Here is a 55125-nt window from a genome sequence, read left to right as displayed (position 1 = left end):
GCCGACCCTGCGCCGCGCGTACGCCGGTCCTCAGCCGGTGGACGGGCTGAGAGGGTGCGGGTGCAGGGGCAGCGTGGTGGCGACCTCGAAGCCGCCTTCGGAGCGGTGGCCGGCCCGGAGGTCGCCGCCGACGGAGTGGGCGCGTTCGCGCATGCCGATGAGCCCGTAGCCGTGCCCCGGGGCCGGGGCGGTGGGGGCGGTGCCGGTTCCGTCGTCGGTGACGGTGATGGTCAGCCGGTCGCGGTGGTAGCCGAGCCGGATGTGCGCCGTTGCCGCCGTGGCGTGTTTGGCGACGTTGGTGAGGGCTTCCTGCACGATGCGGAAGGCCGTCAGGTCCACTCCGGGTGACAGTGGCCGCGGTTCGCCCTCGGTGGTGACGGTGACCTTGATGCCGGCGGTCTGGCAGGCGGCGGTCAGTTCGGGGAGCCGGGCGAGTCCCGGTGCCGGTTCCAGGGGCGCGTCGGAGTCGTTGGCGTGGCGCAGCAGGCCGACGGTGGCCTTGAGTTCGCGCAGCGCCTCCGAGGTGGTGCCGGCGAGACCGGTGAGGATCTGGTGGACCTGCTCGGGGTGGGTGCGCGCGAGGTGCGCGGCGGTGCCGGCCTGGGCGTTGGCCAGGGTCAGGTGGTGGGCGACGACGTCGTGCAGCTCGCGGGCGATGCGCATGCGTTCCTCGGCGACCCTGAGCCGGGCCTCCTCCTCGCGGGTGCGCTCGGCGTATTCGGCGCGGGCCTGTACGGCTTCCAGGTAGTCGCGCCGCAGCCGGGCCGCGCTGCCGGAGACGATCGGCACCAGAACCCAGAAGGTCGGGCCGATCGTCCTGAGGACCAGCGGATGGTCCACCGGGTCGAGGATCACAGCCGTGGCCACCAGCAGGACGACGACGCAGGCACCGTAGACGCGTGTGGTCCGCCGGTCGGTGAGCACGGCCAGCCAGTACAGCGCCGCCATGACCGGGGCCAGCGTCAACGGGGTGAGCAGATAGCCCAGTTCGCTCGCGGCCACAGCGCAGTTCGTGGTCAGCAGGACGGCGATACGGGGATAGGTGCGGCTCTTCAGCAGAACGCAGCCGGAGACGGCCGCCAGGAGCACGGCGGGAAGCAGTCCGTCCGGCTGGTGGGCATCGGCCGTGTTGAGCGTGCTTCCGAACACGGCGATGGCGAACATCAGCATGCTCGTCATCAGGTCGACGCCGCGAGGGTGTTCCTGCGCGTGCTGCTGCCAGTTGCTCGTCATCGCATGTCTCCCGAACGGCGGGCGAGGGCCGCCCGCGACGCGGGCGGCCCTCAGGGCGCGGATCTGCCAGGGGTGGAGGGGGTCAGACCCTCGCGGATTCCCGGTCGGCCGGATGACCGGCCGGCTCGTCCGGGGTCTCGGCCGGGTGATGGGTGAGGGCTTCGCCTTCCACGTCGATGTTGGGCAGCGCCTTGTCGAGCCAGCGCGGCAGCCACCAGGCGGCCTTGCCGAGGAGGGCGAGGACGGCGGGGACGAAGGCCATGCGGACGACGAAGGCGTCGAACAGGACGGCGATGGCGAGGCCGAAGCCGATTGTCTTGATCATGGACTCGCTGGCGCCGATGAATCCGGAGAACACGGCCATCATGATCAGCGCGGCCGCCACCACGACGCGGGCGCTGTAGCGGAAGCCGGTGGCGATCGCCTGGCCGGGCCGGTCCCCGTGGACGTACGCCTCCCGCATGCGGGCCACGAGGAAGACCTCGTAGTCCATGGCGAGGCCGAAGACGATGCCCACCAGGAAGATCGGCATCATGTTCATGATCGGTCCGGTCTCCTGGACGCCGAGGAGGCTCGCGCCCCAGCCCCACTGGAAGACCGCCACGACCGAGCCGAGGGCCGCGAGCACCGAGAGCAGGAAGCCGGCGGCCGCCTTCAGCGGGACGAAGATCGAGCGGAAGACCAGCAGCAGAAGCACGATGGCCAGGCCCACCACGATGATGAGGTAGGGGATCAGCGCGCTCTGGACCTTCTGGGAGACATCGATGTTGAGCGCGGTGGTGCCGGTGACCTCGAACGTCGCACCGGCGGCGGATTCGGTCGCCGGCCGGTTGTCACGGATGGTGTGGACGAGGTCCTGGGTCTTCTTGTCGGTGGGGCTGGTGGACGGGACGGCGGAGAAGACCGCGGTGTCGCCCGCGGTGTTGAACCGGGCCGCGGAGACGGAGACCACGCCCTTGGTGGCGCCGATCTTCTCGGAGATCGTGGTGACGGCGGCCTTGGGGTCGTCGGCGCCCTTGGCGTCGACGACGATGGTCAGCGGGCCGTTGAAGCCGGGGCCGAAGCCCTTGGCGAGGTCGTCGTAGGCGCGGCGCTCGGTGGTGGAGGTGGACTTGGCCTCGTCGCCGGGCATGCCCAGCTGCAGGTCCATGACCGGTACGGCGATGACACCCAGGCCCACCATGCTCAGCAGCAGCACCGGGACCGGGCGGCGCAGGACGAAGCGGGCCCAGCGGCTGCCGCCGTTGTTCTCGCCGCTGTCCTTGCTCACGCCGCGCTTGCGGGTGGAGCGGGACAGCACGGCGTTGGGCCAGAAGCCCAGCAGCGCCGGGACCAGGGTCAGCGAGATGATGACGCCGACGACGACCGCTGCGGCGGCGGCCAGGCCCATCTTGGTGAGCATCGGGATGCCGACGACGGAGAGTCCGGCCAGTGCGATGACGACGGTCAGCCCGGCGAAGACGACCGCCGACCCTGCCGTGCCCGCGGCCAGGCCTGCCGCCTCCTGGGGCGTGTGGCCCTTGGCGCGCTCCTCGCGGTAGCGGGAGACGATGAACAGTGCGTAGTCGATGCCGCAGGCCAGGCCGAGCATCGTGGCCAGCGTGCCGGTCGTCTCGGACAGCCCGAGCGTGCTCGCCAGGGCCAGGATCGAGGCCATGCTGATGCCGACACCGAGGATCGCGGTCAGCAGCGGCAGCCCCGCAGCCGCCATCGAACCGAAGGTGACCAACAGGACCAGGGCCGCGATGGAGATGCCGATGACCTCGGCTGCCCCGCCCGCGGCGGGCTGGGTGGCCAGTGCGGTGCCGCCGACCTCGACGGTCAGGCCCGAGTCCCGGGCCTGGGCGATGGCGTCCTCCAGAGTCTTCTTGGCGGCGTCGGTGAGATCGTCGGCCTTCACCTTGTAGGTGACGGTCGCGTACGCCGTCGAGGAGTCCTTGCTCACCGCCTTCGCCTGGAACGGGCTCACCGCACTGGCGACCTGCGAGCCGTCGCCCGCCTCGTCAACGAACTTCTCGATCACCGCCCGGTTGTCCGCCGCGGTGACCTTCTGCCCGCTCGGGGCCACGAAGACGACCCGGGCGTTGGCCCCGTCGGCGGCGGAGCCGGGGAAGCGCTGCTCCAGCAGGTCGAAGGCCTTCTGGGACTCGATACCCGGCATCGTGGACGCGTCGTCGGAGGCGGCGGGCGCCTTGGCGGCGCCGAAGCCGACGGCGGCCAGCACCGCGACCCACAGCAGGGCAACGAACCAGCGTCGCCGGAAGGCCAGACGGCCCAGCCGATAGAGGAAAGTAGCCATGGGAAGGAGGTCTCCGCATCTGAATCGGGTACCTACCAAGGCTCCCGGCCGCGGCCCGTCCCGTCGTCGTGCGTCTGCCGACAATCCCCACTACTGAGAACGCAGTACAAGGCGCCCCGCCACGTCATCCCCGTGCCGGACCGACGCCTTCGACGGGGGGACAGGCCAAGGCGGATCGCTTCAACTCCAGCCGGGCCGCCGGTGCCCGGCCGGGGATGGTCGCCCAGTAGGGGTGTGTGGAGATCCGGACCGACAGCCGCTGCAGGCTGCGCCGCAGGACGGTGGTCTGGGAGGCGTGGTTGGCGGCGGCGAGCTGGTGGTACACGGCGTACCAATCGCGCTGGGCTTGAAGCAGGTCGTCGGGGAAGGTGTAGGGCATGCCAGGAATTCAATCATGTGTTCGATTTCTAGCGCATTACCCGAACGGGTGATCCTGGGAAGGATTCGGCAGACTCAAGACATGGAAGGCGAGGTGTGGGCCGTCGGCGCGGCCTACGAGCCGTACATCGGGCGGTGGAGCCGTCCGGTGGCGGCCGAGTTCGTGCGCCGGCTGCAGGCCGCCCCCGGCGGGCGGTGGCTCGACATCGGATGCGGCACCGGCGCGGTGTCGCAGGCGGTGCTCGACGCGGGCCGCCCGGCCGAAGTGGCCGGTGCCGACGCCTCGGAGGCCTACGTGCGCTACGCCCGCCGCCGCATCGCCGACCCCAGGGCGCACTTCGTGGCCGGGGACGCCGCGGCGCTGCCGTTCCCCGGCGCGGTGGCGGACGTCGCCGTGAGCGGGCTGGTGCTGAACTTCCTGCCCGATCCGGGGCGCGCGGTGGCGGAACTGGCCCGCGTCACCCGGCCGGGCGGCACGGTCGGCGCGTATGTCTGGGACTACGCCGACGGCATGCAGCTCATCCGGCACTTCTGGGACGCCGTCGGCGCGCTCGACCCCCGGGCCCGCGAGCTGGACGAGGGGACGCGCTTTCCGCTGTGCCGGCCGGACAGGCTCCGCGCGCTGTTCACCGGCGCCGGGCTGGCGGACGTACGTGTCGAGGCGATCGACGTGCCCACCCGGTTCCGGGACTTCGACGACTACTGGACGCCGTTCCTCGGCGGCCAGGGGCCGGCTCCCGGCTATGCGATGTCCCTGCCGCAGGACCGGCGCGCCGCCCTTCGCGAGCGTCTGCGGGCCCTTGTGCCCCATGCCGCCGACGGGTCCATCCCCCTCAGCGCCCGGGCCTGGGCAGTGCGGGGACGGCCTCCGGGGCCTAGCTCGCCGACGCGGGGTGCCAGGCGGCAAGACGTCCGGTGACGACCCAGCCGACGCCTGCCAGGGCCGCGCCCGCGACGGCCTCGGGAAGACCGCGGGTCGTCATCAGCAGGGCGGCGGCCGCGTTCGTGGCCACCGCGAACGCCACCGCCAGAACCCGCAGATGGGCTCTGTGGGCTGGTATCTCAGGCTCCCGGGCCTCGCTGGCTGTGTGCTCCATGTGAGCCTCAACGGGCAGATTGTCTCCCCGTATTCCGTCCGCCGGACAGGTGGAAGGTGCGGCGCAGGTCGGCGACCCAGCCGTCGGGGAGTTCCCAGGGGATGAAGTGGCCGCCGTCGGGGTGGGCGGTGAGATTGACGTGGTGGTACCAGTCCGCGCGGTCGGAGTCGAGGAAGTGCTGGACGCGGCGGCCGGTGGTGACGCCGGGTGGGTTCTCGTAGCCGACGAAGGTGATGCCGGTCGGAGCCTCGACGACCGGCCGTCGGTCGTGGGACGGGGTCCACGGGTAGCGGTTGGCGTTGGCGTAGTAGCGCATCGAGGTGCCGATGGCGTTGTTGACCCAGAAGATCATGGCGTGGGTGAGGATGTCGTCCTTGGAGAAGACGGTCTCGATGTCGCCGTGGTTGTCGCTCCAGTTGGCCCAGCGCTCCAGGATCCAGGCGAGCAGGCCGGCGGGTGAGTCGCTGAGGCCGTGGGCGAGGGTGCTGGAGCCGAGCATGTGGGCGGCGAGGTGCACCGCGAAGCGCCGGTCGTAGGCGAGGACCTGGCGGTGGACGCTCTCGGGCAGGCCGTCGGGGATGGGGCGGCCGCCGCTGAGGTCCCAGGCGCGGTCGCCGTTGAAGAAGTCGAGCCGCAGGCCGGAGCCGATGTGGATGGCGAGGAGTTCATCGGCGTACTTGTGCCCGAGCTGACCGGTGACCAGGGCGCCGACGTCGCATCCGGCGGCGGCGTACCTGTGGTGGCCGAGGGTGTCGGTCATCAGGGTGTGCCAGAGGTCGGCGACCTTCCAGAAGTTCATGTCCGGGTGGTCGGGGAGGGGAGTTGAGAAGCCGAAGCCGGGCAGGGAGGGGACGATGACGTCGAAGGCGTCGGCGGGGTCGCCCCCGAAGGCGGCGGGGTCGGCGAGGGGGCCGATGACCTTGGACCAGTGCCAGAAGGTCCAGGGCCAGCCATGGGTGAGGATCAGCGGGACGGGGTCGGGGCCCACACCGGGCTTGCGCATGAAGTGGACGGGTACGCCGTCCACCGTGACCCGGTAGTGCTCGTACGCGTTGATCGCGGCCTCGGCCCTGCGCCAGTCGTAGTGGTGGAGCCAGTGGTCGAGCAGCTCTTCCAGGAGGGCGCGGCTGACGCCGTAGTACCCGTCGTCGTTGCCGGCGTCGAGGGGCAGGCGGGTGAGCCGCAGCCGCGCCTTGAGGTCGTCGAGCACGGTGTCGGGGACGTGGATCGGCGTGGGTTCCATGGTTTCCCTTCGCGCCGCGTTCCTCGGAGGTCAACTGGTGGTGATGGCCGGCCGGCTGACCTGTTCGGTCGCGGTGAGCTCCGACAGCCGCATGGGGCCTTGGTGAACGCAGCTCTTTATCCAAGTTGCTTATGCATGTCGGCCGGTGGTGAGTAGCTGTCGGGTGCGCCCGTGTCGGGCGTGCCCGCCAGCAGGCCGCGCAGGGCTTCGCGGTAGCGGGGGCCGACCGCGCAGGCGACCGCCTGGGTGATGGCGTCGGCGAGGGCGGGGGACGCTTCGTCCAGCAGTTGCCGCGCCTTGTCGGTGAGCGTCACCTCGATGCCGCGCCGGTCGCAGCGCGAGGCGCGGCGGGTGGCGAGTCCGGCGTGCTGGAGGCAGGCGACCTGGTAGGTCAGACGGGTCTTGGGGCGGCCCAGCAGTTCCGCGATCCGCGTCATGCGCAGGGTCGCCCCGGGCTGGTCGGCCAGCAGGCACAGCACCAGGAACTCGTCGTGCGAGACGCCGAGCGCCTCCTTGACCAGTGAGTGCAGCTGCTGCTCGATCGCCCCGGCCGCGGCCAGCAGATGCATCCAGGCCCGCAGCTCGGCCGGCAGCAGCCCGTCCTCGCGCGGCTGATCGCATTCGGGCAGGTCGCCGGGGGCGGGGGTGTCGGCCATGGTCCCCAGTCTACTGGTTGTCCAAATTTGGATGAGCGGCTAGCGTGGGGTCATCCAAATTTGGACGACTAGCGGTCGTCCGCCTGGCCTCCACCTTTGTCGGGAGAAATCTCATGTCCGTCGCAGTCGAAACCGGCCTCTGGAAGCTCGACCAGACCCAGTCCACCGTTGCCGTCCGGCACAAGACGATGTGGGGCATGGTCACCGTCAACGGCACGTTCACCGCCGTCAGCGGCGGGGGCGAGGTCCACCCCGACGGATCCGCCTCGGGCACCGTCACCCTGGAGTCCGCCTCACTGGACACCAAGCACGCCAAGCGCGACAAGCACCTGCAGTCGGCCGACTTCTTCGACGTGGACAACCACCCCGCCGTCACCTTCGCCGTACGCAGCGCCGTGCCCGGCGCGGACGGCACCGTCCAGGTAGCCGGAGAGCTGACCGTACGTGGCATCAGCCGGCCGCAGTCCTTCCCCGCGAGCGTCACCGGGTCCGGCTCCGACGCGGTCACCCTGACCGCCGAACTGACGGTGGACCGGGGCGAGTTCGGCATGGCCTGGAACCAGTTGGGCATGATGCGCGGCCTGACCACGGTCACCGCCACGCTCCGCTTCACCCGCGAGACCGCCGCCTGACGGTAGTCAGCGGGTGAACGTCCAGGTGACGGAGGAGCCGGAGACCTTGGTGACCTTGACCGGGATCTTCACCTCCTTGCCGCCGGAGTCCTTGGCGGTGCAGGTGAGGGCGGCCGCGGCCGCCACCTTCAGCCCGCTCGGGCAGGTCGTGCCGGTGATCCTGGTGCCGACCCAGGGCAGCGGGTGGTACTTGCTCTGCACCCGGCCCGCGACGATCTCGCCGGACAGCGCCTTCTGCCCGCCCACCGTCACCGTCGAGTACTTGTCCAGGACCGTCGTGGATTCCGTGCCGCTGAGCGTGTACGTGCCCGCCGCGCCGAGGGCGCCGAGCAGTGCGACGCCGGACACGCCGATGACAATGGTCCGCTGCTGCATGATGTGCTCCAGGGGTGGTGTGTAGCGGTCTCGATGCCCCTACTCTCGGGCGGGCCGCCCGGTGGCCGCCTCGGCCGTTCGGCCCGTGTCCGGCCCGCCGGCGGCCCGTCACCTGGCCATTCGGCCGATGCCGGCAGCCGACCGGCCAAGGCTACGGTGATCGCATGGACCACCTTTCTCCGGCCGTCGCGCCGCCCCCGCCCCGCAGCCGCGGTTACGGCTGCGCTCAGTGGGCCGGTACCGCCGTGCTGGGCGCGGGGATCGTCGCCGATCTCACGACGGCTGAAATGGACGGCCCGGGCATGTGGGCCCTGCTGGCCGTCGAGCTGGCCGCGCTGGCCGCCCTGATGCTGCCCGCCGGAATGCGGCCGGCATGGCTCACCCCGCTCCTGCGGGCCTGTGTACCGGCCCTGCTGGCGGCCGCGCTGAACGTGATTCTCCCGCTCGTGGGGTATCCGGCCGCCCAGGAGGGCAGGTTCGGCCAGACCGCGCTGCTGCTCTGCCTGCTGGCGGTGGCCGTACGGTACTGCGCCTCCGTGTGGGCGGCGGCGCTGTCGGCCGTGGTGGTCTGGGGCGCGCTGATGTCGATGCCGCTGACCGCCGGTGCGGGGTTGGACGACCCCACCACCATGGTGTTCGTGCTGACCCTGCTGATGGTGCCCTTCGCCGGGATCGGCGGCTTCCTGCGCTCAACGGACCGGCAGCGCCGGGAGGCCATGAGCGAGGTCCGCCGCGCGGAGCGGGTGGAGATCGCGGCCGACCTGCACGACTTCGTCGCGCACCATGTCACCGGCATCCTGGTGCAGACCCAGATGGCCAGGATGCTCGCCGCCGCCCCGGCCTCCGACCCTGCCTCCGCCTCCGGCCCCGACCGGCTGGACCCCGTCCTGGCGGGTATCGAGCACTCCGCCACCGAGGCGCTGGCCTCGATGCGCCGGCTGGTCGGCGTACTGCGCACCCACAGCGCCGGCGCCGACGTCGACGGTGCCGCCGCCCCGGTCCGGCCCGTCGGTGACCTGGCCCAACTGGCGGACCTGGTGGACGACTTCACCCGGGTCGGCCCCAGGGCCGAGCTCACCCGGGCCCCGTCCGTGCCCGCCGCGCTCCCGCACGAGGTGGAGGCGGCCGCCTTCCGCGTCGCGCAGGAGGCCCTGACCAATGTGCGCCGCCACGCCGCGGACGCGACCCTCGTACGGGTCGGCCTGAGCTTCGCGGACAACGCGCTGGAGGTCTGCGTACGCGACGACGGACACGGCTCGACCGCGCTGCCGCACGCCGCCAGGGGCGGTGGCTACGGCCTGGTCGGACTGGCCGAGCGGGTGTCCGCGCTGGACGGGGAGCTGACCGCCGGGCCCTGGGAGGGCGGCTGGGAGGTGCTGGCCAGGCTGCCGGTCACGGTGGGCACGGCGAGGGGGATGGCATGATCGACGCCATGACCAACGGCCGTATCCGCGTCCTTCTCGCCGACGACCAGGAGATGGTCCGCACCGGCTTCCGGTTCTTCCTGGAGGCGCAGCCCGACATCGAGGTGGTGGCCGAGGCCGGGGACGGCGCCGAGGCGGTGGACCTGGCCCGGCGGCTGCGTCCGGACGTGTGCCTGCTCGACATCCGGATGCCCCGCATGGACGGCCTGGAGGCCACCCGGCTGCTGGCCGGCCCCGGCGTGAGCGATCCGCTGCGCGTCGTCGTCGTCACCACCTTCGACCTCGACGAGTACGTGTACGCGGCGCTGCGCGGCGGTGCCTGCGGCTTCCTCCTCAAGGACTCCGGCCCGGCCCTGCTCGTGGAAGCCGTCCGCGCGGCCGCGGCGGGCGACGCACTGGTCTCCCCGTCGGTCACCGTGCGCCTCCTGCGGCATGTCATCGCCCAGGAGGACCAGAAGACGCAGGAGACCCAGGGGAAGCAGCCGGTGACCTCACCCGGGCCCGTCGGCGAGCAGTTTACCGACCGGGAACGCGATGTCGTACGCCTGGTCGCCCAGGGACGTACCAATCAGGAGATCGCCGCCGAACTGCATGTCTCCCTCTCCACGGTGAAGACCCACCTCGGCAGCGTCCAGCTCAAGCTGCACGCCCGCAACCGGGTCGAGATCGCCGCCTACGCCTGGCAGTCCGGGCTCGCCGGGAGCTGACGGGTCAGACACCCCCCAGGCCTGTCCGCCGGTCGCTCTGCGCGCGCAGTTCCTTCGTCAGGGCGGCCGGGTCCCAGTTCTGCTGGAGGGCGAGCCAGAGCAGTTCGGCCTGGGTCTGCGGGGCGAGGCCGTCCACGGGCTGGTCGCGGTCGAGGTCGGTGGGGAAGGCGTAACCCTCGGCGGAGGCGGCGACGATGTTGCGGAGCCGGTCGTGGCCCGCGCCGGCCGCCTTGAGGCCGAGGAGGACGGGGAAGAGGGCCTCGCACATGGCGGTGCGGTCGACGGTCTCCATGGCGCGGCCGAAGGCGGAGGAGATCTGCAGCAGGTTGGCCATGCGCCGAACCTGAGCGGAGCGGTTGGTCCCGGCGCCGTGGAAGAGCGCCGGGTTGAAGAAGGCGGCGTCGCCCTTCTCCAGCGGGAGCTGGACGTGGTGCGCCTCGAAGTACTCGGTGAACTCGGGCAGATGGAAGGCGACGTAGCCGGGCTCGTACTTCTGGGAGTGCGGCAGGTAGAGGGTCGGGCCGGTCTCGACGGGCATGTCGCAGTGCGCGACCGCGCCCTGCAGGGTGAGCACTGGCGAGAGCCGGTGGACGTGGGCGGGGAACCGCTGGGATTGGGTGCGGGACATGAAGCCGAGGTGGTAGTCGCGGTGGGCCACCTGGGCCTTGCCGCCGGGGTTGACGACGTTGACCTGGGAGGTGATCTGGTAGCCCGGGCCCAGCCAGGCGGTCGAGACCAGGGCGATGACGTCGTTGGCGTAGTAGTCGGCGAACAGGGCCGGGTCGCGCAGCGCCAGCTTGTCCTGGGCGCCCCACACCCGGTCGTTGGCCCCCGGCGCGGCGAAGTGGTCCCCGGAGGCGTTGCCCCGGGCCCGCTGCTCGGCGATCAGGTCGTTGAAGGCCTCCGTGGCGCGGTCCACGACCGACAGATCCTCGAAGGCCTGCTTGAACACCACGATGCCGGGGCCGTCCATCAGCGCCCGGGCGAGCTCGGCCTGTACGGTGCGGCGGCCCTCGGGCGTCGAGGCGCGTTCGCGCAGGCCGGAGCCGTAGACGAGGACGTTCTGCTCGACGGAGTCCGCGCAGGGGTAGTCGTCCGGGTCGGTGCGCTGCTCGACGAGGGTCCGGAAGTCGTCGAGCCGGCAGTCGTCCTCGGTGAGCCACATGGTCATGGAAGCCACGCCCTCTCGATCGGGATGCGGGATACGGCATGCGGGATACGGCATGCGGGATGTCTCGAAGCCTACGGAGCCGGGGACCTCAGGCGCGCCTGGTGAAACCATCAAAAAACCATCATCATGGCTGCCATGGGCCATCCGTACCGCATCCGGGAGATCGCCGCCCAGGCCTGCCTGAGCGAGGCGACCGTCGACCGTGTCCTCAACCGCCGTGGCGGGGTGCGGGACAGCACCGTGCAGGAGGTGCGGCAGGCCATCGCGGATCTGGACCGGCAGAAGTCGCAGGTCCGCCTCGCCGGGCGGACCTTCCTCATCGACATCGTGATGGAGGCGCCCCGCCGCTTCTCCTCCGCCGTGCGCAAGGCGCTGGAGGCGGAACTGCCGTCGCTGCGGCCCGCCGTCATCCGGTCCCGCTTCCACTTCCGCGAGACCTGCACCACGCAGGAGCTGGTCGCCACCCTCGACCGCATCGCGGCCCGAGGGTCGCAGGGCGTGGTCCTGAAGGCGCCCGACCGCCCCGAGGTGACCGCCGCCGTCGCCAGGCTCGTACGCCGCGGCATCCCGGTCGTCACCCTGGTGACCGACCTGCCGACCAGCCGGCGCCTGTCGTATGTCGGCATCGACAACCGGGCCGCCGGTGCCACCGCGGCCTATCTCATCGGGCAGTGGCTGGGCGACCGTCCCGGCAATGTACTGATCACCCTGAGCAGCGGCTCCTTCCGCGGTGAGGAGGAGCGCGAGATGGGGTTCCGCAGCGCCATGCGGCAGACGCAGCCGCAGCGCGCGCTCGTCGACATCACCGAGAGCGGCGGGCTGGACGACCGGCTGCGCGAACTCGCCCTCGAGGCGCTGCGCGGCGACCCCGGCATCGTGGCCGTGTACTCCATCGGCGGCGGCAATCTCGCCACCGCCGACGCCTTCGAAACCCTGGGGCGGCCCTGCGCGGTGTTCATCGCCCACGACCTCGACGACGACAATCTGCGGCTGCTGCGCGACCGCCGGGTGTCAGCCGTCCTTCACCACGACCTGGGCCAGGACATGCGGCGCGTCTGCCACGTCATCATGCAGGCGCAGGGCGCGCTGCCCGGGCCCGTGGTGTCCTGGCCGGCCGGCATCCAGGTCGTGACGCCGTTCAACGTGCCGGGCCCGGCGCCGCACGACTGATCCGGGGGCGCGGCCCGAAGCCCGCGGCCCGGTAGCAGTCGTCGATCAGCTCCATCGTGGCCACCGCGTCATCCGCGCCGGTGGGCAGCGCGGCGCCCTCCCGCAGATGGGCGGCGAAGGCCTCCAGCTGGAAGGTGTACGAGGAGCGGCGGCCCAGTTCCTCGACGCGCCGTCCGGCCGGGGTGGTCACCGTGACGCGGTCGTCGACGTGCGGCTGCACGAAGTTGGCGGCGGTCGCCTCGCCACGGGAGCCCACGACGCGGCAGGAGAAGCGCAGTTCCTGCGCGTCCATGTGGCAGCGGGCCGTTCCCGTCGCGCCGCCGGGGAACTCGAGTTCGGCCTCCAGCCACGCGTCGACCCCCGGCCGCCCCGGCCGCTCCCCGCCGCGCGCCTTGGCCAGCCGCGGGGTGCCGCCGGCCCAGGGCGCGAGGGCCCGGTTCGCGTGCACGCTGTAGCAGCCCAGGTCCATGAGGGCGCCGCCCGCGAGTTCGTACGACCAGCGGGGGTCGCTGTCATCGGGAGCGGGCATGATCATGTCCGCCTCCACCGCGCGCAGTTCGCCCAGCTCGCCGGAGTCCAGCAGTTCGTGCAGACGCCGCGTCACGGGGTGGTAGAGATAATGGAAGCCCTCCATGACCGTCACACCGGCCGCCGCCGCGGCGTCGCGGACCTCGCGCGCCTCCTCGGCGTTGCTCGCGAAGGGCTTCTCGGTGAGCACATGCTTGCCGGCCCGCACGGCGGCGAGATTCCAGGGCCCGTGCAGGGCGTTGGCCAGCGGGTTGTAGACCGCCTCGACCTCCGGATCGGCGATGACGTCCTCGTACGAGCCGAGCACCCGCTCCACACCGTGCAGGGCGGCGAACCGCTCCGCCCTGCTCCGGTCGCGCGCCGCGACGGCGACCAGGCGGTGCCCGGCCGTCCGGGACGGGCCGACGATGGAGAGCTCGGAAATGCGGGCGGCACCCAGGACACCGATACGCAGGGGCCCGGTCATGCGCGCACCTCGTCCACGCGGACCGGCCGGTGCTCGGCGAGCGACAGGGTGCAGGCCTCGGCGATCCAGCCCGCCTCCAGGGCGTCGGCGATCGTGCAGGGCGAGGTCCGCCGCCCGGCGACGACCTCGGTGAAGGCGGCGAGTTCGGCGCGGAAGGCCGCCCCGAAGCGGTCCATGAAGAAGTGGTGCGGCCGGCCGGCCGGGAAGGTGGCACCGGGCTCGACCGAGCGCAGCGGAAGGCGGTCCTCCAGGCCGACGGCGATGCTGTCCTCGGAGCCGTGCAGCTCCAGGCGCACGTCGTAACCACGGGGGTTGTAGCGGGTGTTGGACACCACGGCCAGCGTCCCGTCGTCCAGGGTGAGCACGGCCGAGGCGGTGTCGGCGTCGCCTGCGTCCCGGAAGAACTCGGCGCCCCGGTTGCCGCCGGCCGCGTACACCTCGACGACCTCGCGGCCGGTCACCCAGCGGATGGCGTCGAAGTCGTGGACGGAGCAGTCGCGGAAGATGCCGCCGGAGACCGCCACGTAGGCCGGCGGGGGAGGGGCCGGGTCGAGCGTCGTGGAGCGGACCGTGTGCAGCCATCCCAGCTCGCCGCTCGCCACGGCGGCGCGGGCCGCCATGAAGCCCTCGTCGAAGCGGCGCGGGTAGCCGATCTGCACCGGCACCCCGGAGCCCGACACCCGGCGCAGCACCTCCACGCCCTCCGCCGCACTGCGGGCCACCGGCTTCTCGCAGAACACCGGCACGCCCGCCTCGACGGCGGCCAGCAGCAGCTCGGGATGGGCGTCGGTCGCGGCGGCGATGACGACGCCGTCCACGCCGGAGGCCAGCAGCAGTGCCGCCGAGTCGGCCACCTCGACGTCGAGCCGGTCGGCGAGGTGCTTGACCGCCTCCGGCCGGGCGTCGGTGACGACGAGGGATTCGACGGCGGACAGCCGCGTCAGAGTCTCGGCGTGAAAGGCGCCGATCCTTCCGAGACCGATCAGACCGAGGCGCATGGGGTGACCTTCCGTGGAGTTCGGTTCTGGTGGTGCGGGGTCAGTCCAGGCCGCCCAGGACGTTCTGGTCCCAGTCGATGACGGAGCCGGTGACGACCCCGCTGCGCTCCGAGAGCAGGAACACGATGAAGTCGGCGATCTCGTCGGCCTGCCCGAGCTTGCCCATCGGCAGCGCGGCCGCGGCCCGTTCGCGCCAGCCGTCGTCCGCCCCGTGGAACTCGCGCTGCGTGGCGTCCTCGCCCTCGGTCTCCGTCCAGCCGATGTTCACGCCGTTGATGCGGACCCGGTCCCAGCGGTGGGCGTGCGCCGCGTTGCGGGTGAGGCCCGCCAGTCCGGCCTTGGCGGCGACATAGGGGGCCAGGAACGGCTGGCCGCCGTGCTCGGAGGAGGTGATGACATTGACGATGGTGCCGGGCGCCTTGCGGGCCACCATGTCCCGCACCACGGCCTGCATGGTGAAGAACGGGCCCCGCAGGTTGATGGCCACATGGGCGTCGAACAGCTCGGGTGTGGTGTCCAGCAGCGTGCCCCGGGAGGTGAGCCCCGCCGCGTTCACCAGGCAGTCCACGCGGCCGTGCTCCGCGAGCACCGCCGCGACCGATGCCTGCGCCTGCGCCGGGTCGGCGACATCCGTACGTACGAACATCGCGTCCGCGCCGCCCTTGCGCAGCTCGGCCGCCAGGGCCTCACCCGGCTCCCGCCGCCGTCCGGTCACCGCGACGACGGCCCCTTCGCGGGCGGCGGCCCGTGCGACCGCTGCGCCCACGCCCTGCGTGCCCCCGCTGACGAGGACGACTTTGTGGTCCAGCAGTGCCACGGGTGCTCCTTGCGTGCGGATGGCGCGGGCCCGGATGTGCGGGCGCTTCGAGCCTGCGGGCAGCCGACGGCAGGGTCAAGCGCGGAAAACCATCAAAAACCCTTCAGCTTCTTCACCAGCAGCTCGAACCGCAGATCGCCGCGGGTGGGCAGGCCGAACCGCTCCTCGCCGTACGGGAAGGGGCTCATCTCACCGGTGCGGGTGTAGCCGCGGCGTACGTACCAGGCGATGAGGTCCTCGCGGGCGGAGATCACCGTCATGTGCATCTCGCCGGCGCCCCACTCCTCGCGCGCGAAGCGCTCGGCCTCGGCGAGGATCCGCCTGCCGAGGCCGCCGCCCTGCAGGCCGGGCCGCACCGCGAACATGCCGAAGTAGGCGTGGCCGCCGCGGTTTTCGAGCTGGCAGCAGCCGACGAGCCGCCCGTCCGCCTCGACGGCGATCATGCGGCTGCCGGTCCCGTGGATGACGGCCGCGACGCCCTCCGGGTCCGTGCGGCGGCCCTGGAGGAGATCGGCCTCGGTGGTCCAGCCGGTCCGGCTGGAATCGCCGCGGTAGGCGGATTCGATGAGGGCGACGAGGGCCGGGATGTCGCTGTCGGTGGCGGTGCGGAAGGCGGGCCCGGCCACCGGCTCGGCCACCGGCCCGGCCACCGGGTTCACGGCAATTGCCTTGAAGAAGGTGTAGTGGAAGGTCCCGCCGTCGTCCGTGGTCCGGTGCAGGTCGGCGATGCCCCGGTCCCAGTCGGCGGGGGTGGTGAGGCCGGCGGCCAGGGCGTCGTCCCGTACGGACTCGATCATGGCGATGAAGGTGTCGCGGGTGAAGCCGTCCACCAGCTCGGGGCGGCTGGGGTCGGCGTAGACCGTGCGCGGGCGGACGGTGACGTCCCTGTATCCGGCACGGGTGATCAGAGGCTGCAGCTGCCTGCCGAGCAGCGCGTTTCCCCCGGCGATGGACTGCAGCCGGACCTGGTGGCCGATCGCCGCCCGGGCGTAGGGGCTCGCGGGGTGGAAGAAGGCCGACTCGTGGTCGCCCTCGATCACGGTGAGGGTGCCGCCGCGGCGCAGTACGCGCCGCAGCGAGGAGAGGGCAAGCCGGGGATCCGGCAGGTGTTCCAGGACGAAGCAGACGAAGAGGTGGTCGAAGGAGGCGTCGGGGAAGGGCAGGTCGAGCAGGTCGGCACGGTGGAACTCCACCGCTGCGCCGGGGGCGTGGGCGGCCACCCGGGCGCGGGCCAGCGCGAGCGAGTCGTCGGAGATGTCGACGGCGGTGATGTGCGCTCCCGGGCTGCCGCCGGCCAGGTGCACCGTCTGGGCGCCGACCCCGCAGCCGACCTCCAGCACCCGGCTGCCGGCGGGGTAGGCGGTTCCGGAGTGCAGGAGCGCGGCCAGGGTGTCCGCCTGGTCGCCGAGGCGCCGGGTCTCGTGCTCCGAATAGCCGTGTACGTAGCTGTTCATGCGGTTCAGCCTGCTGGCACTATGGACCGGTGAACAGGTCCAAAGAGGGGTCATCCGACCGGTCCAAAACCGCTGGAACCTCCGGGTCCGACTTCCTCCAGCTCGATACCGCCGACGCCCCGCCCGGCGGGCTCTCGGACTGGCTGGCCCGGCGGCTGCGGCAGGCGATCTCCGACGGCCGGCTGCCCGTGGGGAGCCGGCTGCCGGCCACCCGGGTGCTGGCGGGCGAACTGCGGGTGTCCCGTGGCGTGGTCACCGAGGCCTACCAGCGCCTGGTCGAGGACGGACACGCCGCCGGCCGGGGGAGGAGCGGCACGATCGTCGTCGCCGCTCCGCCGGTGGCGGCGTGGTCTCCCGCGCCCGCCGCTCCGCCGCGCACGAGCGCGCTGTTCGCCGGACCGCCCGGCGCCGACGTCTTCGACGCGATGCGAGCGGCCAGAGCCCGCATCGATCTGACGCCCGGCGTGCCCGACCTGGCCGCGTTTCCGCGTACGGCGTGGCTGCGCGCCGAACGGTCGGTGCTCACCGGCCTCTCGGCGGCCGACTTCGGATACGGCGATCCCCGCGGGGCACCGGCGCTGCGGCTCGCCGTCGCCAACTGGCTGGCCCGCAACCGCGGGATCAGGGCGGACCCGGACGAGGTCGTCATCGTCTCCGGCACCGCTCAGACGCTCACCCTGCTCACGCGGGTGCTCCGCCGTGACGGGATCCGCGAGGTCGCGGTGGAGGACCCCGGGTCGCTCGGGGTGCGTCAGCATCTGCGCGAGGGCGGGCTGGACACCCCGGCCGTCCCGGTCGACTCCGAGGGCGTACGCGTCGACGCGCTGCGCGCCACCGGCGCCCCGGCCGTCCTGCTCACCCCGGCCCACCAGTTCCCCACGGGGGTGGTGCTCGGCGGGGAACGGCGGCGCGAGCTGATGGCCTGGGCGGGGGAGGGCGGCCTGGTCATCGAGGACGACTACGACGCCGAGCACCGCTACGACCGGCCGCCGGTACCGGCCCTGCGGTCGGTCCTCGCCGACCAGGTCGTCTACACCGGGAGCGTGTCCAAGCTGCTGGCTCCCGCCCTGCGCCTGGGATGGCTGCTCGCCCCGCCCAAGTACCTCGACGCCTTGGTGGCGGCCAAGCGGTTCGCCGACCTCGGCACCTCCGTACTGCCGCAGCTGGTGCTGGCCCGGCTCATGGAGTCGGGCGAGCTGGAACGCCACCTGCGCCTGGTCCGCAGGCGCCACCGCTGCCGCCGGGACGCGACGATCGACGCCGTCAGGACCCACCTGCCGGGCACGGTCGTGCACGGTGCGGCGGCCGGCCTGCACCTGATGGTCACCTTCGAAGCCGAAGGCGGATTCACCGGTACCGGATTCACCGACTCCCGATTCACCGACACCGGCCTCGCCGCCGCCGCGCTCGCGCGCGGCGTGAAGGTCCAGCCGCTGTCCTGGCACTGCCAGCGCCCGGCCGCCCCTGGTCTCGTCCTCGGCTACGCCGCGAGCACGCCGACCGAGATCGGCGAAGGGGTGGCCGTCCTCGGCGAGGTCGTACGGCGCCTCAGCGGCCGCTGAACCCGGGCGTGAGACGAACGAACCGCTCGCCCATCAGCCGGTAGCCGACCGGGTCGGGGTGCAGGTTGTCGGGGAGGTGGTCCGCGTCGGCCGGGCCGAACAGCTCGCGGCCGTCGAGATAGCTCAGGTGCGGGTCGCTCTTGGCGCGCTCGGCGGTCAGGGCGGCGAGCGTGGCGCGGATCGACTCCATGCTCAGCCGGCCCTCGGCGACCTCGGCCGGGGTGCCGTAGGTGGTGAACCACAGCCTGTCGGCATCCGGATCGACGTAGGAGGGGCCGGGGCGGTCCTCGACCGAGGGGGAGTGGATCGGTGAGATCAGCAGCAGCGGTGTGTGCGGGTGGCCGTCGCGGATGGTGTCGAGGAAGGCGTGCACAGCCGGTATGAAGGCGCGCAGCCGCATCGAGTCGGCGTTGACCACGTTGATGCCCAGCTTCAGGCTGATCAGGTCGGCCGGGGTGTCCCGGATGGCCCGCGCGGTGAAGCCGTCCAGCTGGGCCTGGCCGCTGAAGCCCAGGTTGACCAGTTCCAGCCCGGCCAGGCGGGCCGCCACGGCCGGCCAGGTTCCGGTGGGCCGCAGGGCCTCGCGGCAGTGGCTGATCGAGCTGCCGTGATGCAGCCAGCGCGGCGCGGTGGCCGGGGTGGGCGGGTGGAACGGCGCGTCGGCCCGCAGCCCGGTGAGCTCGACCCGGGTGTGGTGGGGGAGCCAGAGCTCGAACTCGTGCATTCCCGGCCGCTGCTGAAGGCCGGTGAAGCGTACGGCGCCAACCGCTCCCTCGGTCCGGCTCAGCACCCCCGTCTCGTTGAAGACCACAATCGTGCCGCGCGCCGGGGACACCGCTGCCGCTGCCACCTCCCCGTCCACCACGAGGTCGAATCCCTCGACCCGGTCCGGGACCGGATCGCCCTCCCACACACCCTGGGTGGCGAGCAGCTCCAGCTCGACCGTGTCCGCCTCGCTGCGGAAACACAGCCGCACCCCGCAGGGTTCGAGCACGACGTCCTGCAGCGACCCCGGCGGGTACTGGTCCCGGGTCCAGCGCGGCAGCCGGTGCGGCAGCCAGCCGGCCCCGGTGCGCTCCAGGTCGAGAGCGCCGCGCAGTTCGACGGGGCCGCCCACCGGTTCCGCCCGGTGGAGCAGCTCTGACTTCGTCGGATTCACAGTCACCGGCCGGAAGGTAGCAGGGGAGGCCGTCGAAGGTCGACGCAAGCGGAGCGGGAAAACCCGGTGCACCGGCTGCGGCGGCCTCACTACACTCGCCACGAATCGCGCGCCGCCACCACATCCGCGTCGTGGCGCGCACCGTGACGAGTGAGGGGAGCCCGGCCGTGCGCAACCGCACCGCTGTCGTCGCTCCCCGGATTCCCCGGTCACGGTACGAGGTGATCCTGGTGTCCTGCGGCGCCCGGTGCCGGCTGCGCGGCCGGAACCGGATGTCCGTGGCGAACGCCTGACCTGACCGCAGGTCCACGGGCCGTTCCGCCCGGGAATCGCGCTGCTCTGTTCGCGATCACCTTGAAAGGCCATGCGCCGTGCGCACCGACCTGTACCGCAATCTGGGCATCCTCGCCCACGTGGATGCCGGCAAGACCACCGTCACCGAACGGATCCTCTACGCCACCGGGACCACCCACAAGCGTGGCGAGGTGCACGACGGGACGACCGTCACCGACTTCGACTCCCAGGAGCGCGATCGTGGCATCACCATCTTCGCCGCGGCGGTGAGCTGCGCCTGGGACGGCCACCGGATCAACCTCATCGACACCCCGGGCCATGTCGACTTCTCCGACGAGGTGGAGCGCTCGCTGCGCGTGCTCGACGGCGCGATCGCGGTGTTCGACGCCGTCGCCGGAGTCGAGCCGCAGAGCGAGTCGGTGTGGCGGCAGGCCGACCGGCACGGGGTGCCGCGGATCGCGTTCGTGAACAAGCTGGACCGCGCCGGCGCCGACCTCGACACGGCCGTCGACTCGATCCGCGAGCGGCTGCATCCGGCCCCGCTGGTGGTCCAGTTGCCGATCGGGAAGGAGGACGGGTTCACCGGAGTGGTGGATCTGCTGCGCATGCGGTCCCTGGTGTGGAGCGCCGACGCGTTCGCGGAGGGCCCCGTACCGGAGGGGCTGCGGGACGAGGCGCAGCGGCGCCGCGGACTGCTGGAGGAAGCGGTGGCTGAGCTCCACCCGGCCGCGCTGGAGGAGTTCTGCGCGCAGTCGTCGGTGTCCGCCGGGACGCTGGCCCGCGCGCTGCGCGACCTGACCCGTACCGGCGAGGGCGTGGTGGTGCTGTGCGGTTCGGCGTACCGCAACCGGGGGATCGAGCCGCTGCTGGACGCGGTGGTGGCGTACCTGCCGCCGCCCCGGGCGGACCCGGCGGCGCCGTTCGAGGCGCTGGCGTTCAAGGTGAACTCGACCGCGACGGGGCGGCTGACGTACGTACGGGTGTTCTCGGGAACCATCGGAAAAGGAGAGGCGGTGCTGGACGTGGGTGCGGGGCGCAGGGAGCGGATCAGCCGGATCCTGCGGGTGCAGGCCGACCGCCACCAGGAGGTGGACCGGGCGGTGGCCGGGGACATCGTCGCGGTGATCGGGCCGAAGGCCGCCCGCGCCGGGGCCACGCTGTGCGACCCGGCGGCTCCGCTGCTCCTCGAACCGCCGGTCGTCGCCGATCCGGTGGTCTCGGTGGCGGTCGAGGCCGCCAGGAACACCGACAGCGACCGGCTGGTGCCGGCGTTGGCGCGGCTGGCCGAGGAGGATCCCTCGCTGGTGGTCAGGACCGATCCCGAGACCGGTCAGACCGTGCTGTCGGGGCTGGGCGAGCTGCACCTGGAGGTGGCGGTGGAACGGATCCGCCGTGCCGCCGGGCTGGACATCGCCGTCGGCCGGCCCCGGGTCGCCTACCGGGAGACGGTCGCCCGCGGCGTGTCCGGGCTGGTGTACCGGCACGTCAAACAGGACGGCGGCGCCGGGCAGTTCGCCCATGTCGTCCTCGACGTGGAGCCGATGGAGGAGGGCTTCGGCTTCCGGTCCACCGTCGTCGGCGGCCGGGTCCCGCAGAGCTACGTCCAGGCGGTCGAGGCCGGCTGCCGGGACGCCCTGGCCGAGGGGCCGCTCGGCGGTCACCCGGTGACCGGGCTGCGGGTCACCCTGACCGACGGGGCCACCCATCCCAAGGACTCCTCGGAGATGGCGTTCCGTACGGCCGGACGGCTGGCCCTGCGGGAAGCCCTGCGGGCAAGCGCGATGGTGCTCCTGGAACCGGTGGCCGAGGTCACGGTCACCGTGCCCGACGACGCGGTGGGCGGGGTGCTCGGCGACCTGGCCGCACGACGCGGCCGCGTCTGCGGCTCCGTCGCCCGGGCCGGCACGGCGGTGCTCACCGCCACCGTGCCGCTCGCCGAGCTGTTCGGCTACGCGACGCGCCTGCGCAGCCGCACCCAGGGCCGGGGCACCTTCACCACCCGGCCCACCGGCTACGCCCCGGTGCCCCTCGGGACACCGTCCCCGTCCCGGTAGGACGGACCGGCGGCCCCGCCCGTACGCGGGCGGGGCCGTTCCGGCAGGCCGTAGACGCGGGTCGCGGTGCCGGAGAAGACCTCCCGCTGCTCGGCCGGGGTGAGTCCGGACGTCAGGACGCGGGCGGTGTCGACGACCTCGGCGTACGAGGCGGCGAGGCGGCAGACCGGCCAGTCGGAGCCGAACATGAGGCGGTCGGGGCCGAACGCGTCCAGGACGGCGTCGGCGTAGGGGGCCAGGCCGGCGGGCTGCCAGGAGTGCCAGTCGGCTTCGGTGACCATGCCGGAGAGCTTGCAGTAGGCGTTGGGCAGCGTGGCCAGGACCCGTACGTCGTCGGCCCAGGGGCGCGGTTTCATGGCGGCGATTGGGGGTTTGCCCAGGTGGTCCAGGACGAAGGCCAGCTCGGGCAGCCGGGCCGCCGCCCGGTAGGCGGCCGGGAGCTGGTGCGGCAGGACGACCAGGTCGTAGACGAGCCCGGCGTCGGCGACGGCGCTCAGGCCGCGCAGGACGTCGGGGCGGAGCAGCCAGAGCGGGTCGGGCTCGCCCTGGACCTGGTGACGGATGCCCACCAGGCGCTCCCCGCCCGGCAGTTCGCGCAGCCGGGCCAGCTCGTCGGCGACACCCGGAGCGGTGAGGTCGGTCCAGCCCACGACCCCGGCGACCAGTTCGCCCTTCCCGGCAAGGGCCAGCAGCTCCGGGGTCTCCTCCGGCACGGTGACCGTCTGCACCACGACGGTCGCGGTGACCCCGGCGGCCTGGGCTTCGGGAGCGAGGTCGTCGAGGGTGAAGGAGCGGGCCAGCGGGGCCATCCGCTCGCCGGTGATCCAGTCCTGGCCGCGTACCGAGAGATCCCAGACGTGGTGATGGGCGTCGACGATGCCCGTGGCCGTGCCCATGGCCGTCACAGCTCCCACACCACGGGCAGCGAGGCGTCCGCTCCCTCGGCCGAGTAGTCGTGGACGACCTCCAGCAGCTCGGTCATCCGCGCCTGCCAGGCGATGTTGACCGGCAGCTTCTCCAGCACGGCGATCATGGCGGGGTAGTCCTCGACCTCCAGTACGTGGAAGAGGTCGGTACCGCTGCGCCAGATCGTCCACTCGCTCGCCCCCGCCGCGCGGATGGCGGCGGTCAGCTCCTCGGGGACCTCGCGGTGCGCCGCCTCGTACTCCTCGACGCGGTCGGCGCGGACCTTGGTGTGCAGGGCGATTCTCACGACGGCTCCTTTGTCGGCGTGGACGAGGGTACGGCTCTGCCGCCCGGCGCGGCGCTTGTCATGACGTGGCGGGCGGCCGGATCCGCAGTCCCTGCATGCCGCCGTCCACGGCGAGCGAGGCGCCGGTGACCGAGGCCGCGGCGGGGCTCGCCAGGTAGCCGATGGCCGCCGCGACCTCCTCGGCCGTGACCAGACGGCCCATCGGCTGACGGGCGTTGAGGGCGGCCCGCTCGCCCTCGGGGTCGTCGGCGGCGTCCAGCAGCCGGCCCACCCAGGGGGTGTCGGCGGTGCCGGGGTTGACGCAGTTGACGCGGATGCCCTCGCGAACGTGGTCGGCGGCCATCGCCAGGGTCAGGGACAGCACGGCGCCCTTGCTGGCGCTGTAGAGGGCGCGCGCCGGCAGCCCGGCGGTGGCGGCGATCGAGCAGGTGTTGACGATCGCGGCGTTCGCGGAGCGCCGCAGATACGGCAGGGCTGCGCGGGTGGTGCGTACCATCCCCAGGACATTGACGTCGAGCACCCGGTGCCACTGCTCGTCGGGGTTGTCCTCGACGGTGCCTATGGCGCCGATGCCGGCGTTGTTCACCACGATGTCCAGGCCGCCGAGTTCCGTGGCCGCCGCCTCGACGGCGGCCCGCACCGACGCGTCGTCGCAGACGTCGGCCTTGAAGGGCAGCAGCGGTTCGGGCAGTCCGCCGGGCGTGAGGTCCAGTACGGCGACCCGGGCGCCCCGGCGGGCCAGCAGCAGCGCGGTGGCCAGCCCTATGCCCGAGGCGCCGCCGGTCACCAGGGCCCGCAGGCCGGTCAGGTCGTCACTCATGCGGTCCGGCCTTCCTGCCGTGCGCGGTCGGCGGCCCAGAAGGCACCGTCGGGGTAGCGGTACTCGGCGATCGACCCGGCCTTCATCTGTGCGGAGAAGCCGGGCGCCGTCGGGGCGGTGTAGTGGCCCTCGCGCATCACGACCGGCGTGACGAAGTGCTCGTGCAGATGGTCGACGTACTCGATGACGCGGTCCTGCGTGGTGCCGGACAGCGCCACGTAGTCGAACATCGACAGGTGCTGGACCAGCTCGCACAGCCCTACCCCGCCCGCGTGCGGGCACACCGGCACGCCGAACTTCGCCGCCAGCAGCAGGATGGCCAGGTTCTCGTTGACCCCGCCCACCCGGGCCGCGTCGATCTGGAGCACGTCGATGGCGCCTGCCTGCAGCAACTGCTTGAAGACGACGCGGTTCTGCACATGCTCGCCGGTGGCCACCTTGACGGGGGCAACCGCCCGGCGGACGGAGGCGTGGCCGAGGATGTCGTCGGGGCTGGTGGGCTCCTCGATCCAGTACGGGGAGAACTCGGCGAGCGCGTTGGTCCACTGGATCGCCTCGTCGACGTTCCATCGCTGGTTGGCGTCGATGGCGATGCGGACGTCCGGTCCGACGGCCGCGCGGGCGGCGCGCAGCCGCCGGATGTCGTCGGCCAGGTCGGCGCCGACCTTCAGCTTGATCTGGGTGAAGCCGTCGGCGATGGCCTGCTTGGCCAGGCGGGTGAGCTTCTCGTCGGAGTAGCCCAGCCAGCCGGGCGAGGTGGTGTAACCGGGAAAGCCGCGTTCCAGCAGCACCGCCCGGCGTTCCACGGCGCCCTGCCTGCCCCGGGTGAGCAGGCCGAGCGCGTCCTCGGGGGCGAGGGCGTCGGCGATGTAGCGGAAGTCGACCTGGCGGACCAGCCATGCGGGCTCGGCGTCCGCCAGCAGCTGCCACAGCGGCTTGTCCGCGCGCTTGGCGGCCAGGTCCCAGACGGCGTTGACGACGGCGCCGATCGCCATGTGCATCACGCCCTTCTCCGGGCCCAGCCAGCGCAGTTGGCTGTCGCCGATCAGCTCGCGGCTGACCGTGCCGGGATCGGCGCAGATCTCCTCGACCTCCCGGCCGAGCAGATACGGGCGCAGCGCCTCGATCGCCGCGACCTGCACGTCGTTGCCGCGCCCGATGGTGAAGACGAACCCGTGGCCCTCCAGCCCGTCGGCGGCATCGGTACGCAGCACCACGTAGGCGGCGGAGTAGTCGGGGTCCGGATTCATCGCGTCCGACCCGTCCAGCTCCCGTGAGGTGGGGAACCGGATGTCGTACGTGTCGACCGCGGTGACGCGGGCTCGTGTCGCTGACAAGGCAGTGCCTTTCACTGGGTTCGGCCCGCTCTGTGGGACGTGATCAAGACATCGGAGGTCTTGCGCCTTCGTGACTGTAGAGGCGGAAGACGGCGAAGGCAACAAGTCCTCGGATGTATGTGTGACCTTATGCGCCCGGCACGTCCACTTCAGGTGAACGGTCCGGCATGTCAGCCGAGGACCGTGGTTTGGTCTGCCGGATTTCATGCCTTATGGCTGTTTTCGACTCCAGCCTCGTCGCCGATAGCGGCAATACGGACAATTCGTGGCGCGAAGCTCCATTGAGCAAGCCTTTGTCGCTGGGGCGTTGCCGAATTGTGAACCGGGGCCCCGCTCTCGCCCGGGCACCCCGATGGTCCACTCCGTAGCAGGTCATCCATGGTGTCGGCGGACTCGCAGGGAGGTGTCCCGGCGCGGCGGAGGCCGGTCCGGTGTCCGGCTTGCGCAGTCGGGTCGACTTTGGGGCTTGTCAGAGTGGCAATGCGGTCGTAACGTCCTCGACGTCCGGGAGACCTCGGATGAATCGACCCTCTGCAGACCCCCCTCGCGGACCTGTCGTGAGGCCCTGCTGTGGACCGGGCATGCCCCGGCCGCATCGGCACCCGCCCGCAGCCCGGGCCCCGAGCCCGTAGATCAGCCGCCCCGCTGCACCGTTCCGGAGAAGGAGAGACCACGGCCATGAGGTTCACACCGACGCGCTCCACCGCCACCCTCGCCGCGGCCGCCCTCGCGGTGGCGGGCCTCGCCACCGCCTGCAACCGCGGAAGCGAGAGCGCGGGCACGAGCGCCGCCAAGAAGCCGGCGATCGGCATCGACCTGCCGCGATCGGACTCCGACTTCTGGAACTCCTACGCGCAGTACCTGAAGAAGGACATCAAGGCGGACGGCGTCAACAACCTGCCGCTCAGCAACTCCCAGAACGACGTCACCAAGCTGGTCGCCAACGTCCAGGTCTTCGAGAACACCGGGGCCAAGTCGATCGTCATGGCCCCGCAGGACACCGGCGCCATCGCCTCGACCCTGGACACGCTGGCGTCCAAGAAGATCCCCGTGGTGAGCGTCGACACCCGGCCGGACAAGGGCGACGTCTACATGGTGGTCCGCGCCGACAACAAGGCGTACGGCACCAAGGCCTGCCAGTACCTGGGCAAGCAGCTGGGCGGCAAGGGCAAGGTCGCCGAGTTCCAGGGCGCGCTGGACTCCATCAACGGACGGGACCGCTCCGAGGCCTTCGCCTCGTGCATGAAGACGGACTTCCCCAAGATCAAGGTCTTCGAGCTGCCCACCGACTGGAAGGGCGACGTCGCCTCGGCCAAGCTCCAGAGCCTGCTCGCCCAGCACCCCGACCTCAACGGCATCTACATGCAGGCCGGCGGGGTCTTCCTCCAGCCCACCCTGGCCCTGCTCAAGCAGAAGGGGCTGCTCAAGCCCGCGGGCACCGCCGGCCACATCACGATCATCTCCAACGACGGCATCCCGCAGGAGTTCGACGCGATCCGCAAGGGCGAGATCGACGCCACCGTCTCCCAGCCCGCCGACCTCTACGCCAAGTACGCGCTGTACTACGCCGAGGCCGCGGCCGCCGGCAAGACCTTCCAGCCCGGGGCGACCGACCACGACTCCACCATCATCACGATCCCCAACGGCCTGGAGGACCAGCTGCCCGCCCCGCTGGTGACCAAGGCCAACGTCGACGACAAGACGCTCTGGGGCAACAACATCGGCTAGTGCGGTGACCGGAATGGTTTGCAGGGTCCGTCCGGCTTCTGGTTCCGTCCTCAATCGCCGGACGGGCTGAATTCAGCCCGTCCGGCGATTGAGGACAAGCGCAGCCGGCGGGCTGCGCAACCCGGCGAACGTTCCCAGCCACAGCACTAGCCACCCATCCGTACGCGAAGGACGGTACCCAGCATGGCGGAGACCACGACCGGGCGACCGGCCCCCGTGGCCGAGGCGACCGGGATCAGCAAGCGCTTCGGCGCCACCGTCGCGCTGCGCGACGCCCGTATCTCGGTCGCCGAGGGCGAGGCGCACGCCCTGGTCGGCCGCAACGGAGCGGGCAAGTCCACGCTCGTGTCCGTCCTGACCGGCCTGCAGCAGCCGGACACCGGGACGCTGAGCTTCTCCGGCGGGCCGGCCCCGTCCCCCGGCGACACCGAGGCCTGGCGGGCCAGGGTCGCCTGCGTCTACCAGCACTCCATGACCATCGGCGAGCTGACCGTGGCCGAGAACCTCTTCCTGGACCGCCAGAGCCCCGGCGCGCTGCGGCCCATCCGCTGGAAGGCGCTGCGGCAGCGCGCCGAGCAGCTGCTCGCCGAGTACGGCGTCGGCATCGACCCGGCCGCCCGTGCCAAGGACCTGACCGTGGAACAGCGGCAGTTCGTGGAAATCGCGCGGGCGCTCTCCTTCGGCGCGCGGTTCATCATCCTGGACGAGCCGACCGCGAAGCTCGACGCCCGCGGCATCGCCCGCCTCTTCGACAAGCTCCGTGACCTGCAGCGGCAGGGCGTCGCCTTCCTCTTCATCTCCCACCACCTCCAGGAGGTCTACGACCTCTGCGGCACCGTCACTGTCTACCGGGACGCCCGCCACATCCTCACCGCCCCCGTCGCCGAGCTCGGCCACAAGGCCCTGGTGGAGGCCATGACCGGCGAGGGCACCGCCACGGCCGCCGCGGCCGCCGCCGAAGCCGTGACGGACAAGGCCGTCGCGGCGGCCGAGGGCGACGCGCGGGAACTGCTGGCCTGCGACGGGCTCTCGCTCCAGAACGCCTACCGGGACCTGTCCCTGTCGGTACGGGCCGGCGAGGTGGTGGGCCTGGCCGGAGCCGCCGCCAGCGGCAACGTACGCCTCGGCGAGACGGTGGCCGGCCTGCACCGCCCCGAGACCGGACGGATCCGGGTGGCCGGCCGCGAGGTCCGCACCGGCAGCGTGCCGTCGGCGCTCGCCGCGGGCGTCGGCCTGGTCCCCGAGGACCGCCGCCTTCAGGGACTGGTCAACAACCGCAGCGTCGCGGAGAACGCCACGCTGACCGTCACCGACCAACTCGGCCCGTACGGCATCGTGCTGCCCTCCCGGACCAGGGCCTTCGCCCAGCGCATGATCAAGGACCTGGACATCAAGACCCCCGGCCCGGCCACCCCGGTCTCCGCGCTGTCCGGGGGCAACCAGCAGAAGGTCGTCGTCGCCCGCGCCTTGGCCGCCGACCCCCATGTCCTGGTGACCATCCGGCCGACCAACGGGGTCGACGTCAGGTCCAAGGAATTCCTGCTCGCCAGGATCCGTCAGGTCGCCGACGACGGCCGGGCCGCCCTGATCATCTCCGACGAGCTGGACGACCTGCGGGTCTGCGACCGGGTCGTGGCCATGTTCCACGGCCGGGTGGTCGCCGAGTTCGGGCGCGGATGGCGGGACGACCAGCTGGTCGCCGCGATGGAAGGCGTACCGGGCAAGGACGACGACACCGAACCCCGCCCCGAAGCCGCCGAAAAGCCCGGAAGGTGACCATGTCCGCCACCACAGATGCCACCGAAGCCGCGGGCACCGCGCAGGCGGTGCCCGCGGCGAGCGGCACCGCACGCCGCCGGGCCGACCTCTCCCGGCTGCGCGAGCTCTCGCTTCTCCCGGCCATCCTCGTCCTGGGGCTCATCGGGTTCATCGTCTCGCCGGCCTTCCTCACCTCGGACAACCTCATCGGGGTGGCGCAGCAGTCCACCGAACTGAGCCTGCTGGTCCTGGCCGAGGCGCTGATCCTCATCGTCGGCCGAATGGACCTGTCGCTGGAGTCCACCATCGGCGTGGCCCCGGTCATCGCGGTCTGGCTGGTCCTGCCCGGCTCCGGCGGACGCTTCACGGGCCTCGGGCTCTTCCCCGAGTCGGCGGCGATACCGCTGTGCCTGGCCGTCGGGGCGCTGATCGGCGCGGTCAACGGCTTCCTCATCCTCAAGCTGCGGCTCAACGGATTCATCGTCACCCTCGGCGCGCTCACCATGCTGCGCGGCCTCCAGATCGCCATCTCCGAGGGCCAGTCCATCGTCGAGATGCCCGCCTCCTTCAGCTACCTCGGCCGCGCCGCCTGGCTCGGCGTCCCCGCCGCCATCTGGATCTGCGCGCTGCTCTTCGCCATCGGCGGCTCCGCGCTGGCCTGGCTGCGGCACGGCCGGGCCCTCTACGCGATCGGCGGAAACCCCGAGGCCGCCCGCACCGCGGGCATCCGGGTGGACCGGATCACCTGGATCGTCCTGATCATCGGGGGCCTGCTCGCCGCCTTCGCCGGAGTCCTCTACAGCGGCCACTACGGTTCCATCTCCGCCGACCAGGGCAGCGGCTGGATCTTCCAGGTCTTCGCGGCGACCGTCATCGGCGGCGTCAGCCTCAACGGCGGCCGCGGCACCCTGTTCGGCGCCCTGACCGGTGTGCTCACCCTCCAGCTCGTGGTCAACGTCATGACCCTGGCCGGAGTGCCCCCGCTGTGGAACCAGTTCCTCAACGGCGCGATCATCATCGTCGCCCTGATCATCTCCCGCTTCGCCTCGGGCGAGAAGCAGGAGTAGCTCTTCCGCGCGATCGGGTCCGTCCGGGTGGCCGGTTCCGTCCTCAATCGCCGGACGGGCTGAATTCAGCCCGTCCGGCGATTGAGGACAAGCGCGTGCTCTTCAGGAACGCGCTTGGTGGAGCCGGCGTCGGCCGCAGGGCTTGCCGTTCGCGATCCCTGAGGCCTCGCCCGCGCTGCGCTGCGCCTTCGCCGAACTGCTTCAGGCCGTCGAGCCGCTTGCGGCCGAGAGGGACTTTTCTTCACGGCGATGAGTTCCGGCGGCCGCACCGGTCTGCATGGGTGTGACCGAAGGGCCGAAGGGCCGAAGGACGAAGGAAGTGCACCCATGATCGACCTGGAACCGGCCGCGCGCCGGATCGCCGCGCTCGCCGAGGGCGTCACCGACGATCAGCTCGAGGCGCCGACGCCCTGCCCGGGGTACGCGGTGCGTAACATGCTCGGGCATCTGCTCGGCCTGAGCGTCGCTTTCCGCGACGCGGGGCGCAAGGAGCTCGGCGAGAGGACCGGCACCGCCCCGGGGACCGTGCTGCCGGACATCGACGACGACGGCAACTGGCGTGGTGAGCTGCCGAAGGCGCTCGACGAGCTCGCCGCGACCTGGCGCGAACCCGGAGCGTGGGAGGGCATGACCCAGGCCGGCGGCATCACCTTCCCCGCCGCCGAAGCGGGCCGGGTCGCCGTCGACGAGCTGGTTGTCCACGGCTGGGATCTGGCCCGCGCCACGGGCCAGGCGTACGCGCCCGACACCGCGAGCCTCGAGGCGTCGTGCGCGATGCTCGCGGCGTTCGCCGACGACCGCCCGCCGGGCGGCGCCTTCGGCCCCGTGGTCGCCGTTGCGGCCGGTGCCCCGCTGCTGGACCGGGTGATCGGGCTCAGCGGACGCGATCCGTCATGGGCGGCGCGAAGGCCGCTTTGACCCGCCACAGATAACCGATGTCCCGCCCGAAGGACCAGCACAGCGACGACAGCGCCACCAGGACCACCCCGAACGCCGCCATCGACGGGAGGATCCCGGCTGCGGCCACCAGCAGGAAGATGCCCTGGAACGCGGCCACCGTCTTGCGGGCCATGCTGGGCGGCAGTGCCCCGTTCAGCCACGGCAGGACGCGGGCCGCCGCCACGAAGGCGTAGCGCATGCCGCCGATCAGCAGCACCCACGGGCCCTGGGAGGTGGCGACGTAGACGCTGAGCACCAGGATGAGGAAGGCGTCGACCTCCATGTCGAAGCGCGCGCCCAGGGCGGAGGCCGTGCCGGTACGCCGGGCGACCTGGCCGTCGACCGCGTCGAGGATCAGGGCGACGGTGGTGAGGGCAACCAGGACCGCGACCGGCGGCGGGTTCTGGAAGGAGTCCGCGACCAGCGCGGTCACGCCGCCGACGAGAGTGGCGCGGGCCAGCGTGACGCGGTTGGCCGGTCCGAAGGTGCGGGGCCGGGGCCAGGTGGTCACCAGGGCGCGGGTGAGGACGGCCCAGGCGGTGACGGAGACCGCGAGGCCGGTGAGCAGTCCGGCCGGGCCCAGGCCGGTGGCCGTACTGAGAAGGAGCAGCAGAAGTATCTGCGCGCCCAGTCCGGCGGCTGTCTCCTGCCGTAGTGACCTGGTGCCGTATGTCTTGAACTCGTATGTCTTGAAGTCGTACGTCTTGTATTCGTATGCGTGAAGCGTGTCTTGCAGGGCCACCGTGTACTCCCGGCTGTATCGCCAAGTTGATCATTGCCGCGTACTGTGATCGCGGCTTCGTGCCTATGAGCACGTGAAAGAGGCCCCGAGTGTTCAGGAGGACGCAGATGAAACGCACAGGAAGTGCGTTCTGGCTCCGCTCGCCCGGCGTCGGCGAGCTCCGGGAGGTCGTTCTGCCGGAGCCCGGTGAGGGCGATGTCGTGGTGCGCACGCTGTGTTCCGGGGTGAGCAGGGGGACGGAGAGTCTGGTCTTCCGGGGCGGTGTGCCGGAGAGCCAGTACGCCGCCATGCGGGCGCCGTTCCAGTACGGGGACTTCCCCGGACCCGTCAAGTATGGCTATCTGAATGTCGGCCTGGTGGAGGAGGGTCCTGAAAGTCTCGTGGGGCGTACGGTCTTCTGCCTCTACCCGCACCAGACCCGGTACGTCGTCCCGGCGAGCGCCGTGACCGTGGTGCCGGACAGTGTCCCTGCCACGCGGGCCGTGCTGGCCGGGACGGTGGAGACGGCGGTGAACGCGGTGTGGGACGCCGCACCGATGCTCGGCGACCGGATCGCGGTGATCGGCGCCGGCATGATCGGCTGCTCGGTGGCCGCCGTCCTGGCCCGGTATCCGGCCGTACGCGTCCAGTTGGTCGACGCCGAGCCCGCGCGGGCCGGCATCGCCGCGGCTCTCGGCGTCGAATTCGCGCTTCCGCAGGACGCGCTGGGCGACTGCGACCTCGTCGTCCACGCCAGCGCCACCGAAGCCGGGCTCGCGCGCTCGCTGGAACTCCTCGCCCCGGAGGGCACCGTCCTGGAGCTGAGCTGGTACGGCGACCGGCGGGTCAGCCTGCCGCTCGGGGAGGCCTTCCACTCCCGCCGCCTGGTCCTGCGCAGCAGTCAGGTCGGCTCGGTGTCCCCGGCCCGGCGTGCCAGCCGGACCTTCGGCGACCGGCTCGCGCTCGCGCTGGAGCTGCTCGCCGATCCCGCCCTGGACGCGCTGGTCACCGGAGAGTGCGCGTTCGAGGAGCTGCCCCAGGTGATGACGGCGATCGCCGCCGGTGAATTGCCCGGGTTGTGTCATCGCGTTCTCTACGGGTGAACCAAGAGCGCGCAATGCCCGTACTAGATGACAGGCCCCGCCAGAGGGCCTGACGTGCCGTACCTGGAGGGTCATCCGTTGTTCAGCATCACCGTCCGCGAGCACCTCATGATCGCTCACAGCTTCCGTGGAGAGGTCTTCGGGCCCGCGCAGCGCCTGCACGGAGCGACGTTCCTCGTGGACGCCACGTTCCGCCGTGCCGAGCTGGACGACGACAACATCGTCGTCGACATCGGCCTGGCCACCCGGGAACTCGGCGACCTGGTCGGCGAGCTCAACTACCGCAACCTCGACGACGAGGACGCCTTCAAGGGCATCAACACCAGCACCGAGTACCTGGCCAAGGTAATCGCCGACCGGCTCGCGGACCGCGTGCACGCCGGGGCGCTGGGCGAGGGCGCGCGCGGCCTGAGCGGCATCTCCGTCACCCTGCACGAATCGCACATCGCCTGGGCGAGTTACGAGCGCGCTCTATGAGCGGGAACGGTGTGGTGCACATCGTGCTGCCCGGCGGCGTCGACGACCCGGCGACCCCCAGCGGCGGAAACACCTACGACCGCCGGATCTGCCGTGACCTGCCCGCCGCCGGCTGGCAGGTCCACGAGCACGCCGTCGCCGGAGCCTGGCCACAGCCGGGCGCCGCCGCCCGCGCCGAACTGGCCCGGATCCTCGCCGAACTCCCAGACGGCGCCGTCGTCCTGCTCGACGGGCTCGTCGCCTGCGCCGTCCCGTACATCGTCGTCCCCGAGGCCCGGCGGCTGCGCCTCGCCGTGCTGGTGCACCTGCCGCTGGGCGAGGAGACCGGGCTGCCCCCGGGCCGGGCGGCCGAGCTGGACGTCCTGGAGCGCAAGACCCTGCGCGCCGTCTCGGCGGTCGTCGCGACCAGCCGCTGGGCCGCCCGCAGGCTCGCCGCCCACCACGGGCTGGCCCCGGCCCGGGTCCACGTCGCCGCGCCCGGCGCCGACCTCGCGCCGCTCGCGCCCGGCACGGCCGCTACGGACGGGGTGCCGCGGCTGCTCTGCGTCGCCTCCGTGACCCCGCGCAAGGGCCAGGACCGGCTGGTCGAGGCCCTCGCGGAGGTCGCCGACCTGAGCTGGACCTGCGTCTGCGCGGGGGGACTGGGCCAGGACCCCGAGTACGTCGCCCGGCTCCGCGAGCTGATCGAGAAGTACGGCCTCGGCGACCGCGTCCACCTCCCCGGCCCGCTGGCCGGCGCCGAGCTGGACGCGGCCTACGCCGCCGCCGACCTCATGGTTCTCGCCTCGCACGCCGAGACATACGGCATGGCCGTGACCGAGGCGCTCGCGCGCGGTGTTCCGGTGCTCGCCACCGCCGTGGGCGGGCTCCCCGAAGCCCTCGGGCAGGCACCGGACGGCGGTGTGCCCGGCATTCTCGTACCGCCGCAGGACCCCGAGGCGCTCACCGCCGCGCTGCGCCGCTGGCTCGGCGAGCCCGGCCCGCGCAGCGAGCTGAAGGCGGCGGCACTGCGCCGGCGTACCGCGCTGGACGGGTGGCAGACCACGGCGCACAGCCTGGCCGGCGCCCTGGAACAGCTGCGACAGGAAGAACTCCACGAGCCCCGGAGGATCGCGTGAGCACGACCGAGGCACCCCGTTACGCCCCCGAGTGGCTGGAGCTGCGGGAGGGCGCCGACGCGGCCGCCCGCGCCGCCGAGCTCGTCGAGCCGCTGCGCCGCCGCCTCGCGGACCCGGCGCGACCGATCGGACAGGCCATCGTGATCCGCGACCTCGGCTGCGGCTCCGGCTCCATGGGACGCTGGCTCGCGCCCCGGCTGGACGGCCCCCAGCACTGGGTGCTGCACGACCACGACCCCGACCTGCTCGACCTCGCCGCCGAGCGGATGCCCACGACGGCGGCCGACGGAAGCCTCGTCACCGTCGAGACGGTACGCGGCGACGTCACCGGCCTGACCGCCGAGGACCTCGCCGGCACCTCCCTGGTGACCGCCTCGGCCCTGCTCGACCTGTTCACCCGCGACGAGGTGGACGCGCTCGCCGCCGCCTGCGCCCGCGCCGGCTGCCCGGCCCTGCTGGCGCTGTCCGTGATGGGACGGGTCGAGCTGGAGCCGGCCGACCCGCTGGACGCCGAGATCGCCGCCGCGTTCAACGCCCACCAGCGCCGCGAGGACCACGGCCGCCGGCTGCTCGGCCCCGACGCGGTCACGGCGGCCTGCGAGGCCTTCGACCAGCGCGACACGACCGTACGGGTGCACAACAGCCCGTGGCAGCTAGGGTCTGTCCGGCCGATCTTGGCCGGGTCCGCGGCGTCTGGCACGGCACCTCGCGGCGTTGCCGGAACACCCTCAGGAAACCACCCTGAGGGCGCTCCGGCGCCTTGCGATGCACCGCACCAGACGCCGCGGCCTATCCGGCCAGGATCGGCCGGACAGACCCTAGGCGACGACCATCGCGCGCTGACCGCCGAATGGCTGCGCGGCTGGACCGGCGCGGCCGTCGAGCAGCGGCCGGACCTCGGCGAGCGCGCCGAGGAGTATCTGCGTCTCCGCCTGGAGCAGTGCGAGGCGGGCGAACTGCGGGCGGTGGTGCACCACAGCGACCTGCTGGCACTGCCCCGGCAAGCGGGCGGCACGACACGCGGGACGACGAGCGGTACGACGGGCGGGACCTCCTCATGACCTCGACGATCTCCCGCGCCCTTCGGGGCCGGCTCGGCACCCTCGCCGGAATCGCCCTCATCGCGGTGCTGATGTGGCGGCTGGGCACCGGCCCCTTCATGGACGGCCTGCGCAGGATCGACGGCCTCACGCTGCTGGCCGCGCTCGGCATCGGTCTGCTCACCACCGTGTTCAGCGCCTGGCGCTGGTGCCTGGTGGCCCGCGCCCTGAGCGTCCGGCTGCCGCTGGGCCGGGCCGTCGCCGACTACTACCGCGCCCTCTTCCTCAACGCGGCGCTGCCCGGCGGCGTCCTCGGCGACGTCAACCGGGCCGTACGGCACGGGAAGAACGCCGGTGACATCGCCCGGGGAGTGCGCGCGGTCGTCCTCGAACGGACCGCCGGCCAGGTGGTCCTGATCGTGGCCGGCGTGCTGGTGCTGCTCGCCGACCCCTCCCCGGCGCTGACGCAGACCGGCCACCTCGTCGCGACGCCGGACGTCCTGCGGACCCTCGCCGTGCTGGGCGGGCTCACGGTCGCCGTCGCCGTCACGGCCGTCACGCTGCGCAAGGGTCCCGCCGTGTCCCTGTGGCACCGCGTGGTCCGTGCCCTGCGCGGCGAACTGGCCGAGGCCCGCCTCGGCCTGCTCGGACGCGCGAGCTGGCCGGGCGTGGTGGTGTCCTCCTTCGCCGTGCTGGCCGGACACCTGGGCATGTTCCTGCTCGCCGCCCGGGTCGCCGGATCCCATACCCCGTCGGCCGAGTTGCTCCCGCTGATGATGCTGGCGCTGATCGCCATGGCCCTGCCGCTGAACATCGGCGGCTGGGGGCCGAGGGAGGGCGTCACCGCCTGGGCCTTCGGGGCCGCCGGGCTGGGCGCGTCACAGGGGCTGAGCGTCGCGGTGGTCTACGGAGTGCTCGCCTTCGCCGCCGCCCTGCCCGGTATCGGCGTGCTCGCCGTCCAGTGGTTCGCCGGACGGCGCAGCGCCCGCCGCGAACAGCTCGAACTACTGGAACAGCTCGAACGCGAAGAGCGTGTCCTCGCCGAGGGTGACGCGTCGCACCGGCGGCCGGAGCGCGTCCCGCATCACGTCGGTACCGGCGAAGCGCAGCCCCGGCACGCCGTCGCCGATCAGGACCGGCGCCACGGTGACGTACAGACGCTGCAGCGCCCCCTCGTGCAGGAAGCGTGACACGGTGACGCCGCCCCCCTCGACCAGCACCCGCCCCAGCCCGCGCCCCGCGAGCGACGCGACCAGCCTTCGGGGCGCGAACGCCGCGCTGTCCGGCAGCGTCAGCAGGTCCACCCCGGCGGGGGCCGCTTGCCCGCTGCCCGCGCCCACCACCCACAGCGTCGGCGCCAGCCCGTCGGTGAACACCCGGCTGTGCAGCGGCACCCGGCCGCTCGGATCGAGGACGACCCGGACCGGGCTGGTCCCCGGGCAGGCACGCACCGTCAGCTGGGGGTCGTCCGAGGCCGCGGTGCCCGCTCCGACGACCACCGCGTCGGCGAGTGCGCGGAGGCGGTGCAGGTGACAGCGGTCCTCCTCGCCCGTGACGAAGTCGGCGTCGCCGCTACGGGTCGCGATGAAGCCGTCCAGGCTCTGCCCGAGCTGGGCGAAGGTGACCTGCGGCCCGGCCAGGCACACCGGCAGATACCGCTGCGCGAGCTCCCGCGCCTCCGGCGAGGCGTCCTGCCCCCAGTCCCATCCGCCGTCCGCGTCCCGGACCAGCCCGGCGGCCCCGGCGTCCGCCTCCGACCGGATGGCGCGCAGCCGCTCCCAGGCCTCCGCGGCGTCGAGCACGCCGCCGCGGCCGCTCACCGGGTCCCCTGCGGGGCGAGCAGCGAGACGTACTCGCCGAAGGAGTCCACGAGTCCGGCGAGCAGTTCCTTTCCCTTATCGGCGGACGCCAGTGAAGGCCGGCCGATGACGCCGGACTTCGTGTAGGCGGGCATACCCAGAGTGAGGAGATGCTTACGGTCGTCGGCCAGGAAATCGGAGGTCTCAAAACCGGGGCGGACGAGTTCCGGATGGGCGTGCAACAGGATCGACGTCTCCACTTCACCCGCGTGCATATCGCTGTGCGACGGGGTCTGTACGCCGGCCCGGGTGCGGGCCGCATTCCAATCCGCCGTGCCCGGGAATAGCGCCATGCGCGTACCGCTGCCGGCGGATTCCTGAACGATGTTGCGCAGCACGTAATTTCCGCCGTGCCCGTTCACCAGAATCAGGGATCCGATACCGGACCGGCGGAGCGAGTCGGCGATGTCCCGCACGACCGCGTAAAGAGTGGTCGCGGAAATACTGACCGTACCCGGCCACTCCGCGTGCTCGTGCGAGCACGAGACCGTGACCGGCGGCAGGACCTGGACCGGGTGGGCTGCGGCCAGCTCGCGGGCGATCGTGCAGGCCACGACCGTGTCGGTGGTCAACGGCAGGAAGGCGCCGTGCTGTTCGAAGCTGCCGATGGGAAGAACGGCGATGGGCGCCTGCCGCTCCCTGGCGTCCTCGGTGGTGTCCCGTGGCAGCAAGCCGGTGACCGGCGGTTGAATTCCGGGATCGCTCATCTGTATCCAGCCTTCCGTGCGTGTCCTGAAGAGCAGGTTACGCGGCAATGTTGTTATCGCGCACACGGTCGGCGAGTTGGCGGATAAGATCGGCGTATGACTGAAACTGATGTAGCGTTCGACGTCGTTGCTCGCCCGTCAGCGATCGACCGCGTGACGAGTATCCGGCTGTCCACCAAGTACGGCAGTTTTCTCGCGGTCGGCTACCTGGACCCCGACCGGGGGGAAGAGCAAATAGCCCTGGTATTCGGGGACGTCGCGGGAGAGGGAGCGCTTACCCGCCTGCATTCGGAGTGCCTGACCGGAGATGTCCTCGGGTCCAGGCATTGCGACTGCGGCGATCAGCTGTCCGCCTCGCTGCGCGCCATCGCGCGCGAAGGACGGGGCGTTCTCGTCTACCTCCGGGGCCACGAGGGGCGCGGCATCGGCCTGCTGGCCAAGCTGCAGGCCATGAAGCTCCAGGAGGAGGGCCTGGACACCGTCGAGGCCAATCTGGCCCTCGGCCACCCGGCCGACGCCCGCGACTACCGGGTGGCGGCGGAGATCCTGCACGACCTCGGGGTGCGGTCCGTACGGCTGCTGTCGAACAACCCGCGCAAGAGCGAGGCGCTGGAGCGGCACGGCGTCGAGGTCGCCGAGCAGGTGCCGCTGCTGATGGAGCCGAGCGAGGAGAACCTCGCCTATCTGCTGACCAAACGGGAGCGCCTCGACCACCTCCTCCCGCACCTGGACGGCGCCGTGGGAGCGTGAGGTCCGAAAGCCGCCAGCGTGTGGGCGGTGGCCTGGGGCACAGTGGGGGAGTGACGACGCCCGGCTGAGAAAGGAACAACAGCGATGCCGCTCTACAGGCACATCGACACCCCCCTGGGCCCCGCGCTGCTCGTGGGTGAGCCGTCACCGACGGCTGACGGCGGCACCGCGCTGACCTCCCTCTCGCTGCCCGGCCAGCGCTCCGCCGCCGTCGTCCGGGACGACTGGACCGAGGACGCGGCGGCCTTCACCGTGATCGCCGGCCGGCTCCGCTCGTACTTCGCGGGCGAACGCACCGGCTTCGACATCGAGTTCACCACCGGCGGCACCGACTTCCAGCAGCAGGTCTGGAAGGCCGTGGAGGCCATCCCGTACGGCGTCACCAGCACCTACGGGCGCATCGCCGAGGACATCGGCGTCTCGCGGGCCGCCGTACGCGCCGTGGGCACCGCGATCGGCGCCAACCCGCTGCTGGTCGTACGCCCCTGCCACCGGGTCATCGGCGCGAGCGGCGCGCTCACCGGATACGCGGCGGGCCTGGAGCGCAAGCGGCAGCTCCTGGACCTCGAAGGTGCCGCACCGGCATGAAGCGCGCCGCCCCGGCCACCCCGGTTCTGTTCTCCACGGATCCCCAGCCGCGTCTCCGTGCCGAGATCGCGCCCGGCGCCGTGCACGTGCCCGGCTGGCTGACCCCCGAGCAGCAGCGTGAGCTGGTCGAGGCCTGCCGCCGCTGGGCGGCCGGTCCGGTGCCGATGCGGCACACGAGGCTGCCGAACGGCGGTGTCATGTCCGTGCAGACGGTGTGCGTCGGCTGGCACTGGCGGCCCTACGCCTACAGCCGCACCGCGGAGGACGTCAACGGCGCCCGGGTCGCCGAATTCCCGGGCTGGATGACCGAACTCGGCAGGCGGGCCCTGGCCGCCGCGTACGAGGACCCGGCCGCCGGGGAGGGCTACGCCCCGGACACGGCCCTGATCAACTTCTACGACGGCGCCGCGAAAATGGGCATGCACCAGGACAAGGACGAACGCTCCGACGCCCCCGTCGTGTCCCTCAGCATCGGCGACACCTGCGTCTTCCGCCTCGGCACCACGGTGGGCCGTACCCGGCCCTGGACCGACATCCAGCTCGCCTCCGGCGACCTCTTCGTCCTCGGCGGACCGTCCCGCTTCGCCTACCACGGCGTCCCCCGGGTCCACCCGGGCACGGCTGACCCGGCGAGCGGGTTGGCCGGCGGCCGGCTCAACATCACGATGCGCGTCACGGGCCTGACCGGGGTCTGACAGTGCGGTTTCGGTGCCGTTTGCCATGTTTGGCGGTGCCGCTGGGGTGCCCGCGGTCGGGGTTGCTGGTTCCGTCCTCAAGCGCCGGACGGGCTGGGACCCCTCTTGTCTGCGTCCCTCGCGGGCGCTGCGCTTGCTTCGGGCCGCTGCGCCGGCCTCCGGCCGTCGGACGGTGGGCGCTGGCGGCTGGGTTCATTTCAGCCCGTCCGGCGTTTGAGGACACGCCCGCAGGGCGTTCGGGGGTCCGGGGGCTTGCCCCCGGTTTCGGGAAGGGGCGGGGTGGGGGAACCCTCATCAAGGCGCAAGCCGAATCGGCTGATGTGTCGACACTACGGCACCCGCACCTATGGATCCCGTGCGAATCCTGACATCCAATTCACAGCACGGAACGCCTTCCACCGCTTTTAACCCCCTGATTCACTCGGTACCGCTCGATCAATCAGAGCGCACGCAGCAATACCGGGGACAAGGGAGTCTGAGGTGAAACGCAAGAGTGCGGCAAAGGTGTCGACAGTTAGCGAATCGGGAGGCCCGCGCCTGACGGAACGCGAGGTGGCCTACCGGGCCCGCCCGCGCGCACTGCTGGTGGCGGTCGCCGCCGCCATGGCGCCGGCCCTCGCGGTCCCGACCGCCGCACGGGCGGCGACGCCCGCGGCGACGCTGACCGTGGCGTCCGGGGAAACCGTCGAGCTGACCAGTACGACGACGCTGAGCGCCCTCACCATCGAGGAGGGCGGCACGATCACGGTCCCGGACGGGTACAGCCTGACGCTGACGGTGGACGGGGTGGAGACGGGCTCGGAGCTGGCGGAACTGACCGACGGCTATGGGGGAGTGGCGACCGCGATCGTCGCGGGTACGTACACGGGCACTGTGGTGCTGACGGTGGCCACGGCGAATGAGCTGACGTACAGCACGCTCATGTTCCCGTTTCGGCAGGCGCTCTACGTGGGCGGCAGCGGAGTCGTGAGGAAGGAGTCCGTGCTGGCGAGCGTGGTCGGGGGGACGGCCACGAACACGGCGGCGACCGGTGTGTCGATCACCTCGACCGGCGAGGCGTTCAACGGGGTGTATGTGTCGGACGGCAGTTACGCGCTGACGTCGCCCGAGATCTCCTTCACCGGCAACGGCCGCTGCGACTTCATCGGTTACGGCGCCGCCGTCCTCGGCACAGGGGGCGGCGCGACGCTCGTCCTGGACGACGCCACGATCGCGACCAAGGGCGTGGTCCGCACCACGGTGATCGCCGACGACGGCAGCAATGTGATCGTCAAGAATTCCACGATCAGCGCGGCGGACGGCGTGCTGCCCGACGAGTACGTGCCGAGCAGCGACCCCCGGTACATGATCGTGGTGCCGTGGATGCTGGGCCTGTCCGGCAATGTCCGGACGACCAATCTGCTGGGCACGGACACCAGGGCCAGCTACATCAACTGCGATGTGTCGTCCGAGAACTGGGGCGTGCTGTCCGTCGACGAGGGCAGCGGCTGCACGCTGACCGCCATCAACTGTACGGTCTCCAATACCGGGACGGACGGATACGGCACGTACGCCATCGGTGATGTGACCGAGCACATCCTCGGCACCACCTTCGACGTGTGTTCGTACGCGACCATCAACTGGGGCGGGACGGTGCACTACGGCGACAGCACGGCCGAGGCCGTGGCCGACCTCAATGACTCGCTGGAGCTGGGCCTCACCGCCACCGAGCTGGCCGCGCTGCCCGAACGGGCCACGGTCATCAACTCCGGGCGGTTTGGGGTGATGTGGGCCACCGGGGCTCCGGTGATCATCGACGGCGGGACGCAGATCACCACCGCCGAGACCACCTTCCTGTCGAAGGCGTCGGCGGCCGTCCTGACCGTGGACGGCTCCGAGGGTGCGAGCATCAGCTCCGGGACCGGGGTGATCTTCCAGCTGATGGACACCGACAACCCGGGTAAGACCACGGTGTCGGGCAAGCCGTGGAGCAGCGAGACGACGGCCGTCTACACCGAGCCGACGGGCACGGTGAGCAAGGTGAGCGGCTTCGACGTCACCACGGCCACGAGCGCGGACGCGAGCGCAACCTTCACCGATATCTCGCTGACCGGTGACTTCTACAACTCCATCAGGGGTGGGACGAGTTCGCTGTCCGGGATGAATCTGGCGCTCACCTTCGACGGCGGTGACATCACCGGTGTCATCACCGCCTCCGCCGCAAAGCACGACATCAGCACCATCACCTCGGCGGACTACCGCGAGCTCGGCGAGGTCACCAACACCGCCCAGGCGGTGGTCAACAACGGCGTCATCGTCAGCCTGGCCAACGGCGCCGTCTGGACTGTGACCGGCACCTCGTACCTGAGCGCGCTGGACATCGCCGACGACGCGTCTGTCACCACCGCCTCCGGGAAGACGCTGTCCATGACGGTCGACGGCACCGCTACGGCTGTCGCGGCGGGCGGCAGCTACAGCGGGGCGATCACGCTGACCGTGGCTAGGAGGGCGCGCCCGCTTTGTGTCGACAGGTATGGGCCCATGGGAGACCTGAGGGTTTCTCATCGGCCAAACTGTCGACAGGTTGGGTGGTCGGGCGGCATGATGCGGGGGGTTCTTCCGATGGAAATGACAGCTCGGCAATACGTCAGTCATAGGTGACGAAGCTAAATTATATGACTATGACAGACAAAACGCAGAACTTAGAGCAGTCCCTTCCGAAGCACAAGGCGAATGGGCCGATGACCCGCCGCAAGGTGCTCATCGCCGGCGGTACCGGCGTCGCGATCGTCACCGCCGGCGCGGCCGGCCTGGCGGGAGCCGCCACCGTCACCACGTCCGACTCCGACGCCGCCGCGAGTGCCGACGCCACCGCGACGGCGTCGAGCTCGGTGTGCTCGCTGACGTCCGAGGTGACCGAGGGCCCGTATTCGCTGGACGGGGCGCTGGTCCGCACCGACATCACCGAGGGCAAGGACGGGGTGCCGGTGGAGTACACCTTCACCGTCGTGGACGAGGACAACGACTGCGAGCCGCTCGCGGACGCGCTGGTGGAGATCTGGCACTGCGACACGCTCGGGGAGTACTCGGGGTTCGTGGGCGGCAACGGTCATACCGAGGACGACGACGGCACGTTCCTGCGGGGCGGTCAGGTGACCGACTCCAGCGGTCAGTGCTCGATCACCTCGATCTGGCCGGGCCACTACGTCTCCCGGGCGGTCCATGTGCATCTGCGGGTGCACACCGGCGTCACGCTCACCGACACCTCGTACACCGGCGGCACCCTGGTCCACACCGGTCAGCTCTTCTTCGACCAGGACATCAACACAGAGGTCCAGGCGCTGTCCCCGTACTCCGACAACACCACCAGCGAGACCCTGCTGGAGAACGACGGCATCTACGACGACGGCGGCGCCTCCTCCGGCCTGCTGACCCTCAACGCACTCGGCAGCTCGGTCTCCGACGGCTACGCGGCCACCCTGACCATGGGCGTCAGCACCAGCTGACCCCGTCCGTACCGGCCGGCCGTGCGGGCCCGCACGGCCGGCCCTTCTTCGTCGAAAGGCCCCCGTTCCATCATGAACGAGCACAAGAAGAAGAGCCGCGGTCCCCGCGTTCTGGCCGTCGGCGCCGCGGGCGCACTGGTCATGGGCGCCGCGCTGGCCGGACTGGCCTCCGCCAGCGATACCACCGCGGAGGAGACCGCCACCGAGTGCACCAGCGGCCTGTCCTTCACCCAGTCCGCCACCTCGGCGGCGGCCGGCTCCAACACCCGCCACGTGGCCACCGGCGACCTGAACGGTGACGGCGACCAGGACGTGGTCGCCACCAACCTGGACGGCGACTCCCTGACCGTCCTGCTCGGCAACGGCGACGGCACCTTCGCCACCGGCACCGAGTACGCGGTCGGTACGCAGCCCTACCAGTCGGTCATCGCCGACGTGAACGGCGACGGGAATCCCGACATCGCCAGCGCCGACTTCGGCGGCGCCACCGTCAGCGTCCTGCTCGGCAACGGCGACGGCACCTTCGCCGCAGCCACCCAGTACACCGTCGGCGCGGCCCCCCGCTCCCTGGCCGCCGGTGACCTCGACGGCGACGGAGACCTCGACCTGGTCGTCGCCGAGCAGGACACCAGCGCCGTGAGCATCCTGCTGGGCGCCGGCGACGGCACCTTCAGCGTCGACGCCCAGGCCGTCACCGTCACCCGGCCGCACGGCATCGTCCTCGCCGACTTCGACGGCGACGGCAACCTGGACCTCGCCACCGCCAGCGTCGGCGGCTCCGGCGGAGTCAGCGTCGCCCTCGGCGCGGGCGACGGCACCTTCGGCACCGTCACGGAGTACGCGAGCGTCGCCCGCCTCTACTCCATCGCCACCGGCGACTTCAACGGCGACGGCGACACCGACCTCGCCACCATCAGCAACGGCTCCAACACCCTGGATGTGTACCTGGGCAACGGCGACGGCACCTTCGCCGACGCCACCGCCTACACCACCTCCGCTCTCCCCGTCGCCGTCAGCGCGGCCGACCTCGACGAGGACGGATACAGCGACATCCTGGTCTCCTCCCTCAAGGGCGAGTCCGTCACCCTCTTCCAGGGCGCGGCCGACGGCACCCTCACCCAGCTGAGCGAGCTCAGCGCCTCCGGCGCCTACGACGCCCAGGCCGCCGACCTCGACGCCGACGGCACGACGGACATCGCGGTGGCGAACAGCAGCGGCGGCCAGGTGGACGTCTTCACCGGCTCCTGCGGCTGACAGCGAAGAGCCCCGGGACGGACGGCGGTCCGCCCCGGGGCGCCGCCTGCCACCGGTCTTGGCGCAGGGCTTGCCAACCATGCAACGGTACGAAACACCGTGTTCACCTGTGCGCAAGTTTCACCCGGCCTCATTACGGCTAACCCGCTGATCAGGGGTTCGATTCCGAAACTGCGCTAGGCGGGTGGTGATGTGCGGATGACGCATGGACTGCGCGTGCTGTCGGTCTATGAGGGCTTCTTCTCCGGAGGAGCCCGGATCGTGCACACAGATGTCGTGCTGGGGCTGCGAGAAGGCGGCCAGTATCAACGCGTACTGAGCGTCCACGGAGAGATGTACCGCGAGGCCACCCGCCAGCCGATGGGGGAGGACGCCTGCTACCGGGCGCTGACCGCGGCCGGCGTGGAGGTCACCTCCCTCAACCGGACGCTGGGCCTGACCGGCGACCCGGCCGCCTTCACGGGACCGGAACTCGCCGCGACGGCCCGGGCGATGGCGGGCGCCGACGTCATCCTCTCGCTGAAGGAACAGCCGCTCGGCCTGCTGAACCAGCCAGGTCTGCCGCGCCGGCCCGTCGTGGTCTGCCTGCACCGCTCCGACCCGGAGAACCAGGGGCCGGCGCTGGACGAGCTGAAGGCGGCCGTCGCCGACGGCCGGGTCACGGCCGCCGTCTGCTGCGCGGAGTCCACCCGGGCCGCGTACCAGGCCGCCGGGATCCCCGGCGGCTTGCTGCACGTCATCCCCAACGGGGTCGACCTCCTGCGCTTCAGACCCGACCCCGCCCGCCGCACCCTGCTCCGGGCCTCCCTGGGCATCCCCGACTGCGCGCCGGTCGTGGTCTTCGCGGCCCGCTACGCGGGGATGAAGAACGTACCCCTGTTCCTGCGGGCCGCCCGCGCGTGGCTGCACGACGACCCCACCGCCCACATCATGATGTGCGGCGCCGGCATGACCCCCGCCAACCCCGGGCTCCACGCCGACATCACCGCCGCGTTCGGCGACGCCCCCTGGCTCGCCGACCGGCTGCACCTGCTGGGCGTACGGCAGGACATGGAGACCCTGTACGCCGCCGCCGACGTGGTCTCGCTGACCTCCTCCAGCGGCGAGGCGGCCCCGCTGTCCCTGATCGAGGGCATGATGTGCGGCGCCGTCCCCGTCTCCACCGAGGTCGGCGACTGCGCGGAGATCGTCGGCGAACGCGGCATCCTCACCCCGCCCGACCCCGGCCTCATCGCCCAGGCCTGGGCCCGGGCCGCCGCCTGCGGCACCGAGTACGCCCCCGCCATCGCCCGCAGCCGGGAGCGCTTCAGCCGCACCCGCATGATCGCGTCGTACGCGGCGCTCCTGGACCGCGTCCACCAGGAGATGAGCAGGGCGGCCCGCCTCCCGGAATCCCTGTGACGGTCAGAGCCGGGCCAGGGTCGCCGTCGCCTCGGCCATGACGCGGTCGACCAGCTCGGCGCAGGAGGGCAGGTCGTCGATCAGTCCGGCGATCTGCCCGGCGGCCATGATGCCGAGGTCCGGGCGGCCGTCGACCATCGAGGACCTGAGCATCATCGGGGTGTTGGCGGCCAGCAGGACCTGGCTCCAGGTGAGGTGCTTGCCGTGCTTCATGGCCAGGCCGTCGCGGATCATCGCGGGCCAGGTCAGGCCGGAGGTGCGGCGGAAGGCGGCGGCGTGCCGCAGGGCCCGCAGGAGGGCGGTGGGGCGGCCGGAGCGTTCGAGGGCGGCGACCAGGTCGGTGCGGAGCATGCGGTGGGGGAGCCCGTCGAGGCGGTCGGTGACGGTGATGTCGTTGACGGTGGCCGCGAGATAGCGGGCCTTGACGGCGTCCGGGACAGGGCTGTCGGAGGTGAGGAGGAAGCGGGTGCCCATGGCGATGCCCGCGGCGCCGTAGGCGAGGGCGGCGACCAGGCCCCGGCCGTCGTAGAAGCCGCCGGCCGCGATGACCGGGATGCCGACGGCATCGACGACCTGGGGGAGCAGCACGGTGGTGGCGACCTGCCCGGTGTGGCCGCCGCCCTCGGAACCCTGGACAAGGACGGCGTCGGCGCCCCAGGCCGCCACCTTCTCCGCGTGGCGGCGGGCGCCGATGGAGGGGATGACGACGACGCCGGCGTCCTTGAGCCGGGCGATCAGCTCACGGGAGGGAGCGAGGGCGAAGGAGGCGACGCGCACACCCTCGTCGATGATGATCCGCACCCGGTCGCCCGCGTCGCCCGCGTCGGCGCGCAGGTTGACGCCGAAGGGGGCGTCGGTGCGCTCCTTCACCTTGCGCACGGCGGTGCGGAGCTGGCCGGGCGTCATGGTGGCGGAGGCGAGGATGCCCAGCGCCCCCGCGTTGGCGGTGGCGGACACCAGCCCGGGGCCGGCTACCCAGCCCATGCCGGTCTGGACGATGGGGTGGCGTACGCCGGTGAGCTCGGTCAGCGCGGTGGTGAGAAGCGTGTCGCTCACGTCAGGACCTCGCGGATCAGCCGCAGTTCCTCGGGAGTGGGGTCGCGCGTGTGCGGGACCTCGTCCGCGGCGGCGAGGTCGAAGGCGGTCGCCGCCCGGACCTCGGCGAGGGTCACGCCCGGGTGCAGGGACCGTACGCGCATGCCGCGGTCGGGGGTGTCGAAGTCGAAGACGCCCAGATCGCTGACGACCCGCCGGATGTCGTGGAAGCGGCTCGCCGAGGGGCCCGCCTCGGCCGCCCGGTCGTATCCGACCCCGCAGACCATGTCGACCCGCTCGACGAAGACCCGGGGGGAGTGCCTGGGCACCCAGTAACTGGTCGGGTTGTTGAGGGTGTTGACCGGCGCGCCGCGCACCCCGAGCAACTGGCGGGCGGGCCGGGCCCAGTCGCCGACGCACGAGATGTTCTGGTTGCCATGGCGGTCGATCTGGCTGGCGCCCATCATCACGTGGCGTCGGCCACCCGCGACCATCGCGAGGTGCCGGTGGTACGGCAGCCAGCCCTCCACCTCGCCGTAGGCGTCGATCAGCAGCGCCTCGCCGTCGGTCAGCAGCAGCTCCGGCGCGAAGGTGAGCCGCGCGAGGCGAGCCCCGGCGGACGGCACGGGGCCCATCGGGCTCGCCAGGATCTCCCCGTCGCCCCGCCAGGCCTCGGCGCAGGCCACGATGCAGTACTCGGTCCGGGTCGCGGTGGTGGTGGTCATGGCTGCTCCGTCACGTAACGGTGGGCGAAGTCCCGCCACGCCTCGCCGCCGGAGGTGGCCGCCTCGGCGTAGGCCCGCTGGAGGTCCTCGTCGCGGTCGTAGTCGGGTGCGCAGGAGGTGAAGTGGGCGCCGTGGGGAGCCTCGATGACGCCGGTGACGTACTGCCGCTTGACGAGCAGCGACTGGGGGGCCGCCACCTTGAGCAGTTCGGCCGTGTCGACGATCCGCTCGCACGACACGTAGGCCGTGTCCGCCGCCTCGCAGAACAGGTCGTCGAAGTACGGATCCGGGCCCAGATACTGGCCGTTGCCCCGGGTGTCCGCGCGGTTGAGATGGACCAGGGCGGCGTCCAGGCGCAGGGCGGGGACCGCGACCAGCTCCTCCCCGTCCTCGTACGGCGAAGTGACCGTACGCAGCCCGGGGTTGACCCGCATCACATCGGAGCCGAGCCCGGCCCGGATCGGCATGAAGGGCAGCCGGTGTGCGGCGGCGGTCAGGCCCCACATCATCATCGCCTCGTCCAGCTCGACGAGTTCGAGGGACCCGCTCTCCCGCGCGGCCCGGAAGTGCGGCTCCAACGGGATCGAGTCCAGGGTCACGAAGGCGGCGACGAGCCTGCGTATCCGGCCCGCCGCCGCGAGCAGCCCGACATCCGGGCCGCCGTACGAGACCAGGGTCAGATCGGTGACCTCGGACCGCAGCAGGGCCCGGACCAGGGCCATCGGTTTGCGGCGTGAGCCCCAGCCGCCGATGCCGACGGTCATGCCGGAGCGGAGCCGGCCGACGGCCTCGTCGGGGGTCATGATCTTGCTCATGCCCGCTCCTTCCCGTGCTCCATGAAGGCGTCGCGGTGCTTGTCCGCGATGCCGCTGAGGTTGGCCTCGAAGGTGAAGCCCTGCTCGTAGCGGTAGCTGCGGCGTACGTCCACCGGGTCGATGCCGTTGATCGCCGCCTTGGCGAGCCGGATCAACTCGCCGTCCTTCGCGGCGATCTCGCGGGCCAGGGCGAGCGCGGCCGCCATCAGCCCGTCGCGCGGGACGACCTGCCAGACCGAGCCGTGGCGGTGCAGTTCCTGGGCGGTCGCGGTGCGGGAGGTGTAGTACAGGACGCGCATCAGGTGCTGCGGGACGAGCCGCGAGAGGTGGGTGGCGGCGCCCAGCGCGCCCCGGTCCAGCTCCGGCAGGCCGAAGGTGGCGTCCTCGCTGGCCACGATCGCGTCGGCGTTGCCGACCAGGCCGATGCCGCCGCCGAGGCAGAAGCCGTGGACGGCGGCGACCACCGGGACCTCGCACTCGTAGACGGCGGCGAAGGCCTCGAAGCAGCCGCGATTGGCGCCGATGAGGGAGGCGTGGCCTTCTGTGCGCTGCATCTCCTTGATGTCCACGCCCGCGTTGAAGCCGCGCCCCTTCGAGGCCAGGACGACGCAGCGCACACCGGGGTCGGCGCCGGCGGCGCGGAGGGCGGCGGCGAGGTCGTACCAGCCCTGTACGGGGAGGGCGTTGACGGGTGGATAGTCGACGGTGACGAGGGCGATGCCGGGTTCGGGGTTCGAGGTGGAGACACCCATGCGAGAATCAGCTACCTTTCCACCAAACGTTTGTTAGGGGGAAGGTACTCCCTGTGACTGTGACTGTCGATCTGTCAGAACGGGTCGCCGTCGTGACCGGCGGCACTCGCGGCGTCGGCGCCGGCATCGCCCGCGCCTTCCTCGAAGCGGGCGCGCGGGTCGTCGTCTGCGCACGACGGCCACCCGAGAAACCGGACGGCGGGACGGACTTCCGGCCCGTCGACCTCCGCGACCCGGAGGCGACCTCGGCCGCCTTCCGGCAGGTCGGCGAGGATTACGGCCGCCTCGACATCCTGGTCAACAACGCGGGCGGCTCCCCCCACAGGCTGCTCGGCGACGCGGACGCGGTGCGGCACGCCCGCGTCGTCGAGCTGAATCTGATCGCGCCGCTCAACGCCTCGCTGGCGGCGTATGAGTTGATGCACCGTCAGGCGGACGGCGGTGCCGTCATCATGATCGGCAGCGTCAGTGGCACCCGCCCCTCCCCGGGCGCCGCCGCCTATGGCGCCGCCAAGGCGGGCCTGGACAACCTCGCCCGCACGATGGCCGTCGAGTGGGCCCCGGCGCGGATCCGGGTCAACACCGTGGTCCTCGGCATGGTCCGCACCGAGCTGTCGCACCTCCACTACGGCGACGACGACGGCATCGCCGCCATAGGCCGCACCGTCCCGCTCGGCCGCCTGGCCGAGCCCGACGAGGTCGGCGACGCCTGCGTCTTCCTCGCCTCCGACCGGGCCCGCTACATAAGCGGCGCGAGCCTGGCCGTGCACGGGGGCGGGGAACGCCCCGCCTACCAAGGAGCCAAGGAGCCCTGACATGACCGGAATCTGCGCAGACCGCGTCGTCGTGATCACCGGCGCCGGCCGCGGCCTCGGCCGCGCCCATGCCCTGGCCTTCGCCGCCGAGGGCGCCCGGGTCGTCGTCAATGACCTCGGCGTCGGCCTCGACGGAGCCGGGGCCTCCACCGGCCCCGCCCATCAAGTCGTCGACGAGATCCGGGCCCTGGGCGGCCAGGCCGTCGCCGACGGCTCCGACATCGCCACACCGGAGGGCGCCCGCACCCTCATAGCCACCGCCCTGGACGCCTTCGGCCGCATGGACACCCTGGTCAACAACGCCGGCTTCCTGCGCGACCGCATGCTCGTCAACCTCGACGAGGACGAGTGGGACGCCGTCATGCGCGTCCACCTCAAAGGCCACTTCCTGCCCCTGAAACACGCCGCCGCCCATTGGCGCGCCAGCTCCAAGGCCGGGCGAATGCCCGACGCCCGCGTCATCAACACCAGCTCCGGCGCCGGCCTGCTCGGCAGCGTCGGCCAGGGCAACTACTCGGCCGCCAAAGCCGGCATCCTGGGCCTCACCCTGGTCGCCGCCGCCGAACTGGCCCGCTACGGGGTCTGCGTCAACGCCATCGCCCCGGCCGCCCGTACCCGCATGACCGAGCAGACCTTCGCCACCACCATGTCCGCCCCCGCAGAAGCGGGCGCCTTTGATGCCATGTCCCCGGACAACGTCTCCCCCCTTGTCGTCTGGCTGGGCTCCGCCGCCTCCTCCGGCGTCACCGGCCGCGTCTTCGAGGCCGAGGGCGGCCGCATCACCGTCATGGAGGGCTGGCGCCCCGGCCCCACCGCCGACAAATCCGCCCGCTGGACCCCTGCGGAGGCGGGCGAGGCCGCCCTCAAGCTCCTGGCGGCCTCGCCCGACCCGCAGCCGGTATACGGCGCCCACTAGGCCGTGTCTGACAAATCCCGCCTGCTCCACGACGCCGCAGTGACATCAGCCGCTGGCGCGGCGGGCGCGCGCTCGCTGCGTGGTCGGAGTCGCCCGAGCAGCCCACTACGAGGGCGATCCTCCGCCTTGCGATCGCACGCACCAGACGCCGTGGGGCCCGCCCTTCGGGCGGCCGGCGCCATTTGTCAGACACGGCCCAGGGCCTGTCCGGGAGGGGTCAGAGGCGTTCGATGATGGTGACGTTGGCCTGACCGCCGCCTTCGCACATGGTCTGGAGGCCGTAGCGGCCGCCGGTGCGCTCCAGTTCGTGGAGCAGGGTGGTCATGAGTTTGACGCCGGTGGCGCCGAGGGGGTGGCCCAGGGCTATGGCGCCGCCGTTGGGGTTGACCTTGTCGGGGTCGGTGCCGGTGTCCTTGAGCCAGGCGAGGACGACGGGGGCGAAGGCTTCGTTGATCTCGACGAGGTCTATGTCGTCCATGGTCAGGCCGGTTTTCTTGAGGGCGTGGGCGGTGGCGGGGATGGGGGCGGAGAGCATGCGGATGGGGTCTTCGCCGCGTACGGACAGGTGGTGGATGCGGGCGCGGGGGGTGAGGCCGTGTTCGCGGACGGCCTGTTCGGAGGCGAGGAGCATGGCGGAGGCGCCGTCGGAGACCTGGGAGGAGACGGCGGCGGTGATGCGGCCGCCTTCCACGACGGGTTTGAGGGCGGCCATTTTGGCCAGGGTGGTGTCCCGGCGCGGGCCCTCGTCGGCTGTTGCGTCGCCGTAGGGGGCGAGTTCGCGGTCGAAGCGGCCCTCGTCGATGGCGTGAAGGGCCCGCTGGTGGGAGCGCAGGGCGAAGGCCTCCATGTCCTCCCGGGAGATGCCCCATTTGTCGGCGATCAGTTCGGCGCCGTAGAACTGGTTGACGGGTTGGTCGCCGTAGCGGGCGCGCCAGCCTTCTGATCCGGCGTACGGGCCGTCGGTGAGGCCCAGGGGCAGGGCTGCCTGACGGCTGGCGTAGGCGATGGGGATCATGGACATGTTCTGGACGCCGCCTGCCACGACGAGGTCCTGGGTGCCGGACAGGACGGCTTGGGCGGCGAAGTGGACGGCCTGCTGGGAGGAGCCGCACTGGCGGTCGATGGTGACGCCGGGGACTTCTTCGGGCAGGCCTGCGGCGAGCCAGCTGGTGCGGGCGATGTCGGCGGACTGGGGGCCGACGGTGTCCAGGCAGCCGAAGATGACGTCTTCGACGGCGGCGGGGTCCATGGCGGTGCGGGCCATGAGGGCTTTGAGGATGTGTGCGCCGAGGTCGGCGGGGTGGATGGCGGACAGGCCGCCGCCGCGGCGGCCGACGGGGGTGCGGACGGCGTCGATGATGTAGGCCTCGGCCATGTTCAGTGCTCCTTCGTGGGGGTGGCGATGCCGTCCAGGACGATGGACAGGTACTGGCGGGCGATGGTGTCGGGGCTGTGGTGGCCCTCGGGGCGGTACCAGGAGGCGGCGACCCAGACGGTGTCGCGGATGAAGCGGTACGCGAGCTTCAGGTCGAGGTCGGCGCGGAAGACCCCGGCTTGCGCGCCGCGTTCCAGGGTGCCGAGCCAGGCCTGCTCGAACTTGGCCTGGGAGTCGGTGAGGTAGGTGAAGCGGGGCTGGGTGGACAGGTGCCGGGCTTCTTTTTGGTAGATCGCGACGGCGGACTGGTGGCGGTCGATCTCGCGGAAGGATTCGACGACCAGGGCCTCGATGGTCTGCCTGGGGCCGAGTCCGGCGGCCAGGACGCTGTCGTAGCCGGCCCACAGCTGGTGCAGGAAGGCGGAGAGGATCTCGTCGATCATCGATTCCTTGGAATCGAAGTGGTAGTACAGGCTGCCGGCGAGCATCCCGGCCGCGTCCGCGATCTGCCGCACGGTGGTGGCGTTGTAGCCCTGGCGGGCGAACACCTCACCCGCCGTCGCGAGCAACTCGGCACGCCGCAGGGCCGGTGGGGGGCTCATGGGTGCTGGCTGCTGACGGAGATGATCTCCCCGGTCAGGTAGGAGGAGTAGCCGGAGGCCAGAAACACCATCACATTGGCGACCTCCCAGGGCTCGGCGTACCGCCCGAAGGCCTCGCGGGCGGTCAGCTCCGCCAGCAGTTCGGGGGTGGTCACCTTCACCAGGTGCGGGTGCATGGCGAGGCTGGGCGAGACCGCGTTGACCCGGACGCCGTACGCGGCCGCCTCCAGCGCCGCGCAGCGGGTGAGCGCCATGACGCCCGCCTTCGCGGCGGCGTAGTGGGCCTGGCCGGCCTGGGCGCGCCAGCCGATGACGCTGGCGTTGTTGACGAGGACGCCTCCGCTGCCGGCGGCCTTCATGCGCCGCAGGGCTGCCCGGGTGCAGCGGAAGGTGCCGTTCAGGGTGACGTCGAGGACCTTGTCCCACTGCTGGTCGGTCATCTCTGTCAGTTCGGCGGTGCCGCCGAGACCGGCGTTGTTGACCACGATGTCGAGCCGGCCGTGCCGTGCCTCGGCGAGGTCGAAGAGGGCGGCGACCTGTGACTCGTCGGTGACGTCGCACGGCAGCCCGGCCACCCGTGCGGAGCCGAACTCCGCCGCGAGCGTGTCCTCGTACTCCTTGACGCGCCGGGCGTGGGCGTCGCCGATGACGATCCGGGCGCCCTCCTCCAGGAAGCGGCGGGCGGTGGCGCCGCCGATGCCGGCTCCGGCGGCGGCGGTGATGACGGCGGTGCGGCCGGCGAGGAGGCCGTGCCCGGCCACGTAGGCGGGTGCGGGCGAATCCTCGACGCTGCTCATGGCGGTACGTTAACCTACCAAACACTTGTTAGGGAAGCGGGAAGGTGGGAGGCGGCGGGCCGATGGACCTTCACTTCACCCCGGAGGAGGACGACTTCAGGCAGCGGGCGCGCGCCTGGCTCCGGGCTCACGTCCCGGCCCGCCCGCTGCCGTCGCTGGAGACCGCCGAAGGCTTTGCCGAGCACCGCGCCTGGGAGCGCGAGCTGTCCGCCGACCGCTGGTCGGTCGTCTCCTGGCCGGAGGAATACGGCGGCCGGGGCGCGAGCATCCTGAAGTGGCTGGTCTTCGAGGAGGAGTACTACGCGGCCGGGGCCCCGGGCCGGGTCAGCCAGAACGGCATCAACCTCCTCGCCCCGACGCTCTTCGCGCACGGCACCCCCGCCCAACTCGCCCGCGTACTGCCGCCCATGGCGACCGGCGAGGTGATCTGGGCCCAGGCCTGGTCAGAGCCGGAATCCGGTTCCGACCTCGCGTCCCTGCGGTCCACCGCCACCCGTACGGACGGCAGTGGCGGCGGCTGGCTGCTCAACGGCCAGAAGACCTGGTCCTCGCGCGCCGCCTTCGCCGACCGTGCCTTCGGCCTGTTCCGCAGCGACCCGGAGGCGGACCGGCCGCACCGGGGACTGACCTATCTCATGTTCCCGCTGGACGCCGACGGCGTCACCGTACGGCCCATCGGGCGGCTCGACGGCAAGCCCGCCTTCGCCGAACTCTTCCTGGACGACGTCTTCGTGCCCGACGCCGACGTCATCGGCGCCCCCGGCGACGGCTGGCGGGTCGCGATGAGTACCGCCGGCAACGAGCGCGGCCTGACTCTGCGCAGCCCCGGCCGCTTCACCGCCGCCGCCGACCGGCTGACCGCGCTGTGGCGGGAGCGCGCGGACCCGGCCGACACGGCGCTGCGCGACCGGGTGGCCGACGCGGTGATCGGGGCGCGGGCCTATGAGCTGTTCACGTACGCCAACGCCTCGCTGATCGCGTCCGGCGGATCCATCGGCGCCGAGTCGAGCCTGAACAAGGTCTTCTGGTCCGAGCTGGACATCGCCCTGCACGAGGCCGCCCTCGATCTCCTCGGTCCGGACGGCGAACTGGCCGAGGGCGACTGGGCCGAGGGCTATGTCTTCTCCCTCGCCGGGCCGATCTACGCCGGTACGAACGAGATCCAGCGCGACATCATCGCCGAGCGACTGCTCGGTCTGCCGAAGGGGCGCCGCTGATGCGATTCCTGCCCGACCCCGAACAGACCGAATTCGCCCGCACACTGGACCGGATGCTGGCCGCCGCCGACACCCCCTCGGCCACCAGGGCCTGGGCCGCCGGGGAGCACGCCGCCGGCCGGGCGCTGTGGGGGCGGCTGGCTGAGGCCGGGGTCTTCGCGCTGGGGGTGCCCGAGGCGTACGAGGGGCTGGGCCCGCTGCCGGTCGAACTGGCGCTGGCCTTCGTGGAGCTGGGCCGCCACGCCGTGCCGGGGCCGGTCGTGGAGACGGTCGCCGCGGCGGCTCTTCTCGGCCGGCTC

Annotated in this window: 53 protein-coding genes and 2 pseudogenes (1 of these 55 running past the window's edge); 27 read left to right on the top strand and 28 right to left on the bottom strand. The window is 71.9% G+C overall.

Annotated elements, in window-relative coordinates; all coding sequences use genetic code 11:
• Window positions 1-30 precede the first annotated feature (30 nt).
• The 3 genes from OG607_RS07425 to OG607_RS07415 form a co-directional block, all read right to left on the bottom strand.
• Window positions 31-1233 carry a sensor histidine kinase gene (locus OG607_RS07425; protein ID WP_405720240.1) on the bottom strand — a complete coding sequence of 401 codons (1203 nt, stop codon included), beginning with the start codon at window positions 1231-1233 and terminating at the stop codon, window positions 31-33.
• 82 nt (window positions 1234-1315) lie between these two features.
• The gene (locus OG607_RS07420) at window positions 1316-3532 is read right to left on the bottom strand and encodes an MMPL family transporter (RefSeq protein WP_405720237.1); all 2217 of its coding nucleotides are present in this window, start codon (window positions 3530-3532) and stop codon (window positions 1316-1318) included.
• Between the two features lie 124 nt (window positions 3533-3656).
• Window positions 3657-3911: a hypothetical protein gene (locus tag OG607_RS07415; RefSeq protein ID WP_405720235.1), complete on the bottom strand. Its 255-nt coding sequence runs from the start codon at window positions 3909-3911 to the stop codon at window positions 3657-3659.
• A gap of 81 nt (window positions 3912-3992) precedes the next feature.
• Here OG607_RS07415 and OG607_RS07410 point away from each other — a divergent pair, with 81 nt between their 5' ends.
• Window positions 3993-4829 carry a class I SAM-dependent methyltransferase gene (locus OG607_RS07410; RefSeq protein WP_405720233.1) on the top strand — a complete coding sequence of 279 codons (837 nt, stop codon included), beginning with the start codon at window positions 3993-3995 and terminating at the stop codon, window positions 4827-4829.
• Here OG607_RS07410 and OG607_RS07405 read toward each other — a convergent pair.
• From OG607_RS07405 to OG607_RS07395, 3 genes are all read right to left on the bottom strand, one after another.
• Window positions 4786-5007: a hypothetical protein gene (locus OG607_RS07405; protein ID WP_405720231.1), complete on the bottom strand. Its 222-nt coding sequence runs from the start codon at window positions 5005-5007 to the stop codon at window positions 4786-4788. The genes OG607_RS07410 and OG607_RS07405 overlap by 44 nt on opposite strands.
• 7 nt (window positions 5008-5014) lie before the next feature.
• A complete protein-coding gene (locus OG607_RS07400) occupies window positions 5015-6250 on the bottom strand; it encodes an epoxide hydrolase family protein (RefSeq protein WP_405720229.1) in 1236 nt (411 codons plus the stop codon).
• A gap of 116 nt (window positions 6251-6366) precedes the next feature.
• A complete protein-coding gene (locus tag OG607_RS07395) occupies window positions 6367-6906 on the bottom strand; it encodes a MarR family winged helix-turn-helix transcriptional regulator (RefSeq protein ID WP_405720227.1) in 540 nt (179 codons plus the stop codon).
• A gap of 113 nt (window positions 6907-7019) precedes the next feature.
• On the opposite strand from OG607_RS07395, the gene OG607_RS07390 reads away from it, so the two are divergent.
• Window positions 7020-7538 (top strand): YceI family protein, encoded by a 519-nt coding sequence (locus OG607_RS07390; RefSeq protein ID WP_405720225.1) that lies wholly within the window; start codon window positions 7020-7022, stop codon window positions 7536-7538.
• A gap of 6 nt (window positions 7539-7544) precedes the next feature.
• Here the strand turns inward: OG607_RS07390 and OG607_RS07385 are convergent, their stop codons facing one another.
• On the bottom strand, window positions 7545-7913 hold the full coding sequence (locus OG607_RS07385; RefSeq protein ID WP_405720223.1) for a DUF4333 domain-containing protein: 369 nt from the start codon (window positions 7911-7913) through the stop codon (window positions 7545-7547).
• A gap of 164 nt (window positions 7914-8077) precedes the next feature.
• On the opposite strand from OG607_RS07385, the gene OG607_RS07380 reads away from it, so the two are divergent.
• Together OG607_RS07380 and OG607_RS07375 are read left to right on the top strand one after the other, a co-directional pair.
• Window positions 8078-9337: a sensor histidine kinase gene (locus tag OG607_RS07380; RefSeq protein WP_405720221.1), complete on the top strand. Its 1260-nt coding sequence runs from the start codon at window positions 8078-8080 to the stop codon at window positions 9335-9337.
• On the top strand, window positions 9334-10044 hold the full coding sequence (locus tag OG607_RS07375; protein ID WP_405720219.1) for a response regulator: 711 nt from the start codon (window positions 9334-9336) through the stop codon (window positions 10042-10044). Before OG607_RS07380 ends, OG607_RS07375 begins: the two co-directional genes overlap by 4 nt.
• Window positions 10045-10048: 4 nt before the next feature.
• Here OG607_RS07375 and OG607_RS07370 read toward each other — a convergent pair whose 3' ends face one another.
• On the bottom strand, window positions 10049-11215 hold the full coding sequence (locus OG607_RS07370; RefSeq protein ID WP_405736604.1) for a phytanoyl-CoA dioxygenase family protein: 1167 nt from the start codon (window positions 11213-11215) through the stop codon (window positions 10049-10051).
• Between the two features lie 135 nt (window positions 11216-11350).
• Between OG607_RS07370 and OG607_RS07365 the strand changes: the two genes are divergently transcribed.
• Window positions 11351-12385, top strand: a complete 1035-nt coding sequence (locus tag OG607_RS07365) for a LacI family DNA-binding transcriptional regulator (RefSeq protein WP_405720217.1) — start codon at window positions 11351-11353, stop codon at window positions 12383-12385.
• On the opposite strand, the gene OG607_RS07360 is transcribed toward OG607_RS07365, so the two are convergent.
• The 5 genes and pseudogenes from OG607_RS07360 to OG607_RS07340 form a co-directional block, all read right to left on the bottom strand.
• On the bottom strand, window positions 12354-13379 hold the full coding sequence (locus OG607_RS07360) for a Gfo/Idh/MocA family protein (RefSeq protein ID WP_405720215.1): 1026 nt from the start codon (window positions 13377-13379) through the stop codon (window positions 12354-12356). The two genes, OG607_RS07365 and OG607_RS07360, sit on opposite strands and share 32 nt — an antisense overlap.
• Window positions 13376-14377, bottom strand: coding sequence for a Gfo/Idh/MocA family oxidoreductase (locus tag OG607_RS07355; RefSeq protein WP_405720213.1), 1002 nt, complete (start codon window positions 14375-14377; stop codon window positions 13376-13378). Before OG607_RS07355 ends, OG607_RS07360 begins: the two co-directional genes overlap by 4 nt.
• A gap of 40 nt (window positions 14378-14417) precedes the next feature.
• Entirely contained in the window at window positions 14418-15194 is a 777-nt protein-coding gene (locus OG607_RS07350; RefSeq protein WP_405720211.1) for an SDR family oxidoreductase, read from the bottom strand.
• A 92-nt stretch (window positions 15195-15286) separates the two neighbouring features.
• Window positions 15287-15832 (bottom strand): GNAT family N-acetyltransferase, encoded by a 546-nt coding sequence (locus OG607_RS07345; protein ID WP_405736602.1) that lies wholly within the window; start codon window positions 15830-15832, stop codon window positions 15287-15289.
• 258 nt (window positions 15833-16090) lie between these two features.
• Window positions 16091-16648 (bottom strand): annotated as a pseudogene (locus OG607_RS07340) (class I SAM-dependent methyltransferase); the annotation flags it as partial.
• Between the two features lie 29 nt (window positions 16649-16677).
• Here OG607_RS07340 and OG607_RS07335 point away from each other — a divergent pair.
• Window positions 16678-18210, top strand: a complete 1533-nt coding sequence (locus tag OG607_RS07335; RefSeq protein WP_405720209.1) for a PLP-dependent aminotransferase family protein — start codon at window positions 16678-16680, stop codon at window positions 18208-18210.
• Here OG607_RS07335 and OG607_RS07330 read toward each other — a convergent pair.
• Window positions 18197-19375, bottom strand: coding sequence for a GDSL-type esterase/lipase family protein (locus OG607_RS07330; RefSeq protein ID WP_405720207.1), 1179 nt, complete (start codon window positions 19373-19375; stop codon window positions 18197-18199). The genes OG607_RS07335 and OG607_RS07330 overlap by 14 nt on opposite strands.
• A 365-nt stretch (window positions 19376-19740) precedes the next feature.
• Between OG607_RS07330 and fusA the strand changes: the two genes are divergently transcribed.
• Entirely contained in the window at window positions 19741-21717 is a 1977-nt protein-coding gene (gene fusA / locus OG607_RS07325; RefSeq protein ID WP_405720205.1) for an elongation factor G, read from the top strand.
• On the opposite strand, the gene OG607_RS07320 is transcribed toward fusA, so the two are convergent.
• The 4 genes from OG607_RS07320 to OG607_RS07305 are packed head-to-tail and all read right to left on the bottom strand — an operon-like array spanning window position 21675 to window position 25087.
• Window positions 21675-22613 (bottom strand): amidohydrolase family protein, encoded by a 939-nt coding sequence (locus OG607_RS07320; RefSeq protein WP_405720203.1) that lies wholly within the window; start codon window positions 22611-22613, stop codon window positions 21675-21677. The genes fusA and OG607_RS07320 overlap by 43 nt on opposite strands.
• A 5-nt stretch (window positions 22614-22618) precedes the next feature.
• Window positions 22619-22930 (bottom strand): L-rhamnose mutarotase, encoded by a 312-nt coding sequence (locus OG607_RS07315; protein ID WP_405720201.1) that lies wholly within the window; start codon window positions 22928-22930, stop codon window positions 22619-22621.
• A gap of 58 nt (window positions 22931-22988) precedes the next feature.
• Complete coding sequence (locus OG607_RS07310; protein ID WP_405720199.1) at window positions 22989-23750, bottom strand: SDR family NAD(P)-dependent oxidoreductase; 762 nt, start codon at window positions 23748-23750, stop codon at window positions 22989-22991.
• Complete coding sequence (locus tag OG607_RS07305; RefSeq protein WP_405720197.1) at window positions 23747-25087, bottom strand: enolase C-terminal domain-like protein; 1341 nt, start codon at window positions 25085-25087, stop codon at window positions 23747-23749. The genes OG607_RS07310 and OG607_RS07305 overlap by 4 nt, the downstream gene beginning before the upstream one ends.
• A 678-nt stretch (window positions 25088-25765) precedes the next feature.
• On the opposite strand from OG607_RS07305, the gene OG607_RS07300 reads away from it, so the two are divergent.
• The 4 genes from OG607_RS07300 to OG607_RS07285 all read left to right on the top strand — a co-directional run bounded on the left by OG607_RS07300 (window position 25766) and on the right by OG607_RS07285 (window position 30558).
• Complete coding sequence (locus tag OG607_RS07300) at window positions 25766-26815, top strand: sugar ABC transporter substrate-binding protein (protein WP_405720195.1); 1050 nt, start codon at window positions 25766-25768, stop codon at window positions 26813-26815.
• 183 nt (window positions 26816-26998) lie between these two features.
• Entirely contained in the window at window positions 26999-28591 is a 1593-nt protein-coding gene (locus OG607_RS07295) for a sugar ABC transporter ATP-binding protein (RefSeq protein ID WP_405720193.1), read from the top strand.
• 2 nt (window positions 28592-28593) lie between these two features.
• On the top strand, window positions 28594-29640 hold the full coding sequence (locus OG607_RS07290; RefSeq protein WP_405720191.1) for an ABC transporter permease: 1047 nt from the start codon (window positions 28594-28596) through the stop codon (window positions 29638-29640).
• A gap of 327 nt (window positions 29641-29967) precedes the next feature.
• On the top strand, window positions 29968-30558 hold the full coding sequence (locus OG607_RS07285; RefSeq protein WP_405720189.1) for a TIGR03086 family metal-binding protein: 591 nt from the start codon (window positions 29968-29970) through the stop codon (window positions 30556-30558).
• On the opposite strand, the gene OG607_RS07280 is transcribed toward OG607_RS07285, so the two are convergent.
• On the bottom strand, window positions 30515-31210 hold the full coding sequence (locus OG607_RS07280) for a CDP-alcohol phosphatidyltransferase family protein (RefSeq protein WP_405736600.1): 696 nt from the start codon (window positions 31208-31210) through the stop codon (window positions 30515-30517). The two genes, OG607_RS07285 and OG607_RS07280, sit on opposite strands and share 44 nt — an antisense overlap.
• 218 nt (window positions 31211-31428) lie before the next feature.
• Between OG607_RS07280 and OG607_RS07275 the strand changes: the two genes are divergently transcribed.
• The 5 genes from OG607_RS07275 (at window position 31429) to OG607_RS07255 (ending at window position 36228) form a co-directional block, all read left to right on the top strand.
• Window positions 31429-32403, top strand: coding sequence for a zinc-binding alcohol dehydrogenase (locus OG607_RS07275; protein ID WP_405720187.1), 975 nt, complete (start codon window positions 31429-31431; stop codon window positions 32401-32403).
• Between the two features lie 78 nt (window positions 32404-32481).
• Window positions 32482-32880: a 6-pyruvoyl trahydropterin synthase family protein gene (locus OG607_RS07270; protein WP_405720185.1), complete on the top strand. Its 399-nt coding sequence runs from the start codon at window positions 32482-32484 to the stop codon at window positions 32878-32880.
• On the top strand, window positions 32877-33998 hold the full coding sequence (locus tag OG607_RS07265; protein ID WP_405720183.1) for a glycosyltransferase family 4 protein: 1122 nt from the start codon (window positions 32877-32879) through the stop codon (window positions 33996-33998). The genes OG607_RS07270 and OG607_RS07265 overlap by 4 nt, the downstream gene beginning before the upstream one ends.
• On the top strand, window positions 33914-35059 hold the full coding sequence (locus OG607_RS07260; protein WP_405720181.1) for a class I SAM-dependent methyltransferase: 1146 nt from the start codon (window positions 33914-33916) through the stop codon (window positions 35057-35059). Before OG607_RS07265 ends, OG607_RS07260 begins: the two co-directional genes overlap by 85 nt.
• Window positions 35056-36228 carry a lysylphosphatidylglycerol synthase transmembrane domain-containing protein gene (locus OG607_RS07255; RefSeq protein ID WP_405720179.1) on the top strand — a complete coding sequence of 391 codons (1173 nt, stop codon included), beginning with the start codon at window positions 35056-35058 and terminating at the stop codon, window positions 36226-36228. The genes OG607_RS07260 and OG607_RS07255 overlap by 4 nt, the downstream gene beginning before the upstream one ends.
• On the opposite strand, the pseudogene OG607_RS07250 reads toward OG607_RS07255, so the two are convergent.
• Together OG607_RS07250 and OG607_RS07245 are read right to left on the bottom strand one after the other, a co-directional pair.
• Window positions 36217-36684, bottom strand: a pseudogene (locus tag OG607_RS07250) (RibD family protein); the annotation flags it as partial. The gene OG607_RS07255 and the pseudogene OG607_RS07250 overlap by 12 nt on opposite strands.
• A 170-nt stretch (window positions 36685-36854) precedes the next feature.
• Entirely contained in the window at window positions 36855-37604 is a 750-nt protein-coding gene (locus tag OG607_RS07245) for a creatininase family protein (RefSeq protein WP_405720177.1), read from the bottom strand.
• Window positions 37605-37700: 96 nt separating this feature from the next.
• Between OG607_RS07245 and ribA the strand changes: the two genes are divergently transcribed.
• The 7 genes from ribA (at window position 37701) to OG607_RS07210 (ending at window position 45777) form a co-directional block, all read left to right on the top strand.
• Window positions 37701-38354 (top strand): GTP cyclohydrolase II, encoded by a 654-nt coding sequence (gene ribA, locus OG607_RS07240; protein ID WP_405720175.1) that lies wholly within the window; start codon window positions 37701-37703, stop codon window positions 38352-38354.
• Window positions 38355-38438: 84 nt separating this feature from the next.
• A complete protein-coding gene (locus tag OG607_RS07235) occupies window positions 38439-38942 on the top strand; it encodes a methylated-DNA--[protein]-cysteine S-methyltransferase (RefSeq protein ID WP_405720173.1) in 504 nt (167 codons plus the stop codon).
• Window positions 38939-39637, top strand: coding sequence for an alpha-ketoglutarate-dependent dioxygenase AlkB family protein (locus OG607_RS07230; protein WP_405720171.1), 699 nt, complete (start codon window positions 38939-38941; stop codon window positions 39635-39637). The genes OG607_RS07235 and OG607_RS07230 overlap by 4 nt, the downstream gene beginning before the upstream one ends.
• 480 nt (window positions 39638-40117) lie before the next feature.
• On the top strand, window positions 40118-42277 hold the full coding sequence (locus OG607_RS07225) for a hypothetical protein (RefSeq protein WP_405720169.1): 2160 nt from the start codon (window positions 40118-40120) through the stop codon (window positions 42275-42277).
• A gap of 14 nt (window positions 42278-42291) precedes the next feature.
• Entirely contained in the window at window positions 42292-43122 is an 831-nt protein-coding gene (locus tag OG607_RS07220) for an intradiol ring-cleavage dioxygenase (protein WP_405720167.1), read from the top strand.
• Window positions 43123-43194: 72 nt separating this feature from the next.
• Window positions 43195-44376 carry an FG-GAP repeat domain-containing protein gene (locus OG607_RS07215; RefSeq protein WP_405720165.1) on the top strand — a complete coding sequence of 394 codons (1182 nt, stop codon included), beginning with the start codon at window positions 43195-43197 and terminating at the stop codon, window positions 44374-44376.
• Window positions 44377-44592: 216 nt separating this feature from the next.
• Window positions 44593-45777: a glycosyltransferase gene (locus tag OG607_RS07210; RefSeq protein WP_405736597.1), complete on the top strand. Its 1185-nt coding sequence runs from the start codon at window positions 44593-44595 to the stop codon at window positions 45775-45777.
• Window positions 45778-45780: 3 nt separating this feature from the next.
• On the opposite strand, the gene OG607_RS07205 is transcribed toward OG607_RS07210, so the two are convergent.
• The 4 genes from OG607_RS07205 to OG607_RS07190 are packed head-to-tail and all read right to left on the bottom strand — an operon-like array spanning window position 45781 to window position 49104.
• Complete coding sequence (locus tag OG607_RS07205; RefSeq protein WP_405720163.1) at window positions 45781-46833, bottom strand: NAD(P)H-dependent flavin oxidoreductase; 1053 nt, start codon at window positions 46831-46833, stop codon at window positions 45781-45783.
• Window positions 46830-47537: a CoA-transferase subunit beta gene (locus tag OG607_RS07200; RefSeq protein ID WP_405720161.1), complete on the bottom strand. Its 708-nt coding sequence runs from the start codon at window positions 47535-47537 to the stop codon at window positions 46830-46832. The genes OG607_RS07205 and OG607_RS07200 overlap by 4 nt, the downstream gene beginning before the upstream one ends.
• Complete coding sequence (locus OG607_RS07195) at window positions 47534-48352, bottom strand: CoA transferase subunit A (protein WP_405720159.1); 819 nt, start codon at window positions 48350-48352, stop codon at window positions 47534-47536. The genes OG607_RS07200 and OG607_RS07195 overlap by 4 nt, the downstream gene beginning before the upstream one ends.
• Complete coding sequence (locus OG607_RS07190; protein WP_405720157.1) at window positions 48349-49104, bottom strand: enoyl-CoA hydratase family protein; 756 nt, start codon at window positions 49102-49104, stop codon at window positions 48349-48351. Before OG607_RS07190 ends, OG607_RS07195 begins: the two co-directional genes overlap by 4 nt.
• Window positions 49105-49157: 53 nt before the next feature.
• Between OG607_RS07190 and OG607_RS07185 the strand changes: the two genes are divergently transcribed.
• Window positions 49158-49919, top strand: coding sequence for an SDR family oxidoreductase (locus OG607_RS07185; RefSeq protein WP_405720155.1), 762 nt, complete (start codon window positions 49158-49160; stop codon window positions 49917-49919).
• Window position 49920: 1 nt separating this feature from the next.
• Window positions 49921-50835: an SDR family oxidoreductase gene (locus OG607_RS07180; RefSeq protein ID WP_405720153.1), complete on the top strand. Its 915-nt coding sequence runs from the start codon at window positions 49921-49923 to the stop codon at window positions 50833-50835.
• 217 nt (window positions 50836-51052) lie between these two features.
• On the opposite strand, the gene OG607_RS07175 is transcribed toward OG607_RS07180, so the two are convergent.
• Genes OG607_RS07175 through OG607_RS07165 form a run of 3 tightly spaced genes read right to left on the bottom strand, consistent with a single transcriptional unit; the run spans window position 51053 to window position 53609 of the window.
• Entirely contained in the window at window positions 51053-52210 is a 1158-nt protein-coding gene (locus OG607_RS07175; RefSeq protein WP_405720151.1) for an acetyl-CoA C-acetyltransferase, read from the bottom strand.
• Window positions 52211-52212: 2 nt separating this feature from the next.
• Entirely contained in the window at window positions 52213-52812 is a 600-nt protein-coding gene (locus OG607_RS07170; protein WP_405720149.1) for a TetR/AcrR family transcriptional regulator, read from the bottom strand.
• Window positions 52809-53609 carry an SDR family oxidoreductase gene (locus OG607_RS07165; protein ID WP_405720147.1) on the bottom strand — a complete coding sequence of 267 codons (801 nt, stop codon included), beginning with the start codon at window positions 53607-53609 and terminating at the stop codon, window positions 52809-52811. The genes OG607_RS07170 and OG607_RS07165 overlap by 4 nt, the downstream gene beginning before the upstream one ends.
• 62 nt (window positions 53610-53671) lie before the next feature.
• Between OG607_RS07165 and OG607_RS07160 the strand changes: the two genes are divergently transcribed.
• Both OG607_RS07160 and OG607_RS07155 read left to right on the top strand, forming a co-directional pair.
• Window positions 53672-54826 (top strand): acyl-CoA dehydrogenase family protein, encoded by a 1155-nt coding sequence (locus OG607_RS07160; protein WP_405720145.1) that lies wholly within the window; start codon window positions 53672-53674, stop codon window positions 54824-54826.
• Window positions 54826-55125: the 5' portion of an acyl-CoA dehydrogenase family protein gene (locus tag OG607_RS07155; protein ID WP_405720143.1), read on the top strand. Its footprint extends 729 nt past the window's final position; the window shows 300 of its 1029 coding nt (coding positions 1-300); it begins with the start codon at window positions 54826-54828; its stop codon lies beyond the right edge, outside the window. The genes OG607_RS07160 and OG607_RS07155 overlap by 1 nt, the downstream gene beginning before the upstream one ends.

This window comes from Streptomyces sp. NBC_01537, assembly GCF_045040445.1.
In the GTDB taxonomy this organism is placed as follows: domain Bacteria; phylum Actinomycetota; class Actinomycetes; order Streptomycetales; family Streptomycetaceae; genus Actinacidiphila.
The sequence above is the reverse complement of the archived record's forward strand: the minus strand, read 5'-3'. Positions and strand labels throughout refer to the sequence as shown.

Excerpts from the sequence above, each read along its gene's own strand:
- OG607_RS07425 (WP_405720240.1), bottom strand. The coding sequence starts at position 1,233 with ATGACGAGCAACTGGCAGCAGCACGCGCAGGAACACCCTCGCGGCGTC.
- OG607_RS07420 (WP_405720237.1), bottom strand. The coding sequence starts at position 3,532 with ATGGCTACTTTCCTCTATCGGCTGGGCCGTCTGGCCTTCCGGCGACGC.
- OG607_RS07415 (WP_405720235.1), bottom strand. The coding sequence starts at position 3,911 with ATGCCCTACACCTTCCCCGACGACCTGCTTCAAGCCCAGCGCGATTGG.
- OG607_RS07410 (WP_405720233.1), top strand. The coding sequence starts at position 3,993 with ATGGAAGGCGAGGTGTGGGCCGTCGGCGCGGCCTACGAGCCGTACATC.
- OG607_RS07405 (WP_405720231.1), bottom strand. The coding sequence starts at position 5,007 with ATGGAGCACACAGCCAGCGAGGCCCGGGAGCCTGAGATACCAGCCCAC.
- OG607_RS07400 (WP_405720229.1), bottom strand. The coding sequence starts at position 6,250 with ATGGAACCCACGCCGATCCACGTCCCCGACACCGTGCTCGACGACCTC.
- OG607_RS07395 (WP_405720227.1), bottom strand. The coding sequence starts at position 6,906 with ATGGCCGACACCCCCGCCCCCGGCGACCTGCCCGAATGCGATCAGCCG.
- OG607_RS07390 (WP_405720225.1), top strand. The coding sequence starts at position 7,020 with ATGTCCGTCGCAGTCGAAACCGGCCTCTGGAAGCTCGACCAGACCCAG.
- OG607_RS07385 (WP_405720223.1), bottom strand. The coding sequence starts at position 7,913 with ATGCAGCAGCGGACCATTGTCATCGGCGTGTCCGGCGTCGCACTGCTC.
- OG607_RS07380 (WP_405720221.1), top strand. The coding sequence starts at position 8,078 with ATGGACCACCTTTCTCCGGCCGTCGCGCCGCCCCCGCCCCGCAGCCGC.
- OG607_RS07375 (WP_405720219.1), top strand. The coding sequence starts at position 9,334 with ATGATCGACGCCATGACCAACGGCCGTATCCGCGTCCTTCTCGCCGAC.
- OG607_RS07370 (WP_405736604.1), bottom strand. The coding sequence starts at position 11,215 with ATGACCATGTGGCTCACCGAGGACGACTGCCGGCTCGACGACTTCCGG.
- OG607_RS07365 (WP_405720217.1), top strand. The coding sequence starts at position 11,351 with ATGGGCCATCCGTACCGCATCCGGGAGATCGCCGCCCAGGCCTGCCTG.
- OG607_RS07360 (WP_405720215.1), bottom strand. The coding sequence starts at position 13,379 with ATGACCGGGCCCCTGCGTATCGGTGTCCTGGGTGCCGCCCGCATTTCC.
- OG607_RS07355 (WP_405720213.1), bottom strand. The coding sequence starts at position 14,377 with ATGCGCCTCGGTCTGATCGGTCTCGGAAGGATCGGCGCCTTTCACGCC.
- OG607_RS07320 (WP_405720203.1), bottom strand. The coding sequence starts at position 22,613 with ATGGGCACGGCCACGGGCATCGTCGACGCCCATCACCACGTCTGGGAT.
- OG607_RS07310 (WP_405720199.1), bottom strand. The coding sequence starts at position 23,750 with ATGAGTGACGACCTGACCGGCCTGCGGGCCCTGGTGACCGGCGGCGCC.
- OG607_RS07300 (WP_405720195.1), top strand. The coding sequence starts at position 25,766 with ATGAGGTTCACACCGACGCGCTCCACCGCCACCCTCGCCGCGGCCGCC.
- OG607_RS07295 (WP_405720193.1), top strand. The coding sequence starts at position 26,999 with ATGGCGGAGACCACGACCGGGCGACCGGCCCCCGTGGCCGAGGCGACC.
- OG607_RS07290 (WP_405720191.1), top strand. The coding sequence starts at position 28,594 with ATGTCCGCCACCACAGATGCCACCGAAGCCGCGGGCACCGCGCAGGCG.
- OG607_RS07285 (WP_405720189.1), top strand. The coding sequence starts at position 29,968 with ATGATCGACCTGGAACCGGCCGCGCGCCGGATCGCCGCGCTCGCCGAG.
- OG607_RS07275 (WP_405720187.1), top strand. The coding sequence starts at position 31,429 with ATGAAACGCACAGGAAGTGCGTTCTGGCTCCGCTCGCCCGGCGTCGGC.
- OG607_RS07265 (WP_405720183.1), top strand. The coding sequence starts at position 32,877 with ATGAGCGGGAACGGTGTGGTGCACATCGTGCTGCCCGGCGGCGTCGAC.
- OG607_RS07255 (WP_405720179.1), top strand. The coding sequence starts at position 35,056 with ATGACCTCGACGATCTCCCGCGCCCTTCGGGGCCGGCTCGGCACCCTC.
- OG607_RS07245 (WP_405720177.1), bottom strand. The coding sequence starts at position 37,604 with ATGAGCGATCCCGGAATTCAACCGCCGGTCACCGGCTTGCTGCCACGG.
- ribA (WP_405720175.1), top strand. The coding sequence starts at position 37,701 with ATGACTGAAACTGATGTAGCGTTCGACGTCGTTGCTCGCCCGTCAGCG.
- OG607_RS07235 (WP_405720173.1), top strand. The coding sequence starts at position 38,439 with ATGCCGCTCTACAGGCACATCGACACCCCCCTGGGCCCCGCGCTGCTC.
- OG607_RS07230 (WP_405720171.1), top strand. The coding sequence starts at position 38,939 with ATGAAGCGCGCCGCCCCGGCCACCCCGGTTCTGTTCTCCACGGATCCC.
- OG607_RS07220 (WP_405720167.1), top strand. The coding sequence starts at position 42,292 with ATGACTATGACAGACAAAACGCAGAACTTAGAGCAGTCCCTTCCGAAG.
- OG607_RS07215 (WP_405720165.1), top strand. The coding sequence starts at position 43,195 with ATGAACGAGCACAAGAAGAAGAGCCGCGGTCCCCGCGTTCTGGCCGTC.
- OG607_RS07200 (WP_405720161.1), bottom strand. The coding sequence starts at position 47,537 with ATGACCACCACCACCGCGACCCGGACCGAGTACTGCATCGTGGCCTGC.
- OG607_RS07195 (WP_405720159.1), bottom strand. The coding sequence starts at position 48,352 with ATGAGCAAGATCATGACCCCCGACGAGGCCGTCGGCCGGCTCCGCTCC.
- OG607_RS07190 (WP_405720157.1), bottom strand. The coding sequence starts at position 49,104 with ATGGGTGTCTCCACCTCGAACCCCGAACCCGGCATCGCCCTCGTCACC.
- OG607_RS07180 (WP_405720153.1), top strand. The coding sequence starts at position 49,921 with ATGACCGGAATCTGCGCAGACCGCGTCGTCGTGATCACCGGCGCCGGC.
- OG607_RS07175 (WP_405720151.1), bottom strand. The coding sequence starts at position 52,210 with ATGGCCGAGGCCTACATCATCGACGCCGTCCGCACCCCCGTCGGCCGC.
- OG607_RS07170 (WP_405720149.1), bottom strand. The coding sequence starts at position 52,812 with ATGAGCCCCCCACCGGCCCTGCGGCGTGCCGAGTTGCTCGCGACGGCG.
- OG607_RS07165 (WP_405720147.1), bottom strand. The coding sequence starts at position 53,609 with ATGAGCAGCGTCGAGGATTCGCCCGCACCCGCCTACGTGGCCGGGCAC.
- OG607_RS07160 (WP_405720145.1), top strand. The coding sequence starts at position 53,672 with ATGGACCTTCACTTCACCCCGGAGGAGGACGACTTCAGGCAGCGGGCG.